The organism is Halobacillus sp. ABD4_316 (assembly GCF_056161385.1).
On the sequence record NZ_JBSWZA010000002.1, the window covers coordinates 230388 to 288058 of the forward strand.

Below are 57671 nucleotides of genomic sequence, written 5' to 3' on the forward strand. Positions count from 1 at the left end.
AATCTATTTCGGATTTCCTATATCCGGATGATTCTACAGAAGACGGTAAACGCCTCCGCTTAAAGCAGGAATATTTCCTCGTTTCCGCCGGTGTCCAGTCGGTTGTCCGCTATTTTGAAAAACTGGGAGTGCCATGGTCCTCCTTCCCTGAAAAAGCAGCCCTCCATATCAACGATACCCATCCGGCCCTCGTCATTCCTGAACTGATGAGGATCCTTATGGATGAGAAAGGAATCGGCTGGGAGGAGGCATGGGAGATCACCCGGTCCTCGGTTTCCTATACGAATCATACAACCCTTAGTGAAGCGCTGGAGTCCTGGCCTGTAGGTCTTGTCCGCTCGCTGCTGCCACGGATTTTCATGATCATCAATGAAATCAATGAGCGTTTCTGTCAGGAGCTGTGGAGCACTTACCCAGGCGATTTCGACCGCATTGCCGACCTTGCCATCGTAGCGGACGGTCAGGTGAAAATGGCCCATTTATCCATTGTCGGAAGTCACAGCATTAATGGTGTGGCAAAACTCCATACAGAAATTTTAAAACATCGCGAAATGAAACGATTCTTCCATACATTCCCGGATCGCTTCAACAATAAAACCAACGGAATTACTCACCGCAGGTGGCTGATGCACAGCAACCGTAAACTGACGTCACTCATTACGGAAGCGATCGGCGACACCTGGATCCACGAGCCGCAGCAGTTAAGCCGGCTGATGAGCCGGAAAGATGATTTAAGCTTCCTTGATCAGCTTCACGATATCAAGCACCAGAATAAAGTGGAATTTGCAGAGTGGGTGCAGCAGACGCAGGGAATCACCGTCAATCCGCACTCCATATTCGATGTCCAGATTAAACGGCTCCACGGTTATAAGCGTCAACTGCTTAATGCTCTTCATATTATGCATTTATACAATGAATTGAAGGCAGACCCTGCCATGGAAATGGTACCGAGGACTTTCTTTTTCGGAGCCAAGGCTGCCCCGGGTTATCATTTCGCGAAAACGGTCATCCAATTGATCAACCGTATTGCAGAAGTGGTCAACAATGATCCTGCTGTAAACGATTATATAAAAGTGGTGTTCCTTCCGAACTATTCCGTGTCCATGGCAGAGAAAATCATTCCAGCGACCAATATAAGTGAGCAGATATCCATGGCTACGAAGGAAGCTTCGGGTACAGGGAATATGAAATTCATGATGAACGGCGCAGTGACCGTGGGGACGATGGACGGGGCGAACGTCGAAATCCACGACCACGTCGGGGATGATAACATTTACATTTTCGGTCTCACTTCTGAGGAGATCTGGGAGTATTACAATCAAGGCTCCTACTCTTCCAGTGAGATTTATCATAATGACGACCGGATCCGCCGTATTCTCGATGAATTGATTCACTACAGTCCTTTTTCTAAAGGCGAAACGGAATTCCAGGCCATTTACGATGCTTTGGTCACCTATAATGACGAGTACTTTGTACTGAAAGATTTTCCAGATTATCTGCTGGCTCAGAAGAAAGTCAGTCAGGATTATCAGCGAAAGCGTCAGTGGAACTTGAAGAGTCTCGTAAACATCGCCCAATCCGGTGTGTTTTCCAGTGATCGCACGATCCAGGAATACGCAGAGGAGATTTGGAAAATCAATCGTGTCGGGGCGCTGAAGTAGTTATATAGGGGGACGGATTTGTGAGACAAAAGGAAATGTATCATAACAGCTTTGAGGAATCCTATAGAGAGCCTTTCGGTGCTGCGCCGAAAGGTTCTGCTGTTACACTGAAACTGGATGTGCTCAACCGCCATCGTGTATCCCATGTCATCCTTCACTATATCCTTGACCGTACGGATCATGAAAAGACGAAGGAAATGGACGTATGCAGCGAGGAACACCAGTGCACGACATATGAAACGACTATAAAAATGCCGGAAAGTCCACAGCTGATCTGGTATTTCTTTGAAATCATCTCCGAAGACCGCACCCTTTTTTACGGACGGGAGCGGAGTAATGAGAGCGGGGAAGGCCGGATTTATGATCATATCCCCCCTTCCTGGCAGATTACGGTTTATGATCCTGTTTACGAAACGCCGGAATGGTGGAAGAATGCTACGATGTATCAAATATTTCCCGACCGTTTTTATGCAGCCGGTGACATTGATATGAAAAAAGCACCGGAAACGAGCCTTGTACATGCCCATTGGGAGAATGACCCTGTTTATATCCGCAATGAGCGAGGAGAAGTCATCCGCTGGGACTTTTTCGGTGGCAGCCTGAAAGGCATTACGGAAAAACTTGATTACCTCGAGACACTGGGCATTACCGTTCTTTACTTGAATCCAATTTTTGAAGCCGAAAGCAATCACCGGTATGATACGGGGGATTATCATAAGATTGATGAACTGCTCGGTACAAAGGAAGACTTCGAGGTGCTGATTGAAGAAGCGGAAAAACGAGGCATGGAAGTTATGCTGGACGGGGTGTTCAGTCATACCGGGAGCAACAGTATTTATTTCAACCGGGAAGGGAAGTACGACTCCCTTGGTGCCTATCAATCCAAAAATTCCCCTTATTACAGCTGGTATACATTCCACAACTATCCCAACGAATATGATGCCTGGTGGGGAGTAGGGACTCTCCCTACACTCCGGAAGGAAAATGAAGATTACCAGAACTTCCTGATTCACGATGAAGACAGTGTCATCAAAACGTGGCAGAAGTCAGGGATGAAGCACTGGCGTCTTGACGTAGCGGACGAGTTGACCGATGACTTGATCCGGCAGATTTACACCCAGCTGAAGAAGAAGGATTCATCCAGTGTGCTGCTTGGGGAAGTGTGGGAGGATGCGTCCAACAAATCAGCCTATGGAAAACGCCGCGACTATTTTCTCGGGGGCGTCCTGGATTCAGTGATGAATTACCCGATGCGGCGGATCCTGCTCGACTTTATTAAAGGGGACATGGATGCCTACACGGTGCACAGGCGCTTGATGACTTTATGTGAGCACTATCCGAAAGAATACTTCTATGCCGTCATGAACATGCTCTCCAGTCATGATGTCGAAAGAATTTATACGATGCTGGCAGACTTTCTGCCGGATGACTTTTCCGATGAGCAGAAAGAGCAGCTCATCTTCAAGCAGATCAAGGCTCTCAGTCTATGGATCTATGCTTTTCCGGGTGTGCCTTCCCTGTACTATGGCGATGAAGCCGGGCTGACAGGCGGAGCAGATCCGGATAATCGTAAACCTTATCCGTGGGGAAGAGAAAACCAGGAACTGCTTGACTGGTATACCAAAATCGGGAGTTGGCGGAAAGAGCATGATGTTCTTCGTACAGGGCATTGGAAGTCCTTTGCCCTGGATGATGATGTTATCGGATTTGAGAGATGGAATGAAAACAATGTCGACCATTTTGGAAATGAAGCGGCGGACGAGCGGATTCTCTTTTTGTTCAACCGGAACCTCCGGGAAAAGCGGGAGATTAATATCCCCATTCAAAAAGGGAAATGGCAGCAGCTGGAGAACAAGAAAAGTATATTCAGTTCGAAAAATAACTGGCTGACGATCAAACTGGATCCGTCAGAGAATATGATTCTAAGGTTAATGAAATAGGAGGCGTAACCAATGGGTTTCTTAGATGGATTAATGGGAAACGCGTCCGAAGTGGACGTAACGAAGCTTGAAAAGGATTTGAAAGATATCCTTGCCGGTGGAGAGCAGGTAGAGAGCGGTTATAAAGTGCTCCGCGACTCGTTTATCTTCACAAACAAACGGCTGCTTCTCGTGGATAAGCAGGGCATGACGGGGAAGAAAGTGGAGTACCACTCCATCCCGTATAAAAGCATCACCCATTTCAGCGTAGAAACAGCGGGCAGCTTCGATATGGATGCTGAGCTGAAGATATGGATTTCAGGGTCATCCGAGCCGATCGGAAAACTTTTCAAGAAGGACAGCCCGATCGAATCCGTTCAACAAACACTGGCTGAACATGTATTATGACCTTTGCAGCCTTCTTCCGTATAAAGGAAGAAGGCTTTTGCTATTGAAAAATGACTGCCGTTCAAGCATCATAGAAGTACATTATTATGAAAGCGTTACCAAAGAGGTGTTCTCATGAAGCTTGAGCTTGTTCAGAAACAAACGACAGGTTTATTTATGACAACGGAAATGCGCCAGGCCGTTCAAATGCTTCAATATTCAGCGGGTGAGTTATGGGAGTATGTGCAGCGGGAGGTTGATGAAAACCCGCTCCTTCATTTTTCTGTCGACGCTTCATCCATGTTCTACAAGCAAGGTGCATCGATGAATTTTATGGAAGAGATGACTCCTGATCAAGCATCATGGAGGAATAATATAGAGGACCAGATCCGGCTGTTGGAGGTGCCTGCAGAGACGAAAGAGATGCTGATTTTTCTTGCAGGGCATCTGAATGATGACGGTTTTTGTGAAGCATCGGACGAGGAGACAGCAGAAACCTTTCTTACGACGGTGGAATCAGCGAGGAGCATACGCATGTCTATGGTCAACCTGGATCCCGAAGGTGTAGGCTGCCGGAACATAAGGGAGTATTTGGTTTTTCAGGCTGCCCGGCGCTTTCCTGAGGATGAAAAACTGCCGCTGATCATCCGGCATCACTTGGATGATCTGGCCCTTGGAAACTGGGAGGAGATTGAAAAGTCTGCAGGCATACAGCGGAAGGAAGGAGAGGAAGCACTTTTGCGGTTAAAGCAGTTGAATCCGAGACCGCCGGCTTCCACTTTATCTCCATCCATTCCATCTCTCCCGCCTGATTTAATATTGGAAGAAACGGCAGAAGGGTATCAGCTTCACGACCCTTATTCCATGACGAAATACCTTGGGTGGGACCACGAACTCCTTGAGTTATACGATACCAAAGCAGAGGCCGCCGGTTTTTTTGAAGAAGACTATAAACGGGCCCGATGGCTGATTCAAAGCCTGGAAAGCAGGAAGAACACTCTCCTGCAGACGGCCGAGGTCGTCGTCCGTCATCAGCAGGAGTTTTTCCGGGGCCGTTCGCTGCAGCCGTTGACGCTGAAGAATGTGGCAGGTCAGCTCGGTGTGCATGAGTCCACCATCAGTCGTGCGGCTGCCAATAAAGTCATGCAGACACCAAAAGGACTGTATCCCTTGAAAAGCTTTTTCGTCACGGGGTATCAAGGGGAGGACGGAAGAGGATATTCATCGGGTTATGTGAAAGAAAGGATCACCGGGATGATCCAGGGGGAAAATAAAAGGAAACCATATTCCGACCAAAGCATCAGCCGCCTCCTGCTTCAACAGGAAGGTCTTCACATATCCAGAAGGACGGTAGCCAAATACAGGGAAACTATGAAAATTCCATCCTCCTCACGCAGGAAGGACACGTCCAAAAAGCTTCACCTCCTACATTCCTAGGTTAATATTCTCCTGAATGGGGGATAGACTATTAAAGTGGAGTGAAGGAGGAGAGAAACGTTGAAGAAGATCATTGATTATACGAAAGCGGTCATCAAGGAATTTCAAAAAGATAACGTCCCTCTGCTTGGGGCTGCCCAGGCTTATTATTACTTACTATCCATTGTTCCGATGTTGATTCTGCTATTATCTATACTCCCCTATTTGAATATTGATTCAGAAACGGCGATCCAGGCCATGGGCAACGTTCTTCCGAGCGGCACCGTTGATGTATTCCGTGAAAATATCGTTGCAGTAGTGGAACAGCCGAACGGGGGGCTTCTTACAGTTGGTATTCTGGGTACGCTCTGGTCCGCTTCCAGTGGCATCAATGCGTTCATACAATCGGCCAATGAAGCTTATGAAGTAGAAGAAACGAGGTCGTTCATCAAAGTGAGACTGCTGGCGGTCGCGTTGACGATAGGCATGATAGTAGCGATTGTCGTCGCTCTTGCGCTCCCAGTGTTCGGACAAGTCTTGATTGATTTCATCAACCTTCCAGCTCAGACGGAAATACTGATGCAGGTGCTGCGCTGGGTGATCAGTATATCGGTCATCGGTCTCGTATTGATGGCCCTTTATCACTTCGCCCCAAACAAGAACATTCCATTCAAGCATATTCTTCCGGGGGCAGTGATTACTGCGCTTCTCTGGCAGGTCATTTCCCTGGCTTTCTCGTTTTACGTAACGAACTTTGGAAACTACTCTGCAACGTATGGAAGTCTCGGTGGTGTCATCATTCTTATGCTTTGGTTCTTCCTGACCGGTATCATCTTAATGGTCGGTGCGGAAATCAATGTCGTCTATCACCGACGCCACGGAGGCAGGAAATCAAAAGCGGCTTAAATGTGAAGGAGGTCTCCCGTCCTATGAGGAGACCTCCTTTTTTAATGGAGGGAAAGGTTGAATTTCTCAAGAAGTTCAGGCAGCGTCGGCCGGTCATGTCCATTTCTTCCTTTCCCGGGAACTGCATAAAGCAGTGATTCCAATACAGCTTCTTCGCAGGACTCGCGTACAGCTCGGAATGCCGCATCGATATCCTCTTCATGAAGCATTTCTAAAGACAGGGGCTGGTCCGGTTTGTCATGCGGAATGGTTCCAGCGGTTGTAAAACCGATGACAACTTCACCACTGCCGTTACCGATAATAGACCCCGTCCTCGATAATCCGGCTGCTGCCCGTTTGAGTATCCGCTTCAACTGCCGCTCTGTGACCGGGAGATCCGTCGCGCAGATGACCATCACCGAACCGCGGTCCTTCTCCTGTACCTGATGTGCTTCGTTCAGCTCTTTCCCAACCGCTCTTCCATCTATCCGCAGGTCACTCAGCGTCCCGAAGTTGGTCAATGTCAGAACGCCGAGGGTATAAGATCCGTAGGCGAGGTCGATTTTACGCGAAGCTGACCCGATGCCGCCTTTCATGGAGTAACATACCATGCCTGTCCCCGCTCCCACACTTCCTTCTTCAAACTCATCTTCCGCTCTTTGCAGCGCATGCCATACATCCTCCTTCGCTACACTGCGGTTTCGGATATCATTCAAATGCATATCATTGCACTCCCCGACGACGGGGTTGACCGTCCCTGTCGTCCGTCCGATTTCAGGGTTCCGCTCCAAGCTGTAATCAACGAGGGCATCGTAAACCCGGCCGACTGCGAACGTATTGGTTAAGGCGACAGGGGTTTCCAACGTCCCCATTTCTTCGATCTGGATTAATCCGGTGGTTTTGCCGAAGCCATTGATGACATGCGAGGCGGCCAGCAGCTTTTGTTTGAAAAGGTTCCCTTCATGAGGAAGGATGACCGTTACGCCTGTGCGTGTGTCTCCGTCTGTCAGTGTTTGATGACCGACTTTGACACCGGGTACATCGGTAATTTGATTTCGTCTCCCCGTCTGCATCTCTCCAATTGTAATTCCGTATGTTCTTGTTTTTGTTCCCATCCATAAACCCTCCCTGCCTTCCTACTACTTTCTAAATGAAGAGATGAAATTCCTTTTTATGTATGAAAATACATCCTTCGGTTTTAATATACGTTCAAACGCTTGTAGATAAAGGTTTTTTGTATGGAAAAGTGAATAAAATAAATTTTCTTTTGAAAAATCTCAAAAAATATTTGGTTGCGCTTACATCGTTTTTATAAGTGGATTTGTAAAGGATTGTCATTGTCGTATTTGCATGAAAATTCAGCGGTTATGCCTGATGAGGGCGTGATTCTTCCATATGTTCATGCTATACTAGTAAGAAACTGAAAAGACAGAATTTTTCTATTATTGCCTGCAACCTTCAAGAATAAGTCCGCTAGGGGGAAAGATAATGCAAAAACACGGATATCCTGTTCCGCAGGGGCTGTATCATCCGGAAAATGAGCATGAAGCTTGTGGTATCGGAGTTATTGCCAACATCGATGGGACAAAGAGTCATAGTATTGTAGAAAATGCCATCACGATTTTATGTAATCTGGAGCACCGGGGCGGTCAGTCCGCGGATATCAGTACAGGGGATGGTGCCGGTATTTTAACCCAGATTCCTCATAAATTCTTTGAAAAACAATGTGAGAAAGAAGATATATACCTTCCGGAGGCTGGGAAATACGGGATCGGCATGGTGTTCTTCCCGGAAGATCATGGCTTGAGAGTCGACTGCATGCAGCGCTTTCAGCGTATCGTTGAGGAAGAAGGACAGCAGTTCCTTGGCTGGCGTACTGTACCCGTCAACGACTCCTTCGTAGGAAAAGATGCGAAAAAGACGAAGCCATTCATTCGTCAGGCTTTTGTAGCTCCTTCTGCAAATATCCAGACGCAGATGGATCTGGAACGCCGTTTATACATCATCCGCAAACGTGCGGAAAGCGAAATTGCTTCCTTGGACCAGTATGATGACTTTTATATCAGCAGCCTGTCTTCCAATACGATTGTGTATAAGGGCATGCTGATTCCTGAACAACTGGACTCCTTTTATATTGATTTGAACCATCCTGATTTTAAAACCGCCCTCGCCTTAGTACACTCTCGATTCAGTACGAACACCTTCCCGAGTTGGAAACGATCACATCCAAACCGCTATACCATCCATAACGGAGAGTTTAACACCCTCCGCGGAAATGTGAACTGGATGAGAGCGAGGCAGGAGCTTTGTGAGTCTGAATACTTCAGCAAAGAAGATCTGGATAAGCTTCTGCCGGTCATTGATGCCAACGGAAGTGACTCATCCATGTTCGATAATGCGTTTGAGTTTCTTTACTTATCCGGTCGTTCTCTGGCCCACACGGCTATGATGATGGTCCCTGAGCCATGGTCCAATGATGAGACGATTCAGGAAGATAAGAAGAGCTTTTATGAATATCACAGTACGCTGATGGAACCATGGGACGGCCCGGCAGCCCTTGCCTATACGAACGGGAAGCAGATTGGTGCCTGTCTGGACCGTAATGGTCTGCGTCCTGCCCGATACTATGTAACGAAGGACGGCATGATCGTGCTCGGGTCTGAAGTTGGTGCGCTCGATATTTTCGCTGATGATATTTTGTACAAAGATCGACTGCACCCTGGCAAAATGCTGCTCGTCGATCTTGAAGAAGGGAAAATCATCCCGGATGAAGAGATCAAGCTTCAGATTGCCCGTGAGCATCCGTACCAGGAATGGATTGATGATCATAAATTCGATTTGGAAGACCTGCCTGAGCCGGCTGCAGAACACCGACCGATCGGAAATCTGATCGATCAGCAGCTCGCTTTCGGATACACGACAGAGGAATTGAATAAGATCCTCATGCCGATGGTGACGGATAAAAAAGATCCGGTCGGTTCGATGGGATATGATTCTCCGCTGGCTGTCCTTTCCAAGAAACCTCAGCTGCTTTACAGCTATTTCAAGCAGCTGTTTGCCCAGGTGACCAACCCACCGATCGATGCCATTCGTGAAAAACTGATTACGATGGTGGAAACGACCATTGGTGCCGAAGGGAACCTGGTGGATCCTAAACCCGACAGCTGCCGTCAAATTCGTCTGAAGACACCGATTCTGACGAATAAAGAGCTCGAACAGCTTCGCCAGCAGACGGTGGAAGGATTCAAACCGGTCACACTGTCGACGTTATTTAAAGCGGAAGAAAATGAAATGAAAGCTTCGCTCGACCGTTTATTTGAAGAGGCCGATCAAGCGGTGGAAGACGGAGCGACACTGATTATCCTTTCTGACCGCGGTGTGAATGGTGAGTATGCAGCCATCCCGACGCTGCTTGCTGTTTCAGGTCTCCACCACCATCTGATCCGCGAAGGGACGAGAACGAAAGTCAGTCTGCTTGTGGAAACAGGGGAAGCGCGTGAAGTCCATCATTTTGCAACACTTCTGGGCTACGGGGCAGAAGGGATCAACCCCTACCTTGCCTATGAATCGCTGCGTGACCTTCTTGAAACCGGTCAGTTTGAAGCCGTTTCCCATAACGAAGCTGTACAGACGTACATTAAAGCGGCAACAGACGGTATTATTAAAGTCCTCTCCAAAATGGGGATTTCAACCATCCAAAGTTACCGGGGAGCCCAGATTTTTGAGGCTGTCGGTATTCGGATGGATGTGATCGATCAATACTTTACCCGGACGGCTTCCCGTCTCGGCGGAATCGGTCTGGACATCATTGAAAAAGAAGTATTGATGCGTCATGAAACAGCCTTCAGTGAGGACCGTGGCGGAAACCGTACGCTTGATGCGGGTGATGATTATCAATACCGCAAAAATGGTGAGGATCACCAGTACAATCCGCAGACGATCGCGACACTGCAGCACGCCTGCCGTGCCAATGATTATGATCTTTTCAAGCAGTACTCGCAGATGCTGACGGATGAAAAGCATAACCTTCAATCCCTGCGTGGACTTTTATCCTTTAAAAAACGGCCGTCCATTCCGTTGGATGAAGTGGAATCGGTTGAAGACATTACCCGGCGCTTTAAAACCGGTGCGATGTCCTTCGGTTCCATCAGTCAGGAAGCCCACGAGGCGCTTGCTGTCGCGATGAACCGGATCGGAGGCCGCAGTAACTCCGGAGAGGGCGGGGAGAACCCGGCCCGTTTTGAACCGGAAGAAAATGGTGACCTGAAACGAAGCGCTATTAAACAGGTAGCTTCCGGACGATTTGGCGTAAATAGTCACTATTTAGTGAATGCCGATGAAATCCAGATCAAGGTCGCCCAAGGGGCGAAGCCCGGGGAAGGTGGACACCTTCCTGGTAAGAAAGTGTACCCGTGGGTAGCCGAAGTCCGCGGCTCCACGCCAGGCGTTGAGTTGATTTCACCGCCTCCGCACCATGATATTTATTCCATCGAGGATCTGGCTGAGTTGATCTACAACTTAAAAAATGCCAATCCAAAGGCTCGTGTCAGCGTGAAACTTGTATCGGCTGTCGGTGTAGGAACCATTGCTGCTGGTGTAGCGAAAGGCCGTGCCGATCTCGTTCTGATTAGTGGTTATGACGGTGGAACAGGGGCTGCGCCGCGTACAAGTATTAAGCATACCGGTCTTCCGTGGGAAATCGGTCTGGCTGAAACCCACCAGACACTTGTGCTCGACCGGCTTCGTGACCGCATTGTCGTTGAAACAGACGGTAAGATGATGACCGGCCGAGATGTCGTTGTCGCCTCTCTTCTTGGAGCGGAGGAGTATGGATTTTCCACAGCCCCTCTTGTTGTCCTAGGCTGTGTCATGATGCGTGTCTGCCATTTGAACACATGTCCTGTTGGTGTAGCCACCCAGGATCCTGAACTTCGGAAGAAATTCACCGGTGAAGCCGATCACCTTGAAAACTTTATGCGCTTCATTGCCCAGGAAGCGAGGGAGATCATGGCAGAACTCGGCTTCCGTACGATCAACGAAATGATCGGACGGACGGATGTGCTTGAAACAAACGAAGCCATCGATCATTGGAAAGCGAAGGGTGTGGACTTGTCTGCGCTTCTTTACCAGCCCGATGTACCGGACAACTATGGTTTATTTGCTGTGCGTAAGCAGGATCACGGTCTGGATAAGACCCTCGATATGGAAGAACTGCTCCCGTTATGTAAAGATGCGATCGAAACGGGTAAACCGATGAAATATACCGGGTCGATCCGCAACATCCACCGGGTGACAGGGACGATTTTGGGCAGTGAGATTACCCGCCGCTACGGCGCAGAAGGCCTGCCTGAAGATACGATCAACCTGACATTCAAAGGTTCAGCAGGACAGAGCTTCGGAGCTTTCATTCCTAAAGGGATGTCACTGCGCCTGATCGGAGATTCCAATGACTATGTCGGTAAAGGACTGTCCGGAGGGAAGATCATCGTCCACCCTTCATCCAAGTCTTCGTTCCGTCCGGAAGAAAACACGATTATCGGAAACGTGTCTTTCTATGGAGCATCCGCTGGAGAAGCCTATATCAACGGTCTTGCCGGGGAGCGCTTCTGTGTACGGAACAGTGGGGCGGATGTCGTCGTCGAAGGTGTCGGGGACCACGCCTGTGAATATATGACGGGTGGAAGGGTCGTCGTCCTTGGAGGTACCGGACGTAACTTTGCTGCTGGTATGTCCGGAGGCGTCGCCTACGTTCTTGATGAAACAGCCCACCGTTTTGAAACGAAGTGCAACAAGGAGCTTGTGCTTCTGCAGCAATTGCAGGATTCACAGGAAATCCAGGAGCTTTATGATATGATCGATCGTCACGTATCGTATACAAACAGCCCGTTGGGACAGAAGATCCTTGCGGAGTGGCCGCAGTACGTGAGCCGATTTGTCAAAGTGATTCCAAGAGATTACCTGCACATGCAGGAACGCATTCAGCGCCTGAAAGAGAGCGGACTGGACAAATTTGACGCAGAAATGACAGCTTTTGAAGAGAGAAACAAACCGGTGGAAACCGTCAAATAACAGCGGAGGGGGAGACCTGATGGGAAAGTCAACTGGATTTATGGAATATACGCGCCAGGCTATACCTGAGCGTGATCCTGAAGTTCGAACGAAAGACTGGGAAGATTACACGCTTCCCCTTTCAGATGAAGAAGTACAAAAGCAGGGGGCCCGCTGCATGGACTGCGGCGTTCCGACGTGTCATTCCGGAATGGAAATCAACGGCATTACGACTGGATGCCCGGTCTATCACTTGATTCCCGAGTGGAACGACCTCGTCTATCGAGGGAAATGGAAGGAAGCTCTTGAGAAAGAACATGAAATGAACAATTTCCCGGAGTTTACCGGATTTGCCTGTCCGGCTCCATGTGAAGGCGCCTGTGTGCTTGGCATAAATGAGCCGCCTGTTGCGATTCGTAGTGTAGAGCGTTCAATCATTGAAAAAGGTTTTTCGGAAGGCTGGGTAACTCCTCAGCCGCCGGCCTCCCGCACAGGTAAAAAAGTGGCGGTTGTCGGTTCCGGTCCGGCCGGCCTTGCTGCCGCTGCGCAGTTGAACAAAGCCGGGCACTGGGTGACGGTATACGAGCGGAATGACCGTGTCGGCGGACTGCTGACCTACGGCATTCCGGAAATGAAGCTTCCGTACTCCGTCGTGGAACGCCGTGTGAACATTCTGAAGCAGGAAGGCATTCAATTCCTGACCAACACAGAGGTAGGGCGTAACTACCCTGTTTCCCGCTTGAATGAAGAATATGATTCGGTCATTCTATGCGGCGGTGCTACGACACCGAGGAACATCGACGTAAGTGGAAGAAGCTTGAAAGGCGTTCACTATGCGATGGATTTCCTTCATTCCAATACGAAAAGTCTTTTGGATTCGGACCATGAAGACGGCAACTATATCAGTGCCAAGGGTAAGAATGTGATCGTGATCGGCGGGGGAGATACAGGAACAGACTGTATGGCCACATCCATGCGCCATGAATGTAAAAGTCTGACCCAATTTGATATCTACGATAAGAAGAGCAGCGTCCGCGATAATGAAACAAACCCGTGGCCGCAGTATCCAATTATCCACCGTGTGGAATATGGGCAGAAAGAAGCGGAAGCTGAATTCGGTAAAGATCCGAAAGCTTATGCAGTCATGACGAAAAAATTCGTCGGTGACGAGAACAACCGCATCAAGGAAGTGCATACCATTGATGTCGCTCTTTCCTATGATGAAAAAGGGAACAAAGTACGTACGGAAATTCCGGGGACGGAAAAAGTGTGGAAGGCGGACCTTGTCCTGCTTGCGATTGGATTCAGCGGGCCGGAGCAGGATCTCATTGAGAAGCTGGGCATAGAAACGACCGTCCGCTCCAATGTAGCTGCACAATATGGCAGATACACGACCAATGTAGATGGCGTGTTTGCAGCGGGCGACATGCGACGCGGACAAAGCTTGATTGTGTGGGCAATCAATGAAGGCCGTGAAGCAGCCCGTGAATGTGATCGTTACTTGATGGGTACGACGCAGCTGCCTTAACTATCAAAAAAGGGGGGACAACGATGTCCCCCTTTTTTTATGGTCTACCTGATTCATTGTTTTTGTTTTCTAAAAATAATAATAATGTCGTTTAAGTTGTCGAACCCTCGGGTACTTTTAGATTGTAATGGTTATTTTTTACTTACCATTCTAAACATAATCAGAGGAGGAGCACAATGAGCGACAAGCGTACAAAAAAGGATGAGCAGCTGGATCAGTACAGAGTAGATGATTCTGGTAAACATATGACCACCAACCAGGGAGTGAAAGTATCTGAGGATGAATTCTCCCTCAAAGCTGGTGAGCGCGGCCCTACTCTTATGGAGGATTTTCACTTTCGCGAAAAAATGACCCACTTTGACCATGAACGTATCCCTGAGCGTATTGTGCACGCCCGAGGTTTTTCTGCTCATGGAGAATTTCAATTATATAAATCACTTGAAAAATACACGAGTGCTGACTTTTTGACGGATACATCGAAGACAACCCCGACGTTTACACGTTTTTCTACCGTGCAGGGGTCCAAGGGCTCTGCGGAGACTGTTCGTGACGCCCGAGGTTTTGCTACGAAATTCTATACGCAGGAAGGGAACTTTGATCTTGTAGGAAACAACATTCCCGTTTTCTTCATCCAGGACGCAATCAAATTCCCCGATTTAGTTCACGCTGTTAAGCCTGAACCGCATAACGGTATGCCGCAGGGGGCATCCGCCCATGATACGTTCTGGGATTTTGTTGCCCATAACCAGGAATCTGCGCATATGGTGATGTGGACAATGTCCGATCGTGCCATTCCACGCAGTCTGCGTATGATGGAAGGTTTCGGTGTACATACCTTCCGCCTTGTGAACAAAGAAGGCGTCGCACACTTTGTGAAGTTCCATTGGAAACCTGTTCTTGGAACGCATTCCCTCGTTTGGGACGAGGCTCAGAAAATTAATGGAAAAGACCCGGACTTCCACCGGGGTGACCTTTGGACCTCTATTGAAAACGGGGATTATCCGGAATATGAACTTGGCTTCCAGGTGATTGCGGAAGAAGATGAATATAAGTTTGACTTCGACCTTCTTGATCCGACGAAGCTTTGGCCGGAAGAAGACGTACCTGTCGAAATCGTCGGTAAACTGACGATGAACCGCAACGTCGATAACGTCTTTGCTGAAAACGAACAGGTCGCCTTCCACCCGGGCCATCTTGTACCAGGCATCGACTTTACGAATGACCCGCTGCTACAGGGGCGTCTTCACTCCTACACGGATACGCAGCTGATCCGCCTCGGCGGCCCGAACTTCCACGAACTGCCGATCAACCGTCCGGTCTGCCCGTTCTTTAACAATCAGCGTGACGGCTATGGACGTCAGACGATCAATAAAGGACCTGTGGCTTATCACAAAAATGGTCTGGCTGGCAACACGCCGGCACCTGCGAGCAAAGCAGAAGGCGGCTTTGAGCATTATCAGGAAAAAGTGGACGGCCATAAAGTCCGTGCACGAAGTGAAAGCTTTAAGGATCACTTCTCCCAGGCGACCCTGTTCTGGAACAGCATGAGTGATCATGAAAAGAATCACATCATCAATGCATTCAGCTTTGAACTTGGAAAAGTACAGAGTGAGGATGTGCGTGAGAAAATCGTAGAGATGTTCTCCAACGTAAGCCTTGAGCTCGCCCAGTCTTTTGCGAAGAACATCGGTGTAACCCCTCCGGAATCCGGTGGTTCGAACGTGACGAAATCTTCCCCGGCGCTCAGCCAGGCGAATACGGTTCACTCTCCGGCAACGAGGACGGTCGGTGTCATTCTTGCTGACGGTTTTAATGGTCAGGATGTGAGACAGACATTGGAGCAGCTGGAATCCCAAGGGATCATCACAAACATTATCAGTAACCGTCAAGGGATGCTGAAAGGTGATGATAATTCAGAACTGAAAGTGGACCATACGTTCCTCACGGTGGATTCCGTTCTTTATGATGCGATTTATGCTGTCGGAGGTGCTGATGCGGATCAAACGTTCGCCAAGCAGTCCGGTAACTTCCTGTCTGAAGCGTTCATGCACTTCAAACCAATTGGAGCGACTCACGAAGGTGTGGAATATGTGCAGCAGAACGATATGGACGGCCAAAGCGGCGTCATTACAGGAGACAACGCAGAGCAGTTCGCCAAACAGTTTGGTGAAGCTGTTGCCGCCCACCGCTTCTGGGATCGTGAAGTCATGTAAAAAAATAAAATGGAGGATGGATTTGTCCGTTCTCAGGCTGCCGGGGAATTTTTCCGGCAGCTTTTTTTTCTTCGTTGTTTCAAAAATGCAGGATTAAGGGAATAGTAAAAGAAAATCCAAACACAATGAGGTGATCGCATGATTCGTACGATCCTGATGATTATCGGCTTAATAGTAGTAATCAGCTTTATTATCTCTCTTATATAGGAAGTACATCCGGACGGTGCATTCGACTTGCACCGTCCGTTTTCTTCTGCAGGATGACAATGGGAGAAAGAAGGACAGCCGTCTGCATCATGTATAATGAGGATATGGTTTGAAAAAGGGAGGTAATAAAGTGAGAGAAGCTGTGGAACAACATAAGGAACAATTTATCGAAGAACTCAAGCAGTATCTGCGTATACCGAGTATTTCGTCGCTGTCTGCATATAAAGGAGAGGTTCGCCGGGCGGCGGAATGGACCGCCGAAGCTTTGGAAAAGGCCGGAATGGAGCATGTGGAAGTCATCGAAACGAATGGTCATCCACTTGTTTATGGTGACTGGCTCCATGCCCCTGATAAGCCGACCGTGCTGGTGTACGGTCACTATGACGTCCAGCCGGAAGACCCTGTTGACCTTTGGGACACACCGCCGTTTGAGCCGGTCATCAAAGACGGCAGGATTTATGCACGTGGAGCGACCGACGACAAGGGCCAGCTGTTCATTCATATCAAGGCGGCCGAGCTTCTGATGAAAGAGCATGGAGCGCTGCCTGTGAACGTGAAGTTTATCATCGAAGGGGAGGAAGAAGTGGCCAGTCCGCATCTCGGTCCTTTCATTGAGGAAAATCAAGAGCGTTTATCCTGTGATTCTGTCGTGATTAGTGATACTTCCTTCAGCGGCAAAGACCAGCCGGCGATCTGCACCTCCCTTCGTGGGGCGCTGGCGATGGAAATGACGGTCCGGACCGCAAACTCTGATCTTCACTCTGGTACATATGGAGGCGGCGTACCGAATGCGGTTCATTCGCTCGTCAACCTGTTGGATTCCCTTCATGATTCAGAGGGGAGAGTCTCTGTAGAGGGCTTTTATCAAGGCGTTCCGGAACCGACCGAAGAACTCCGCCGGGAAGTCGCTGCCGTTCCTTTTGACGAAGAAGAAACGAAACGCGCACTGGATATAGACGACCTTTACGGAGAAGCCGGGTTTTCATTTAAAGAAAGAACAGGCATCCGCCCGACGCTCGAGATCAATGGCATGACAGGCGGTTTCCAGGGCGAGGGACTGAAGACGATTGTTCCAAAGGAAGCCTCCGCCAAAATCAGCTGCCGTCTCGTTGGTGATCAAAATCCACAGGCGGTTTATGAATCAATAGAACGCCATGTGAAGCAGCATAAGCCTGCCGGGACCAAAGTCAGTCTGGAGAAATTCATTCAAGCGGACCCTGTCGCCATGGATTCTCAAAACTCCTTTATCCAGGCTGCGGCAGAGGCTTATGAGGATGTCTACAAGGTGCGTCCGCTGTTTCCGAAAGAAGGCGGGTCCATTCCCATCGTGGAAGTATTTGGACGTGTCCTGGATGCCCCTGTCGTATTGATGGGTTTTGGTCTTCCGACAGAGAATCTCCATGCCCCTAATGAACACTTCCATCTGGATAATTTCACAAAAGGAATCGAAACGGCCGCCCAATATCTTCAGAAGTTATCATGAAAGAAAGCTGGCACCCACACGGGTGTCAGCTTTCTTTTTCAGCGAGATGGAGGATGTGCTGAATGAACGGTTCCTTCGCTGCGGTATAGCGGGAGCGGTTCTTTTTGTGTGTGACGGCAAGGCGGCTTTTCAACCTCTGATAGTCCATGGCTTTTTCCGGATGTTTCATGAGATAGTCGCGAAAGGCAAGCTTATCCCGCCACTCGTTTCCTTCATACGCTGTGATGTGAAGGTGACACGTTCCGTTCCCCGGCTCTCCTTTACGAAAAAAGTACCGCTCCTTCCATTCGAGCTTTGGCACATATGTATAGCCGGCTTTCTGCAGAGCATGGATGAAGGAACCATTTAGATCAAGGCGGGGAAGACCGAGCATCAGGTCAATCACCGGCTTTGCTTTCATCCCGGGGACAGCTGTGCTCCCTATATGCTCGACAGGGTAGTCCTGATCAAGAAAGCTCAAGATTTCAGCCTTTTCTTCAGCAAATATCTCAGGCCATACGTGCTGGTAGTTGTGCAGCTGGATATCGCCCATCCTTTTCCTCCTTTACGGGTACGTTCCTATGATTCTATCACGAGATCATTGTCTTTTTTTGTCAAAATAACCCTTTCTCCGTGTTAAACTAATAGTAAATGCTTATAGAGGAGGAAGGTTATGGAACCAACACAGCTGAAACCTAAATCATTTGGGGAAATTCTTGATACATCGTTCAGCATATCGAAGAAGCATTTCCCGTCTTTATTTCTTATGCTGTTATTTTTAATCGGCCCGATTTTCATAGTCGATTACTTGTTCATGATTGTAAGCGGTATTGATCTTTTCCGCGAAACATCCGGCGGAGGATTCGGAGAGCAGCTGATGAACAACCTGGACAGTGCGGGAAACATACAAGCTTCGGTTGCTGCTAACCTGGGAATTGGAATGGAAATGGTGTACCTGGGGTTGAACACCATCTTGAATCTCGTGCTCTATACAATGGCTCAGGCTGCGGTCATCATTGCAGCCGGCAAAGTCATCAAAGGAGAAAGCTGGACGAAAAAAACAGCAGTAAAAGGGGCCTTTTCAAGGTTCTGGCCGTTGATTGGAAGCTCTTTGCTGCTTGGGGTCATCGTCTTTGGAGTCTTTTTCGTTTTCTTTATTGTCATTGGATTTGGCGGGATCGGACTGACCCTTGCGGCTGGAGACGGAGCTGGATTTATTCCGATCATTCTCCTCGTCCTCGGTTTTATCGCGCTGCTCGCTTTTTTTGGAACACGACTGAGTATGTTCTTCGGATCGGTTGTTTACAAAAAAGCAGCGCCTGGGTTCACAGAAAGCTGGAAATTAACGAAAGGAAGATTCTGGGCGACGCTCGGGTTATTTGTTGTCTTCGGCATCATCATATTCCTGCTAACTTCTATATTTGATGCGGTTTCCATTATTCTTCTTGGAGGAAGTGTAGCCGGCAAACTTTTGACCGACCTGTCTACACTCCTCGGAACATTGTTTTTAATGGTTGGTTACACGGTCCTGTTGTACGATTTGAAGACCCGGAATGAGGGCGGAGACTTGAAGGATATGATTGCTTCCTATAAAAACATGTAATCTGCGAAGGGCTGAAGGTGGGTGGCAGTATGAGCGCAATACAGCAGGAAAAGGAATACTTGAGCGATATTTTGAGCAGGACGGAATATGAAGCGTATGAAGAACAGCCGGAGCGTGCAGGCAGCCGGATCGGCGAACTGCTTTCCGAATGGGTCAGAGACTTGTTGGAAACTCTTTTTCCCGGGGCGGAAATCACAGGATCTGCGGTGGATGGTGTGCTGTATTTCATTGGAGCCATCGGCCTCGGTGTTCTCGTGTTTTTGGCTTTCCGGCTGTTCAGCAGACTCTCGGGCGAAAAGCATGCCCGTAGAAACCGGACGTTTCTTCCAGGTGAAGAAGGACCGCTTTCGCTCGATAGTCATTGGCGGCAGGCAGATGAATGGGCGGAACAGCAACAATGGACTGCTGCGGCCCGTCAGGTTTTTCTGGGGCTCCTGCTTCATTTTGATGATCAAGGGTTTGTAGATGTGCAGTCATGGAAAACCAATGGGGATTATGAAAAGGAATTGAAAGCTCATACCGGAGCGGATTATGTGGAAGCGTTCCGCCGTCTGGCCTTAATGTATGACCAGATGACCTACGGAGAGCGGCTGCTGAATGAAAAGGACTACCATACCTTCCGTTCTGATGCAGCATGGTATGTGAAGGAAGGAAGAAAGGAGGAGGCCTGATGAACCAAAGGAAAACATGGCTGGGAATCGGAGCGGCTCTCCTTCTGTTTGCCGGGGTCATTTACTGGAGCTCAAAAGAAGAACCGGAAGTCTATCCTCCGTACACATCCGAATCTCCGGCACCAAACGGATTGAAGGGGTTCTACACGCTGTTGGAAGAGCGGGATCAGGATGCCGCGCGCTGGAATGCAGCCCCTGGACAGCTTCCGGCGGCCGGTACCTCCCAGACCCTCTTGATGGCGGAGCCTGTGACGACGGTGAGTGGGGAGGAGATGCAGCGGTACAAGGAGTGGATGGAGGCAGGCAACACCATCTGGCTGATGAAACAGCATCCGGCCGGTTATTTTGATGTGGCTGTTGAGTATCCGGATTCCGACCAGGGATCTTCGCTCATCACAGATGCCGGCGGAAATCAGTATGAGGCAGATATCCCTGCTCCCCACCGGCTGCGGACCGGGGAAGCAGATAAAATACTGCTGAAGGACGAAAGTGGAGCGGTTGCCATTGAACGATCTTACGGCGAGGGGAGGCTGATTGTCGGTTTAACGCCCTCCTGGCTTGTTAACGACCGGATAATAGAAAAGGATCACTTTACCCTTGTCACGAAACTTATGGATACAGCGGGCAGCGGCGGAAGTCTTTGGTTTGATGAATACATACATACCCGGAACGGGTTCGCTGATAAAGCAGGTGTTTACCCTTCCTGGCTCTTGTTTTTCACTTTTCAGCTGGCCTTGTTGACGCTGGCCTGGCTGTGGTGGAAAGGGAAGCGTTTCGGCCCATTCTTCACACCGCGGGAGGATGTCGTCCGCTTTGGGGATGAACGTCTTCAGGCCGTTGCAAGCTGGTATAAAAAAGGGGAGTTTTACCGGGAGTCGCTGGCGATCCAGGAATCCTATATCTGCCAGCTGCTGCAGGAGCGCTTCGGTGTACCGGTCCACATATCATGGGAAGAAACGAGAGAGCGTCTGGACGGACGGATCGACCCGGATTCGTTGGAAAGGTGGACGACGATGTCCCGCCGGATTGAACCGCTGGAACATCAAAGTCATGTCGATAAAAAATCCTACCTGGAATGGTCAGGTGTACTTGAACAGATGAGGAAAGAGGTGCAGGACAGATGAAAGAGCAGATCCATCAATTAATCGAATCCTACGAAAGTAAAGTCATCGGACAGTCGGAAAATCTCCGCCTGATGCTGGCAGCGGTATTTTCCGGAGGCCATGTCCTTTTGGAAGGTGTGCCGGGTACAGGGAAGACGAAAATGGTCCGGACGCTCGCTGACCTGCTTGGCGGCGATTTCAAACGCATTCAGTTCACACCCGATCTGCTTCCGAGTGATATCACAGGGAGCATGATCTACAACATGAAGTCCGGCATGTTTGAAACATTGAAGGGACCGGTTTTTACAAACGTTCTTCTGGCAGATGAAATCAATCGTACGCCCGCTAAAACACAGGCGGCACTGCTTGAGGCGATGGAGGAAAAACAGCTGACCATCCAGGGGGATACCTATACGCTTCCTGCTCCGTTTTTTGTTGTGGCTACACAGAATCCGGTCGAGTTTGAAGGCACGTACCCACTCCCGGAAGCGCAGCAGGACCGCTTTATGTTTAAATTGACTGTCGATTTCCCTGCTCTCGAAGAAGAAGTGAATGTTATAAAGAGTATCGTCAGTGGTGGGACAGCTGATGCTGAGACCACTTCCGTTCTGTCTATGGATATCTTCCAGGAGGTAAGCAGGGAGATTGCAGCGATTACCGTAACGGATGACGTCTATGAGTACATCACACAGCTGGTAAGGAAAACAAGAGAGACGGATACGATCCGGAACGGGGCGAGTACCCGGGCGGCTATAGCGATGGCACGTGCGGCAAAAGCCTGGGCCTATTTAGGGTCGCGGGATTATGTGACACCGGACGATGTGAAAAAAGTAGCCGTACCTGCACTGAGGCACCGGATTTTACTTGCGCCTCATATGGAATTGGAGGGAGCCACCTATGACCAGATCATTCAGGAGCTGGTGGGATCTGTTCCTGTTCCGCGATAGGGGGATCGTACCAACGCGAAGGCTGCTCCTTCTTGCAGCTGTGCTGTTGGTTTTAGTGACAGGACTGGCGGCCCTGGGTGTTCCCTGGCCGTATCTGCTTTCCTTAAATGCTGTCGTTTTTCTCCTCAGCCTTCTGGATTTGATGCTGATGCCAGGGAAAAAACAAATTCACTTCCATCGTTCAATGGAGGAGGAGATTGAACGTGGGTTAGAGAGTGAAGCTGCCCTTGTCATAAAAAACAACTCGGATCACCGGATGTTTGTAGAAGTGATCGATCATTTTCCTCCATCGTTCTCCAGACCTTTTCCACTGGAAGGATGGATCAAGGGAGGAGAAAGAAAAGACCTCCCGTTTTCGTTTACGGCCGGACAACGGGGCGATTATAGACTTCCGTCCATTTCCTATCGCTGGTGTTCATCCATCGGCCTGTGGGCGAGACAGGGACGTGTCGATCAGGAAATGAAGGTGCGGGTCATCCCGGACTTAAGCGGCAGCCGGCACTTTCTGAAAGATGCCCAGCGTTTTCTGCTTTATGAAGGAACCCGCATTAGGAAAGACCGGGTCGGCTCAGGAGAGTTCAGTCAGATCCGGTCGTACGTGACAGGCGATGACATTCGAAAGATTAACTGGCGCCAGACGGCGAAACAGCAGGAGCTCATGATGAATGAATATGAGCCGGAACATGGGAAGTATGTGACGATCCTTATTGACTGCGGAAGAATGATGGGAGTGGAGCTTGAAGAAAATAACCGCCTCGAAAAAGCCTTGGAAGCGGCTCTTACTGTAACAACGGCGGCTTTAAAGCGAGGCGACTATGTTTCTCTGGCTGGTTTTTCAAAGCGTGTTCATGTCTATGTGCCTCCTGGAAAAGGAATGGCCCATATGCAGACCATTCTACAGGAAGTCTATCATTTGGAGGTGGAAGGTTATGAATCGAACTACGCCTCCGCTTTTCAATATTTACAATCCGTCCAAAATAAGCGCAGCCTTTATCTTTTGTTCAGCGATGTCACCACGTTTCTATATGAAGAAACAGCGCTGCATTACTTGATGAGGTTAAGGCGTTCCCATTTATTTCTTATGGTTGGTATTGAGGACAGGACAGTGGATGAGGCTGCGAGGCGCATCCCGGAAGATGTTGCATCCACAATGGTGAAAAGTATGGCACAGAAGCAGTTGATGGATAAAAAGGAGGAAATGAGACGCTGGGAGAGCCGTGGGCTTCCGATGGTTGAAGCTCCGGAAGAGGCTCTCGCATCCGCCTCTGTATCCTATTACATTGATATTATGAACCGCGGGCTGCTTTAAGCGGTCGGCTTCCAAGAACGATATAGACGAGTAGTCCGATCACAGTCAGTGCAGCAAAAGCATACTTAGCTTCAAGCGGCAGTGCAGAAGGCGTGATGTATCCTTCAATAATCCCGGCGATGATAAACAAGGGCAGCGTTCCGATTAACAGCAGCACGGAGCGGTAGGCGTTCGTTTTCAATTGATAGGCACGGGTTCGTGAGCCGGGGACCCATAATTTAAAGCCCATCAGAAGTCCGGCTCCGCCGGCAATGAAAATGGCTGTCAGCTCGATGATTCCGTGAGGGACGATATAGGCCCAGAAATCATAGGATTTTCCGTAGGTGAAGAAAAGAGCGGCCAGCGCGCCGACGATGATGCCGTTAAAAATAAGCACATAGACGGTGACCAGACCAAAGGTTACACCACCGGCAAACGCAAGGAAGGCCACCTGTATATTGTTGGTCAGAATTTCAGCCGACATCACTGGTGAATTCACCCCACCGTCACTGCCGATCTGTGACGGGTCCACGTTTTGAGCGATGTTGGCGGGCAGTATCGTGTACAGGCTCATTGGGTCCTGGTAGACGGCTGTAAACGCAGCCGTTCCTCCAAGAAGAAACAGGCACATGCTGATGATGACAAACGCCCACTGCTCACGAAGAAGATGGATGAAGGTGTGGCCGAACAGATGCTTCACCTGTTTCCAGTTGGAGGTCTGCTCCTGATACAGGGTGTTGTGGGCTTTTGATGTCAGCGTATTCAAGTAATCCGTGCTCTCTTCTTCAGGGAAGTACGTCTGACTGAACGCCAGGTGCTGGGTAACCTTCTGATATGTCCGCTGGAAATCCTCCACTTGCCCGGCTGTCCATTTTTTCTTATTCTGCTGCAGCGTATGGATCAGATTCTCCAGCCGCTTCCAATCCTGGCGGTTCTGCGAGATAAATGTACGATAATTCATAGGGTCACCTGCCGCTCGGAAATTTTTTACAACGTAGTTTAATTATAAGCAAGATTGCCTTTAATGGAAACCCGGGAGAGGAGATGGCGTATGCAGGAAAATGTACAAGTGAAAACACCGGAGCATGTGACTCTTAATTTCAGACTGGCTGGACTGGGCAGCCGGGGAGCGGCACAGATTACAGATACGTTGATTACTACGCTGATGAATGCCGGTCTGCTGACAGTCATCCTGCTGATGGATAACTACATGGGTGTTTACTTCTGGCAGGCAGAGAGCGTGATCGTTGCTGTCATCATTGTGATCGTTTTTATTATTAACTGGGGGTACTTCTTTTTATTTGAATGGCTTGCAAACGGAAGGACGCCGGGCAAGATGCTTCTGGGACTGCGAGTGGTCAGGGAGAATGGCGGACGTCCGACCGCTCTTTCTGTTCTCATTCGAAATCTGCTCCGGATTATTGATATGCTTCCTTTCTATTACCTGCTTGGTATGCTGATGGTCTTTTTCCATCCGTCCCACAAACGTCTTGGTGATGTGGTAGCTGGAACGATTGTCATCCATGAGAAGAAGAAAAAGGCAGAGAAGAGTTCGGATAAAAAGCTGAACAAGCTTCTCAGGGAAAGGAACATTACGGCGCAGACGGTGCACATAGGAGATTGGGAACGCCAGCGGTTTTCAAAAGAAGATTGGAAACTGCTTCGGACGTATGTTCACCGCTACCCTGGTTTGAATGCCGTGGAACAGGAAGAGTTAACGGAAGATGTTGCAGCAATTCTTTTACCGAAACTGCAGCTGGAAGACCGTGCAGACCATCTGGACAGAGAGGACCGCCTTTTTGCCTCCTACCTGATTTTAAAAGAAGACTGGGAGTTTGAATGGTCCTGATTCCAGGCCGCCTTTCCTTTACATGGAAGGCGGCTTTTTTGAAGAATCCATAGAATATTGGAGAAAATAGAAATAAACATTTACAACAGCCGTATATTTGGTATTATATATAAGGATTTGTAGTGATTTGAGGAAATTTAACGAATAAAGGGGAAAAACAATGGTTACATCATTTGCGATGTTGTCACTGACCGTCCTGCTTCTGTTCTTAGTGATGTATGCAGCTGATACGTGGGTGCGCCGTTTCCGCAAAAGCGGACAGGAAACAGCCGCTGCTCCGTCCAATCCATTGGATGTTCAGCCGCCATCTGCCAAATAGATAGAAAGATTGAAGGCGTCCCGTGTCCGGGCCGCCTTTTCTATGCCGGGAACCGGTTTGCGTTTTGTTCCCCCGTGGATTGTGGTAAAATATATATGTTTACATATCGGAAGATTCACGCCTTAGATTACGGGTCGTGTATAGTTAATAAAAAGGTAAAAGGGGATATCTCATGACGAATAAAGCGGTCGTTTTAGGTGCGAATTATTATATTGGACTGAGTACAATCCGGTGTCTGGGTATTCATGGTGTCCATGTTGCTGCTGTGGATTACGCGTGGGAAGGGGCTTACGGGCTGGAATCTAAATATTGTTCGGAAGCGCTGATCGGACCTCACTATAAAGAAGATCCGGCTGGACTTGCTGCTTTCCTCGTGGATTATGCTAAGAAACAGGACAGTCCTCCTGTTCTCATTCCGACAGCCGATCCGTACGTGGAGTTCGTCGATGAACATCTGCCGGAATTACGGGAACATTTCCTTATTCCTCAAAAGGAACAGGGGTTATATACTAAGATAATGGACAAAGGAACGCTTCATACCCTGGCTTCTGAACATGGGGTGGCGGTTCCTGAGACCGTCAATGTCGATGAAGAGAATTTCGTAGAGCGTGTGGAAAAGGACATTCAGTATCCGTGCCTTGTCAAACCGGTGGATTCACCGGCATTTGTGGCCAAGTTCCGAAGAAAGCTCTTCACGGTACACAATCAGGAGGAACTGCTGGAGAAAGTCAACGAGGCGAAAGCGGCAGATATCGAAGTGATTGTACAGCGCATCATTCCTGGTTTTGACGATCATATGTACACATTTGATGCTTATCTGGATCAGGATTCGAAAGTGACCCACTGGGTGACCTGCCAGAAGCTTCGGCAGTTTCCTGTGAATTATGGGGCCTCTGTCTACACTCAGCAGAAATACGTTCCGGAATTGTACGAGCTTGGAACGAAATTCCTCGAAGGGATCCAGTACAAAGGATTTGCCGAAATCGAGTTCAAAAAAGATGCCGAAACAGGGCAGTATTATTTGATTGAAATCAATGTGAGGATTACAAACTTAAACCACCTGCTGCAGAAGACAGGAATCAATATTCCTTATATCACCTACCGGGAGCTTACAGGCCGTCCACTTGAGCCGAAAGCTGTACGTGAGGATAAAAACATCGTATTCTGGTATGCCTATGAGGATCTTCTTGCCGTAAGGGAATATATCAAGACGGGTCAGCTTTCCCCGAAAAGTGTGATGAAATCCTATTTCAGACCGAAAGCCCATGCAATCTGGGACCCGAAAGACCCGAAACCGGCCTTTGCTTTCGGGAAGAAGCTGGCACGCCTCGTCGCTGGACGTGTGACGAAAAAAGCGTAGAAAAACAGGAAATATATGCCGGGGGACAGCAGGAAACGTTCTGCGGTGTACGAAACATATATGCGGATGATCATCGAAATGGAAATCAGTCAAAAATGAGCAGGGAAGGTAGATAACAATGGCTATGCTTAATCAGTTATTATCATCGATTGAAGTGTTGGAAGCCTGGAATGATAAAGACATATATGTCCAGGGACTTGCCTACAATTCTAAAAACGTAAACGAAGGGGACGTCTTCGTCTGCATTAAAGGCTTTAAGACGGATGGGCACCGCTACGTGAAAGATGCGGTCCAGAGTGGTGCAGCAGCAATAGTTGTAGAAGATTACCAGGACGGATGGGGCGATCTTCCTCAATACCGCGTCGCGGACAGCCGTCAGGCTCTGGCTGCGTTAAGCGATGCCTACTACAACCACCCTTCCCAGGCTATGAAAACCATCGGGATTACAGCCACGAATGGAAAGACATCCACTTCCTTTATGACTGATGCCATTTTGGAAGAGCACGGCTTGAAAACAGGATTGATCGGGACCGTAGTCGTGAAATACGGCGACTATTCCGAACCGACCAAGCTGACGACACCTGAATCGCTGGATCTGCACAGATATTTTGCAGAAATGAGAAACCAGGATGTTTCCCACGTAACGATGGAGGTTTCATCCTCCGCCCTTGATTTAAGCCGGGTGGGCAGTGTCGATTTTGATATCGTCTCATTGAACAATATCAGCAGAGAGCATATTGATCTTCACGGATCTTTTGAGGAATACTTTAACAGTAAAGCCAGCTTGATCCGGAACGCTTCTGAAGGGAGCTGGGCAGTCCTGAACCTGGATGATTCCTATTCGGCATCCTTAGTTGAAGAAACGAAAGCCAATGTCCTTACATTCAGTGTGGAAACCGCCGATGGGGATCTCGTCTGTAAGAATCTTGATCTTTCAACGGGACGAGCTAAGTTCACAGTGGAAATCCGCCGCCCGTTCTCTGTCGGGAATACCGGGTACGCTCCACAGGAATTCGATATTGAATTGTCCACGCCGGGCTATCATTCCGTTTACAATTCCATGGTGGCCATTGCAGCTGCACTTCTGAATGAGGTACCGATTCCAACGATCCAGTCCGGGATTAAAGGCTTTGGCGGGGTGGAGCGCCGCTTTGAAATGGTTTTTGAAGATGACTTCAAAATGCTGGATGATCACTTCGCCAACTATGGAAATATCAACGTTACACTGAGTACGCTGCAGCAGATGGACTACTCAGACTTGAAACTTGTTTATGCTATCCGTGGAAGCCGCGGGGTCACAGTGAACAAAGAGAACGCGAATGCCATTGTTGAATGGGCTCCGCGTCTTGGCTTGACGGAAATCATTGCTACAGTGAGCCATTCTCATGTGACTGAGAAGGATGTTGTGACGGACGAAGAGGTCCGTGTGTTCCAAGAAGCAATGGATGCAGCCGGCATCAAAGTCCATCTTTATAAAGAGCTTGATGACGCTGTGAACCACGCTATATCTGAAGTGAAGGAAAACGATGTGCTGCTGCTTGCAGGATGTCAGGGCATGGATCCCGGCGCAAAGATTGCTTTAGAACAGTTAAGTACAAAAAGACCAGACATCGACGAAGATCAGCTGTTCAAACCGTTGAAAAACCGGGTGGCCGGTGTTCTGTGAATGGCTTCTCAGCCACGTATCGGGTCTTTTGTAAGGAGGCAGACGATGAACGACAAAATTATCGGCATACTCGGGGGGATGGGACCTGAGGCTACGGCTGAATATTATATGAAGATTATCCGCGCGACACAGGCCGAAAAGGATCAGGATCATTACCGTGTGATTATTGACAGCAATGCTAAAATCCCGGACCGTACTGCGGCCATATCCGGGCGCGGGGAAAATCCTGTCCCGCAAATGATCGATGCCGCTAAAAATCTGGAAAAAGTAAATGTGGATGTGGCTTGTATTCCGTGTATGACAGCCCATTATTTTATCGAAGATGTTCAAAAAGCCGTATCCTTCCCACTTATGAATGCTTTTGAAGAGTTGAAAAAATACATCGAGGATCATTATCCCGCGGTTCGTAAAATCGGGGTGCTGGCAACGTCCGGCACACTGCAGACCGGATTGTTCAAAAAGCACCTTGGGCACCTTGATGTTATTGAACCGCGCCCGGTGACACAGAACGAGAAAGTGATGGAATCCATCTATGGAAGCAATGGCATTAAAAGCGGCAACACGGATGCAGAACCGCTCTCCCTTTTAAAAGCTGCTGCTGAGGAACTGCTCGATCAGGGCGCAGAAGTGATCATCTCCGGCTGCACAGAAATCGGTCTGGTTCTAAAACCCTACCATCTTCCTGTGCCGCTGCTTGATCCCATGGAAGTCGTAGCCCATGCCGTAGTAAAAGAATCTGTATTCCAGAAGTCATGAACCTTCCCGTTTCGTCTTATATATAACTAAGACGATTCACTCGAGGGGGAAAGGCATTGGCAAAAAAAGCGTTTGAGCGATTCTTGTTCGAGTCATTTCAAGAAGGTATCTTCTTCAGGGAACTCCGCTTGTCTGAAAAAGAGGTGACACGTCTCAAGAAACTCTACCCTTCGGCTGAGATTAAACAGACGAGCCCGGTGGATGCCGTGCTCCGAAAATCATGGTACGAAGTAAACCTGGATCCGGACGCCCGGACGAGGAAGTCGTACGATTCCGTTGTACTGGAAAACCTCCGGCTCAAGAGGGAAATTGAAAAATTAAAGAATCATCACCTGAAAAAATAAGCTGTCTTTCTACAAGGACAGCTTATTTTTTTATGCTTATTCAGGGTCTATGGACCTGATTATATTTACCTGTAAAGACTCGTGAATATGACGGATGATGTCGAAAAGAAACCCTGATATTACAGGGTTCTGTAAACTTATGAAACACAAATGTAATAATAATTTGTCTTTATTTAGCGAATATATTTGATATAATTAGTAGGGTAATTGAACGAGACGACTGAGACTACATAATTTTTTACAACATAGATCAACAAATATGAAAGATTGGTAGGAAGTGATAGAAATTGTTTGAAACACATCACCGTATAACCGAAGACGCAGGCAGGATGAGGGACTTTCAAACCGTTATAAATCAGAAGTGCCGGGGTGACAGGAATTATGAAATTTAAAACGTTCGGCCGGCACGGAAAAGAAGGCGTCAAAAACATAACGAGAAACAAGTGGATGTCGGTAGCCTCCATTTCAGCGGTAACCGTAACCCTTCTGCTTGTAGGAGTTTTCGCGACACTTCTCCTGAACTTGAATGATATGGGAGAACAAATCGAGGAAGACGTCGAAGTCCGTGTTTTCATCGACCGTACCGCAGATGAGGAAAGCCGTGAGAACCTGCAGGGTCAATTGGAAGACGTATCGGGTGTATCCAGTGTGAATTTCCAGTCGAAGGATGAAGGCCTGGATAACCTGATCAACAGCATGGGAGATGAAGGGGAAGCCTTTGAATCTCTCAAAGATGAAAATCCATTGAATGACGTTTACGTAGTAAAAACGGCAGATCCACAGGATACGATTCAGGTAGCTGAATCGATTGAAAGCTTTGAAAACGTGGACAAAGTCGAGTATGCCAAAGAGACCGTAGAACGTTTGTTCAGCGTTATGGATGTAGCCAGAAACGTCGGACTGGCGATTATCGCAGGACTTTTGTTTACAGCGATGTTTTTGATTGCGAATACAATCAGGATCACTATCGTAGCCAGGGGACGTGAAATCGAGATTATGAAAATGGTAGGAGCGACCAATTGGTTCATACGCTGGCCTTTCTTATTCGAAGGTATCCTAATCGGAATTCTCGGGTCGATTTTACCTATCGCCTTTGTGATCTTTGGTTATGAGGCTCTCTACAATGAGATTACGGCCAGATATCCTACTTTATTTATAGACTTACTGCCGGTTTATCCGTTTGTTTTTGAAGTATCTGCCCTGCTTGTCCTGATGGGGGTCACCATTGGACTTTGGGGAAGCTTTACGTCCATCCGTAAGTATTTGAAGGTTTAAAAAATAGATGAATCATACACACAGGTGAGGAATCGGGGGAGGAAGAAGAGTGAAATCAAAAATCATAACTGCCGCTCTTACTGCCGGTCTGATTCTATCCGGTTTACCTGTTTCAACAACGGTGAATGCTGAAACAAATCAGGAGAAACTGGAAGAGAATAGACAACAGCAGTCTGAAAATGAGCAGGAAATTCAAGAAAAAGAAGATACAATCGCTGAGCTTCAGGAAGATCAGGATGAAGTAGATGCTGAGATTGCACGTCTGGACGAGCAGACGATGGATACACTGGATAAGATCCAGACGAAGGAAAATGAAATCGCACAGACAAGAGAGAACATCGATCAGCTGAAAGAAGAAATTGCGGAGCTTGAAAAGCGGATTGAAGAGCGTGATGAACTTCTTAAAGAACGGGTGAAATCCATGCATCAAAATGGTGGAAGCGTGGATTACCTTGATGTTCTCATGGGCGCTGAAAGCTTCGGAAACTTCCTGGAGCGTGTCATGAGCCTGAATACGATTGCTACACAGGATAAGGAAATTCTGGAAGAGCATCTTGCTGATAAGCAGGCTGTGGAAGAAAAAAAAGCCCAGGTGGAAGAGGAATTATCTTCCCTTGAAAGTAAATTGTCCGAGCTTGAAACATTAAAGCAGGAGCTTGAAAGTAAGAAAGAAGAAAAGGAAGCCTTGATGTCCACACTTGAGCAGGAAGAAGCAGATGCTCATAACCACATGGTCAGCGTGGAAGAAGAACAGGAAACGCTTGCTGCACAGGAAGCCGCTATTGAAAAGGAAATCGAGCGTCAGCGCCAGCTCGAACTTGAACGGAAGCGTAAAGCTGAAGAAGAAGCCAGAAAGAAGGCTGCAGCTGAAAAAGCCGCAGCTGAAGAAGCCGCTGCAGAAAAAGCGGCTGAGGAAGAAAAAGCAGAGGAGACTGTAAGCAGTGCCTCTTCCAATTCTTCATCTTCGGATAAATCCAGCTCATCTGATTCAAGTGAGTCTGAAAGCACGTCCAGTTCGTCATCCAGCAGCAACAGCTCAGGATTCATCTGGCCTGCTAACGCACCGGCCGTATCTGAATATGACCGTAACCGAATCCACCCGATTTACGGAACGCCTCGTCTTCACTCAGGGATTGATTTAGCTGCCGGAGGCACGATTCCGATTCATGCATCCGCATCAGGTACAGTTATCCGGGCAAACTATTCATCCAGTTACGGAAACGTGGTTATGATTTCCCACTATATGAACGGTCAGACGTTCACAACTGTTTATGCACACTTGAGAAGTACACCGGCTGTATCTGCCGGTCAAACGGTCTCTCAAGGCCAATTCCTAGGTAATATGGGGAGTACCGGTGATTCTACAGGACAGCACCTTCACTTCGAAATTCACGAAGGTTCCTGGAATGGAAGCCGTTCAAACTCTGTAAACCCTAGAAAGTATCTCCCATAAGTGAGAGGAGCTGTATCGATATGAATCGGTGCAGCTCTTTTTTATACTTTTCAAACCGGTGATGACCCTGTCATTGCTGCCTGCTTCTTATACTGCTTGATGCCTCGGTGGCCTGATGTATGTAATGGAACTGGTAAGCGTGCCTGACGGCTTAAATCTCTGCCACATAAGGGGCAGGCCCAATGTTCGTTCTGACAGCTGTAGGATGCCCTGTGGCAATGATGACATATTTTCCTGTACATAAGGCAAGGTCACTCCTTGAATAGTTGTTCTTTATAAAGAACTTTCTTTCATTATACTCCATTGCGCGTTGGATTCAATATAAAATACATATGTTCTTTATATCATTTGTGATTCTAAGGTCCTTATTTCAAAAACCTGTCCGAGGTGGGTATATCTGGATGTTATAATGAAAGGAAGAATGACTCCAAGATTGTACACCAACACCCTTTACCATAATGGAGGAGGATGTCCATGAGTCGGATGAAATTGATTCCGTACCGTACAGAAGCGATTATAGAAACAACAAACGAGCGGCCGAAAGGTATACAGATGGTGGAAGCTGAAAGCCTCTGGGAAGAATCGGATCAAGGAAATGGAAGCGTTACAGCGATCATTGATACAGGTTGTCAGCTTGATCATCCTGATCTTGAAGAAAACATCCTGGGTGGACATAACTTTACGGATGATTATGGAGGGGATCCTGATAATTACTCAGATAACAATGGCCATGGGACACATGTAGCAGGGACCATTGCTGCCGTAGAGAATGGGGAAGGTGTCATAGGAACGGCACCCAAGTCAAAACTTCTCATCTTAAAGGTCTTATCAGAGGATGGGGGAGGGGAGTATGAATGGATTATTGATGCCATTCATTACGCCGTTAACTGGAGAGGACCCAATCAGGAACGGGTGAGAGTCATATCCATGTCACTTGGAGGTCCTCAAGATACAAAAGCCTTGAGAGAAGCTGTTAAAAACGCTGTCAGCCATAATGTATCCGTCGTTTGTGCTGCTGGTAACGAGGGAGATGGCAGGGAAGACACGATGGAGTACGGTTACCCTGGAGCATATAATGAAGTCATTCAAGTAGGAGCCGTAGATGAACGGCGGGAACTGGCTGATTTTACGAATACGAACACCCAGCTTGATCTTGTGGCTCCCGGAGTGGATGTCCTTTCCACCTATTTAGAAGGAAAATACGCGAGGCTCTCTGGTACATCAATGGCCACGCCTCACGTCTCCGGGGGACTCGCTCTCCTTATTCCATTAGTTGAGAAGCAATTCAATCGATCGATGACAGAATCAGAAATATTCTCCCAGCTTATCAAACGTACGACTCCTCTTGGATATTCAAAAACAGCAGAGGGCAATGGGTTGATGACTTTGGCTTTAACGAAGAAGTTGGAGGATTTGTTCAGTACTTATATGAAGCAGTAAAAAGAAGACGATGCAGATAGCATCGTCTTCTTTTTATGGATCTCAGTCCATGTAATAGAAACAGTGATGAAAACTCAGTCCGTGATTTTGTGTAGAAAAATGTAAAAAACGTAAAAATGATCTTATGTATACAAAAATGTTTGCAAGTGTACAAAAAGAAAACGTTTCGTTTGCGTTTATGATTGCATGCGTACAAAAGCGTGTACATGCCGTCATAAAAGGAAGTGTGCAATTATGTGTGCAAGTACACAGTATTGTTTACTTGTGTGCATAAATGAACACGAAAAAAGGAGGATTGACTATTCTCTGATAGTTTAATAGATTCTAACTAAGGAGAGGTTATTTAAATAACTTATAAAAGGAGAACTGTTTATGACACATTCAAGAATTGCAGCCATTGATGTTGGTAATGATGCTTTGAAAGCAAACTTCGGGAAACTGGAATCTTCCCTTTATATTCCTAACGTAGTAGCGAGAGATTTGGAGGACCGCCCGGTTATCGGGATTGAGGATCTGGATGATAAAAATCCACTCGATAATCTACATATTCGGGTGCATTCCCCTGCCCTCAGGGAAAATAATGCGATTTACCGCGTAGGTAATCTGGCGACAAAAACAACAAACTCCACCGAGCTTGATCCAGGAAGCTATAAATCGGAAGAAGATCAGACCCTGATTATGCTGTTTGCGTCCCTTGCCCTTGATGCGGTTTCTGGAAAAGGATCTCAGCAAGCTAAAAATAATGTAGTAGAAGCCAACTATACGCTCGGTACGGGTCTTCCCCTGCGTGAAGTCAAAGAAGGGAAGGACGTAGGATACCGTTCCCAGCTCCTCGGATCTGTCCACCAGATTGAATTTTTAGTAACCCCTAAATATCAGGGGATGAAAGTCAACCTTAAGTTTGACGAAGTGAAAGTTTATCCGGAAGGCTTCGCCGCCTATGTCAACCTTGTTATGGATAATGATTTGAACATTATCAACAAGGAGCTTGTGGACAAGCAGATTCTTATTCAGGATATTGGTGGATTATCCACAGATATCGCGGTCATCCGCAACCGTAATGTGGATGATGACAAGGCACAGGGATTCAACCTCGGTGTTTCTGAATCGCTGGAAATGATTCGTGATGAAATTTTGACGAAGCATGGAGTGGAACTCGACAGCCGCCGGGACGTAGTCGATATTATTACGAGGAAGAACGACCGTCACCACATTATGGTTCGCGGGAGCCGTACAAGTGTCCATGACATAACCGATCGTATTCTCCTTGAACTGGCTAAGAAACAATACCGATACCTGCGCAACGTGTGGCAGAAAAATTCCCAGACGGAAATCTGCTATTTTGTTGGTGGAGGCTCTGCCGTTCTTAAGGAATACATCAAGATGTTGAACAATAAACTGGACGGATTTAATATTGAATTCTTCGAGGATGAGGAAGAAAGCATCTGGATGATGGCAAACGCTTATTACAAGCTGATTTCCGACTTTATCCGTAAAACGAACAAAAAACCAGCCGAACCGGCGAATAAAAAAGTGGAACAACAGACCGGATCTTCCAAGTAAGGTGATCATTCATGAGTTCATCTAGAAAAAGTGTCGAACGGGGGCAGTCCATTACATTTCGTGTCCCCTCGGACACTCCGGATCATTTATTGAAACAATTGTCGCACTTGAAAGAGACAGAACGGCGCAATTTTTCCAGCCGTATTGCTCAGTTCGTTATGGACGGAGTGAATGAATCTCTTTCCAAGGATAAAGAAACGATTACAGTCCCCCTTCCGAAAGCCTTGTCGAAAGAGCAGAGAAACTGGATGAAGCATGAACATTCCGAAGCATTGATCGGCAGTATCCTCCATCAACTCATTATGGATCCCGTCCGTGCTACAACACTACTGGCTTCCCTGAACAGCCGCGCCTATGATATAGACGACGCCCTGTATCTTCAGGAAGAAACCGCTGCATCCGATGAGCCTCAAGTTCCTGTTATTCCTGATGAAGAGGAAGAAGGAGAAGAGCTGAAGGAGCCGGTGTTGGATACAACCGGAGACGATGATTTGGATGGACTGGACCTTGGCCATTTCCAGGACGACCTCCGTGATGCGGAGTCGTCGGGGGAAGCCGAGGAAGAGGATGATGACCTGCTCGGAGATTTTCTTTCAAGGATGAATCAATAATCGTAAGCCCGCTCTTAACACAGGAGAGGGCTTATTTTTTTGAAACTTTTTACTGGAAAATTACGTAAACCATTATACGAGGAGGGATATACTTGGTACTTCGTGTAGAGAATTGTTCAGTGGAAATCGCCGGAAATCCGATCTTACAACACGTAAGTCTCCAGGCCGGACGCGGAGAAATCCTTGCTCTGGTCGGTCATAATGGAGCAGGCAAATCGACGTTGATGAAAACGATGATTGGTATGAGAGGGAAGCTGACAGGGACGATTATGATTCAGCAGGAAAGTATGGATGACCATTTGAAGAACTATAAGCGTTTATTCAGTTATATCCCGGAAGAGCCGCTGCTGTTCAGTGAACTAACGACCCGGCAGCATTTTGATCTATACAGGCGGAGCTACTCCATCGATGAAGATATTTTTGCAGCCAGAGTTGAAGGGTATTTGGCCGCCTTTGAAATGACGGACAAAAAGGATGACTATCCAGAAGCGTTATCCAAAGGAATGAGGCAGAAGGTTCAGACGATTTGTGCCCTCCTGCCGGATGTTCCTGTTTTGTTTATTGACGAACCTTTTATGGGTCTGGATGTATACGCTGGTCAATATTTAGAAGAAGAGTTGATTCGCAGAAAAGAACAGGGCATGACGATTATTCTGACCACTCACCAGCTGGACAAAGTGAAAGCTCTGGCAGATACATACGTTATGTTGAAACATGGTTCTGTGTCTTCCTCCGGCCCTGTCGAATCTTTTGAGAAGCTGGAAAGAAGGGGGCATAAATGAACAGGCCGGAGAGCAGGCAGGTTTTTCGGCTGCTGCAGCGTAGTCGTCGGCAGAAAAAGATGCATTTGTACCGAAAATCGTTTAAGACGTTGTATGATCCTGTGGTATTTCTTTATGCCGGGGTCATGGCCGTTATATTGCTCTTTATCAGCCTTGATTGGTTGAAAGAATTCACCCCGTTTTTTCAAACATTGGAAAAACGTGCCTTGATGTATCTCCCTTTTCTTCCCCTTGCTGTGTGGGTGAGAGCTTGTATGGCAGCTTTCAAGGATTCCTCGCTGCCTTTTACTTCATCAGAACTTCACCTCAGCCTTCTTCCTCATTCCAGACGGGACATTCTTTTATATTTATACAAGGAGAAGGCAGGGAAAACCCTCCTTCTGGCAGCCGTTTTGCTATTGGCAGCCGGTTCTATCACCCCACTATCGTCAGCCTTTACACTTTTATTTCTTATGGTATATGGAGTCAGTCATCTGTTTGAGGTGTGGATTCAATGGAGATTATACAGCACACCGTGGTATATCAAACTGGTGCTTGCCGCTGCAGGGGGAATGGTTATAACGGCCGGCTATACAGCAGGATCCTTCCTTGGTCTGGTTATCGGGACACTGGTATGGGCTGCCGCAGCTTCCAGTGCCTGCTTTTATTATTATGAACCTTCCTGGGGCAGGATCGCGGAACGGAACGACGCAAAGGTTTGGAACCTGTGGCTGGTCAATCAAGTGACGAATGTCGCTGTGAAACCACCCAGACGGTTTACGGCTGCGGTCCAGAGAAGGAGAAACAGTAGGTTTTATCCTAAGCGGTTGTATGATCGGATCTGGCTGTCCCATGGAAAAGAATCCTACAACTATCTGCTGTCTGCTCTAACAGCGGGCGTCCTTATTATCATCGTTGTCCCACTCCAGGAGGACTGGATGAGATTTTTCACGGTGCCGCTGGCTGCTTTTATCTTTGTTGAAGTGTCGACCAGTATCTTTCACAATTTTTTTAAACAGCCGACGGTATTTCGATTTATCCCAGTTGAGGATGAACTGCTCGCCCTTACGTATGTGAAATGGATGACCCCCCTGCTTGTTATTTATGGATGTGCGGTGATGGTTATTCAGGAGATGCTCGGTTTCTCTTTGGTTTCTTCGTGTATCCAGGCATTGGCCATTGCTTGTTGGACGGGGTATGACTTGAAAGGGAGCGTGTTGGAGGAGATGAGGAAAGTGAATGAAGAATCCTTTTATCCAGCTTCGTGGTATCGATTGGCGGGATATGTATTCACAGCCGCCGTTATGGTGTATCCATCTTCAGCTCTCCTTCTTATAGTCTTCTTTCTCACCCGGGGAGGGTTCCGTTTGAATATACGACGAAAAAGAACCCTCTGATTCTATTCAGGGGGTTCCATTTATACGGTGGTGTCCAGCAAAGGCTATGAAAGAGGCTTCATCTTCAATCAGACCGCAGGCCCCGCACTGGACCTTAATGGTTGGTCCTTGATAAGCGAGATGAAAGGCATCCATGGTTTCTGCAGTGTAAGAAGGATTTTTTTCTCCAGTCTGCGGGTCCATCTTGACCGGCATTGCCTGCTGTTCAATGACGTTAAAGCGAGAACGGTTTGTTCTGCATCCTGGACATAAATAAGGATTCAAATCGATCACCTCCAGGAATAGGGTTCCCGAAAGGCCGGCATTTATGAGCCGGCCTTATTTCCCGGGGAATAGAACGAGGAGGCTTCCTTTGGTACGGATTGCTGAATGAACTGTCCGGCCACGAGTCTATTTCTGACCGTAATGCCCAGCCAGGAGGCAAGAAACGCCTTGATCAATCCGACCGCGATAAAAGGATAGGCACCGGTGGCAAAGGCTGCGGTCCAGCTGATATCAAGAACGAATTTTAACTGCAGGGTTCCACATAGAAGAGTGATGACCATCCCGGCCGTATTCGCCGCCAACGCCCATCCTAAGTTGAATGACGTTTTTTCGAGGATATATCCAGTTATAAATGCACTGAGTATGAATCCGAAAATGTATCCTCCCGTCGGTCCGGCAAGAACCTGGGGTCCTCCGCTGAACCCTGCAAATACAGGCATCCCTACCGCACCCAAAGCCATGTATCCAACCATAGCTGCTGCGCCCTGGCGGCTCCCGAGAATCGTGGCGGTTAAGCCGACAGCAAGTGTCTGGCCGCTGATCGGTACAACGGGAAGAGGGATTTCAACTTGGGCCATAATGGCCGTTAATGCGGCGAAAATCGCACTATTCAACAAAAATCGAAGCTTTCTGCTTTCGTCTGACATGAAGCAGCCTCCTTTTGTAAACTTATTTGATAATAGGTTAACATAAAAAGAGGAGAGAGATGACAAACGATGAAAAATTCATGTATAGATAGTAACTTTTAAGTGTCATAGGCCAAGAGGTTCATTTTTCCATGACAAACCTGTAATAAAACAAGGATAAATGTGTCAGAGTTTTAAAACTATCGCCATAATGGTACAAAAATGAAATAAGATGAGTTAAAATAGGGTAATGTAAAATTAACGGAGGTTTTACAATGTTTACAGGAAATAAATATATAAATAAAAAAACAGGACTGAAACTACTAGTCTATGCATTTGTGATCGGTCTATTCTGGTTGAAAATGTATTATATTCAAACAAACATTTTCACATTGGGTGTCGAGAATGCGAATGAGGCGAATATTCTGGCCTTCAACCCGCTCAGCAGTATATTCCTATTGTTCGGAGTTGGAATTCTGCTTGGACGCCGGCGAGGGATGTTTGCTGCCTACATTCTAGGATCCATCCTGCTTTATGTGAATGTGTTGTTTTATCGTGAATACAATGATTTCATCACTATTCCGATGTTAAATCAAGTAGCCAACCTGGCTGACCTCGGGGGAAGTATTACGACGATTATGAGTCCTGCTGACTTATGGTTGTTCGTTGATGTGATTGCTGCAGGCTTTCTGTTGTTTTATCTCAAACCTTCCCGCTTCCAGACGTTCACACCGAAGCGGCCGGAGGGAATCGTTCTGGCCATCGTTGCTATTCCCCTGTTCATTGTAAACCTTCAATGGGCGGAGACAGAACGTACGGACCTGCTTGAACGAACATTTGACCGCAACATGCTTGTCAAATACATTGGTGTATTGAACTATCATGTGTATGATATTGTTCTTCAAGGGAAGACCGAAATGAAGAAAACGCTGGCGGACAGCAATGAGCTCGTCCCGGTCATTAACTATTTGAACGAAAACAAGAAAGAAGACAACGACAGACTGGAAGGTGCCGCTGAAGGCAAGAACGTGATTGCCATTTCATTGGAAAGTACACAGACCTTTGTAGTGGATAATACGCTGCACGGAGAGGAGCTGACTCCTTACTTCAACGACCTGAAAGAAGAGGGGATCTACTTTGATAACTTCTATCACCAGGTTAAACAAGGACGGACGTCTGATTCCGAATTTCTACTGGCGAACTCCCTTTATCCTCTGAACCGTGGCGCCGTATTCTTTACGCACTCCGGTAACGAATATAAAGCGATGCCGAGCGTACTTGGTGAAAATGGCTACTTTACAAATTCCATGCACGCCAACGATAAGACATTCTGGAACAGAAACGTAATGTATGATTCGCTGGGGTATGATGAATTCTTCTCCAAGGAAGATTATGAGGTAACGACAGAAAAGTCCCACGGGTGGGGGTACCTTGATGAATACTTCTTTGAAGATTCCTTGAACAAAATGCAGGAGATGGATCAGCCGTTCTATTCTAAAATGATTACGCTGACCAACCACTACCCGTTCACACTTCCTGAAGAGTTGAAACTCATTGAAGAAGGAGAAACGAGCAGCGGCACATTGAACCGTTATTTCCAAACCATCCGCTATCAGGATGAAGCGTTGAAAAAATTCGTCGAGGACTTCAAGAACTCAGAGCTGTATGACAATACAATCCTCGTCATTTATGGAGATCACTTCGGCATTTCCGAGAATCACCAGGAAGCGATGGGTGAGTATTTAGGAAAAGAAATAAATGAGTATGAACAGTTCCAGCTTCAACGTGTTCCTTTCCTTATCTACGGAAAAGACATCGAATCTGAGGAGAATCATACGGTTGGTGGACAAGTTGACCTGCGTCCAACCCTCATGAATCTTTTAGGTATTGAAGATGAGAACCCTGTCCAATTCGGTCATGATCTGCTGGATGAAGACCGCCGTCAATTGATGATCACACGAGACGGAAACTTTGCCAACGAAGAATACGTTGGTATTCAAGGCACATGCTATGATCGTGAAACAGGAGAAGAAGTCGAAGATGGAGCTGCCTGTGAAGATGGCTTCACGGCCGCACAGGAAGAATTGGAGATGTCCGACTCCATCGTATACGGCGACCTGCTCCGATATCTGGACGAAACGGAATTGGTCACAGAAGATGAACAACCCCAATCAAACGAAGAATAAACCAAACCCCTCTGTTGTCAGGCAGAGGGGTTTTTATGTCCAGAGTGCATAAGAAGGTTTTCAAATATAGAAAGGTTCACGGTAACGGACCAGAAGCGACGGCCCTCCATCCCGGAAATCCTCCGGGGGTAGAGGGGCGGGTAAAGACAACAACGAAAAAAGGACCTGGGTAGGTCCTTTTTTAAAAGCTCTGTTAAAGTCTGTTGTTGATATTTTAAACGAGTACTAAATCGTTTCCGTCTGGAATTAGGGGTCCGGTCTGCTATTTACTCAGAGCATGGGATGGCAGGGAAAACCGTCCGCTTTCCGCGGGGAGCGATGAGCCTCCTCGAACTCCAAGGCCGCCTCCTACAAATCCCATGACAGAAAGGGGTGATAGGAGCTCACATGTTAAATAACAACACCAAGCAATAACAGAGCTTTTTAAAAGATGTCCATCCAGATCTTAACCGTCGATGCCAGGATCAGTACAGCAAGGACTGTCTGGAGAATCTTTGTATTCACTTTCTTACCAGCGGATGCTCCGAGAGGGGCCGCAATCAGACTGGCCACAATCATAATAGCAGCAGGCGCGTATTCCACCTGTCCGGTCGTAATTTTTCCAATCGTTGCGCCGATGGAAGAAATGAACGTAATCGCCAGAGAAGAAGCAATCGTCATTCTTGTTGGGATCTTTAATACGACAAGCATAATGGGTACAAGCAGGAAAGCACCGGCTGCACCGACGATCCCGGCTCCAATCCCGACAATCAGGGCAAGCCCGGCGGCCAGCGGACGGTTGAATGTCACTTCATCCATCTCTTGGTCATCCAGTCCATTTTTCGGAATGAACATCATAACGGTAGCAATCAGGGCGAGGATACCGTAAACAAGGTTGATACCTGCTTCCGGCATGAAACGCGACCCGTACCCTCCGATAAAGCTCCCGATCAGAATGCTGATTCCCATATAAATAATCAGCGGCTTATTTAAGTAACCGCCTTTCCGATAGGCCCACACACCGCCGATGGTGGCAAAGAAAACCTGGACCGCACTGATCCCGGAAACTTCATGAGAGGTGAAGGCTGTAAAACCGACAAGGGGTGGAATATAAAGCAGCATCGGGTATTTTATAATCGACCCGCCAATTCCGAGCATGCCTGATACATAGGAACCGACAAAACCGATAAGGAAAATCGTAAGAATAAATCCAAATTCCATGAAGATGACCTCCTTAAAAAAGGGAACCTCTACCGGTTCCCTCTGCATTTTTTATACGTGAATCTGTGTGCTTACTCGCCTTTTTGAATCCAGAATTTGAATAAGCCGTCTTCTTCTTCATGTTTCAGCAGTTCATGACCGCCGGACTTTGCCCATGCTGTCAAATCGCTTTTCGCACCTTTATCCGTGGCGTGAATTTCAAGAATTTCACCGGCTTCAACGTCTTTCATCGCTTTTTTTGTTTTTACAATCGGCATTGGGCATGCCAGACCTTTTGCGTCAAGTACTTTCGCTGCGTTCATATTGTTTCCTCCTCAATTTTGATTGATGCATGCGTCCGTAGTGGACGGACGCATGTCAGAATGGTTTATCTTACAGCACAGCGGTTTGGACCAATCTCCATTTCCCGCTGCTCTTCGTGGTCAGGGCTGATTCTGCCCATATTCGTTTCACGGATCTGTTGATAGGCGTTTGGCTGTGGTGGCAGGTTTTCTGTAACCATACGGCGGAATTCACCTTCATCGGATATATTCAAGCCGTGGTTCCGGGAAAACAGAGTTCCAAGTTTCTCTGCTACCGTGCCGTCTTCGTTCAATTCTTTCATCATCATAAAGTGGGCGGGGAGGACGACGAGTTCATTAGAGAGTTCCTTATAGCGTGTATAAAGGGTTTCGCGCAGGTCCCCTACCCAGTCCTCTGCTTTTCCAGCCAGGTCAGGACGGCCGATGGAATCGATGAATAGAATATCTCCCGTCATCAGAAACGTATCGTCCACGACAAAAGAAGTGGATCCGATTGTGTGTCCTGGTGAGTACAACGCATGAATATCAATGTTCGAATGACCGATCTTTACGTGATCGGCATCCCTTAGAGGCTGATAGTTGAAGACAACTTCACCGGCATCTTCCGGTGGCAGCCAGTAAACAGCTCCTGTTTCCTCTGCAAGCTTACGACCGCCTGAAATGTGGTCTGCATGAAGATGGGTATCAAAGACATTCGTAATCGTTACTCCGAGTTTCTCAGCAAAATCCGTGTAGGCTTCGGTCATTCTTACTGCATCAATGATGGCTGCTTCGCCTCCGGATGTGACCATATAGGAAAGACATCCTTTTCCGAGACGGACGAACTGATACAGTTCACCGCCGTCCTTCAGATCACTGACTTTCCTTGGCTCGAGATGCTCACTCCAGGCTTTCATACCGCCTTCCACTGAATAAACATCTGTCATTCCTTCTTCAACAAGCATCTCTGCAACCATTTGTGAAGAACCACCTTTGGCACAAACGACAGCAATCGGTTGATCTTTTGGCAGCTGTCCTATAATTTCATCGACACCGTCCAGCAAATCAAAATAGGGAACGTTTAAATAAGAAAAATGCTCACTTTCGATTTTCCAGTCCTGATGGGCATCTTCTGTGCGGACATCCAAAAGGAACAGCTCTTCGTTATTCAGGACTTTATGAGCAATGTCTTGGATCGACATATTTTTCATTGTCATATACTTACCCCCTTGGGTATTATTTCAGTCAAAAAATTATTGATTCAGTGATTTCATTTCGCCGTTCCAGCCGCTCATCCCGGGAACTACGTTATAAACAGCAGGAAACCCTTTATCGGCAAGCTTTTGTGCGGCCAGATCGCTTCGGCTGCCTGTGCGGCACACGACATAGACCGTTTTACTCTGATCGAGTTCATCACCACGATCGTCGATTTCACCCAAAGGAATAGAAATGGCCTCAGGGATGTGGTGGAAGGCATATTCTGCTGTTTCGCGAACATCAACAATGATGGATTCAGGATTTGAGCGAACAGCATCCAGTTCTTCGTTGTTCACGACATCCGGGTGCTTTTTCTCTGCTGTTTCTTCATCATTTGATTTGCGTACATAGTGTTTGAGGATTCCGTCTTCTTCAATGGTACCCAGGTACTGGTGACCGGCACTCTTCGTCCATGCCTGCAGATCTGCCGTTGATCCTTTATCAGTGGCCTGGACTTCAAGTACCTGTCCGGATTCCATGTTTTTCATCGATTTTTTCGTCTTCACGATCGGCATCGGGCAGGCTAATCCTTTAGCGTCCAGTGTTACATCTGTTTTCAATTCCATTGCAATTCCTCCTCTACCCATAAGGGTCACTTGGTTATTTCGTCGGTCCTTCCCAGCTCATCATGCCGCCTTCCATGTTCGTGATATCAAATCCTTTATCTTCAAGGATCTCGCTGGCACGGCCGCTGCGTCCACCTGAACGGCAGACCATAAGATAAGGTTTTTCTTTATCAAGTTCATCTGCGCGGTCTGCAATGGATCCCAGCGGAATGTGTTTAGCACCTGGAATCATACCTTCAGCGACTTCTTCATCTTCGCGAACATCCACAATATTTAATGTTTTTCCTTCATTCAGCTTTTGTTCTACTTCTTTTGCCGTCAATGTCTTCATTCTTGATTCCTCCTCGATTATATAAACAGGTTTACAGCGCCGTCTTCAGCATCAGCGAGATAGGCGGCTACGCCGGCATATTGAATGTCATCCAACAGTTCTTCTTTCTGCAGACCTAAAAGGTCCATAGTCATCGTGCAGGCTACAAGGTTCACATCTTGTTCCTGGGCCATGTCGATCAAATCCGGCAGTGGCATAACGTTATGCTTTTTCATGACGTCTTTGATCATCTTCGGTCCAAATCCGGCAAAGTTCATTTTAGAAATGCCCATTTTATTTACACCTCTAGGCATCATCCGGCCGAACATTTTCTCCATAAACCCTTTTTTCAATTGGATGGGTTCATCTTTACGTAAAGCGTTCAATCCCCAGAACGTGTGGAAAATGGTGACTTCATGATCATAAGCTGCTGCTCCGTTGGCAATGATGTAGGCAGCCATTGCCTTATCATAATCCCCGCTGAATAAAATGATATTCGTCTTTTTTGTCTCAGACAATGTTATATCCTCCTTGAATTAATACACCCTAGGGTATATTAAAATCTAAAAATTTATCTGCTTTTGACGAGCAGTTGAACGGCCTCATTAATGGAGGCTTCTTTATCTTCCTGTTGATCTGCTTCCTGGATGCACTCCACAAGGTTGGAACTTACCACAAGTCCAATCGCTCGGTCAATGGCACTCCGCGAAGCAGAAAGCTGCGTAATGACATCTTTACAGTCTTTATTTTCTTCCATCATCTTCAATACACCACGCAGCTGGCCTTCGAGACGCTTGACTCTGTTCTTCATGGCGTCATTATATTCCATGTTTTCCCCTCCTTGTGAAGATGTTTGCTGTTGAACAGTACATGACATATCATATACCCCTATAGGTATAATGTCAACACCTTCGTTTGAATGAATGGATAGGACGAGAAGGAAGGGTGAAGCTAGGAAAGGAGGTGAGGGTCCATGGATTTATGGAAAGACCTGTTCATTGTCGTCCTTCGGATTGTTACGATTCTCCCGCTGATGCTCGGGGTTGGTATTTTCATGGGGAAACGGTCGATCGGGGAACTGCCGGTCTTTGATTTTCTCGTCGTGCTTGTGTTAGGTTCTGTCGTTGGCGCAGATATCGCGGATCCTGATATCGATCATATACATACGGTTGCTGCCATTATTGTTATAGCCCTGCTCCAGAAATTCATTGTTACGGTGAAGCTGAAAAACAGGAAGCTGGGCAGACTGCTGACATTTGAACCGACCATTGTCGTATATGAAGGAAAAATGGTGGAGAAAAACCTCCAGCAGATCCGCTATTCCATTGATAACATCACTCAAATGCTTCGCGAACAGCAGGTTTTCGATCTCACTCAGGTGGATCTCGGAATCGTGGAGGCCAACGGCCAGTTATCTGTGAAATTAGTGCCTGAAAAAGAACCGCCCACACGTGAGGAATTCCAGATGCCTTTAAGGGGAGGGGGGTATGATATCCCCGTCATTCTTGATGGAACCCTCCAGCTTGATATCCTCCAGAGGATGGGGCGTGACCGTGCGTGGCTGGAATCAGCGCTTGGAGATCATCAGGTAACAGATGTTTTCTTCGGAGCTATAACAAGTGAAGGGGAATTTCATTACTCGTTAAAAGGGAATCCTCCAGACAATCTGCCTCCGCTGAACCATTAAAAAAGAGCTGCCACGAGGCAGCTCTTTTCACCCTTATATCGATTTGTCCATACAGCGGATCAAACGTGATTCAATATCTTCAGCCATGGCAAGAATTTGGTCGTCATTCACCATTTGTGTAAGGGAGGATGGTTTGGGCATTCCGATCCTTGTTTGCTGCTGCTCTTTATAAACAACCATTTTACAAGGCAGGAAGTATCCAGCCATTTTGTTCTGTTCCAGGACACGCTGGGCTTCTTTTGGATTGCACACTTCAAGAACCCGGAAATCGTCCTCAAAATCCAAGCCTTTCTCGTTCAATTTTCCCTTCAGGTCAAAATTCCATAGGACACCGAACTGTTCCTCTTTCAAATTCGCTTCCAGGCTTTCAACGGCCTGCTCTACGCTTTTTTCTGTTTCAACCGTATAATGAAACATGTTCTCCCTCCTTATGAATTCTTCTTTACCATACCCATTGTGGTATGTTGTTAATCATGGAGGATTGGAAAGGTGTGAATTGTAAGAGGGCCGTCCTTATATTAAAATGGAGTGTGGATAAAGAGAGGACGTGACTGGAATGACAGAAGATATCAAATTAATAGCTCTTGACCTTGATGGTACGTTAGTGAATCACGCAGGAGAGGTGTCAGAAGCCAACGCTGCTGCTGTGAAAGAGGCGAAGGAGAAGGGGATCCATGTGGTCCTGAGCACGGGACGCTCCCTTTCCCGGTGCCGGCATATTTCTGAAGCGCTTGGCCGTTCGTCGTACATCGTCACCATTAATGGTGGAGAGATTTATAATCATGATTACGAACTGGTGGATCAGACGAAACTCGATCACAGCCATGTGAACCGTTTGTGGGAAATGAAACAGGAACACGGCCTTTATTTCTGGTCATCAACAGTCCAGGGGCTGTATAATACGCAGAACCCTTTTGATAATGAAATTGAAGACTACGACTGGCTCAAATTCGGTTTCGATATCGAAGATGATGAGGTCCGTCAAGTGATCCTGGATGAGCTTCAGGCTAATGATGCGTTGGAAGTGACGAATTCAAGTCCTACCAATATTGAGGTGAATCCCGTAGGCGTGAACAAGGCAGCTGCCCTGTTGAAAGTGTGCCGGTGGCTGGATCTTGATATGAAGAATGTCATGGCTGTCGGCGACAGCATGAATGATATAGCCATGATCCGGGAAGCGGGTCTTGGTGTAGCGATGGGCAATGCACAGCAGATTGTCAAAGATGAAGCCTCTTTTGTAACGAAATCAAACAGCGAGGACGGCGTAGCCGCAGCGATTAAAAAAGTTATAGAATAACGAACAAAACCAGTCCGGCAAGGGCTGGTTTTTTTGTCATTCGATGCAGAAAAACAATTTTTTGTAAGCGTTTTCCGTTAAGGGCAGGAAAAACGAGGAAGAGAGGAGAAATAGGTGCTTAGTAAAGGCGGGGAGGGTGGACATGAAAGCGGGATACATAACAGAAGAACATGAAATGCTCCGGGATTCCTTTAATAAATTTTTAAAAAAGGAAGCTGTCCCCTATTACAAAGAATGGGAGGAAAAGGGGGAAGTGCCCCGGTCCTTTTGGAGAAAACTCGGGGAGCAGGGCTATTTGTGTCCATGGCTTAGTGAAACCTATGGCGGGATGGAGGCAGATTTCGGTTACTCTGTCATCATTAATGAGGAGCTTGAAAAAGTAGGAACCGGTTTGATTGGGATCGGCCTTCACAATGACATTGTCGTTCCTTATCTGGAAGCCTATGGTACGGAAGAGCAGAAGGCAAGGTGGCTTCCGAAATGTGTGACAGGAGAGGTGATCACGGCTGTTGCCATGACGGAACCGGGAGCGGGGTCGGACCTTGCTGCCATTCGTACAACAGCAGTAAAGAAAAATGATACGTATGTCATGAATGGAGAAAAGACATTTATTACGAATGCGATTCATGCGGATTTAATTGTCGTCGTCTGTAAGACAGATCCTCATGCTTCCCCGCCGCATAAAGGGATCAGCCTGTTCGTTGTCGAGCGGGGGACACACGGTTTTTCAAGGGGAAGGAAACTTGAAAAAGTCGGACTGCACAGCCAGGATACTGCGGAATTGATTTTTGAGGATGCCATCGTCCCTTCCTCCCAGCTGCTGGGAAAAGAGGGAGAGGGATTTTATTATTTGATGAATCAGCTGCAGCAGGAGCGGCTGATTGTAGGCATCGGAGCTGTTGCGGCCTGCGAACGGATGTTGGAAATAACCGTGGATTACGTCACCCAGCGTCAAGCTTTCGGAAGGTCCATCGCTTCGTTTCAAAATACTCAGTTCAAACTGGCTGAGCTTCATACAGAAATTGAAATCGGCCGCACTTTCCTGAACCGGACGATTGAAGCTCATATGCAGGGAGAAGACGTTGTAAAGGAAGTATCGATGTCCAAATGGTGGACGACAGAACTCGTGAAAAAGACAGCCCTGGAGTGCATGCAGCTCCACGGCGGCTATGGATATATGGAAGAGTATGAGATTGCCAGGAGGTTTCGTGATGCCCCTGTAACGGCTGTCTATGCAGGTTCCAATGAAATCATGAAAACCATTATTGCGAAGAAGATGGGATTGGGAGGATCAAAGCATGAATGAAGTCGTAATTGTTGAAGCGGTTCGAACGCCTGTAGGGAAAAGGAATGGCGTGCTAAGTTCTATCCGCCCGGATCTGCTTCTGGCCGGCGTTTTGAATGAGGTCGTAGAAAGAGCCGGTATTCCAAAGGGAACCGTGGAGGATGTGATTGCAGGTTGTGTGTCACAGGTGGGGGAGCAGGCCGGTGACATTGCCAGAATTGCAGCCTTAACGGCCGGATTTCCTGTTGAAGTTCCAGGGGTAACCCTTGACCGTCAGTGCGGCTCCAGCCAGCAGGCCGTTCATTTCGGTGCACAGGCGATTGCATCCGGTGACATGGATGTCGTCATTGCCTGTGGTGTTGAAAGCATGTCCCGCGTCCCGATGTTTTCAAACATGAAAGGCGTTTCCTTCAACGAGATGCTGACGGAGCGCTTTGACATGATCAATCAAGGGGTATCAGCGGAAAGAATCGCCGAACAATGGAAGCTTACGAGGGAAGAGCTGGATGCTTATGCAGCAGAAAGCCATCACCGGGCTTTGGCAGCTATCCAGGCAGGGCATTTTCATAAGGAGATCATGGCTGTGGAAACAGAGGCTGGACGGGTTGAAGTGGATGAGGGACCCAGACCAGGTACATCTGTGGAAACTTTATCCACCCTGACGCCGGCTTTTCAGGAAGGCGGCTGCATTACAGCAGGGAATGCCAGCCAAATTAGTGACGGCGCGGCAGCTATCCTGCTGATGTCGAAAGATAAAGCGGAACAGTTCGGACTGACTCCAAAAGCAAAAGTCCTTGCCCGTGCAGTGGTGGGATCAGATCCAACGCTCATGTTGACGGGGCCGGTTCCAGCAACCTGGCAGGTGTTGAAAAAAGCCGGTTTGAGAATAAAGGATGTGGATGTGTTTGAGGTGAATGAAGCCTTTGCGCCCGTCCCTATGTTCTGGATGAAAGAGACCGGAGTATCTCATCAGAAATTGAATAGGAACGGTGGAGCGATCGCTTTAGGCCACCCGCTCGGGGCTACCGGAGCCAAATTGATGACCAGCTTGGTTCACGAATTAGAACGGACGGAGAAGCGTTACGGACTGCTCGCTGTGTGTGAAGGACACGGCATGGCTAATGCCACAGTGGTGGAAAGAGTGGGAGGACACTCATGAATGTCTCAGGTGTGACAGCGTTCATCACAGGCGGAGCTTCTGGCCTTGGAGAGGCCGCTGCCCGGAAGATCATCCGGCAGGGCGGCTGTGTCGTGATGGTCGATCAGAATGAAGAGAACGGAAAGGCTCTTGCCCGCGAACTTGGGAGCCGGTCGCTTTTTATCCAGACGGATGTAACATCTGAGACAGAAGTCCAACAGGCTTTAGAGAAGGGTGTGGATGTGTTTGGGGGCATTCAGGCGGTTATCAACTGTGCCGGTATTGTCACGGCTGAAAAAGTAACAGGCAGAGAGGGACCCCACTCGCTGGATTCGTTCCAAAGGGTGATCCAGGTCAATTTGACAGGCACCTTTAATGTTATCCGCCTGTCTGCTGAAGTTATGCAGAATAATGAAGCTGTTGAGGACGGGGAACGAGGCGTCATCATCAATACTTCTTCTGTCGCTGCTTTTGAAGGCCAGATTGGTCAGGCGGCCTACAGTGCCTCAAAAGCAGGCGTAGCCGGGCTGACGCTTCCAGTTTCCAGAGAGCTGGCCCGCTGGGGTATCCGTGTGATGGCCATTGCACCCGGACTTTTTGAAACGCCGATGTTTGACCGTCTTCCGGAACAAGCAAGAGAAGCTCTTGGTCAAATGACACCATTTCCGAAGCGGCTGGGAAAACCTTATGAATTTGCCAATCTGGTTGTAAGCATCATAGAAAATTCTATGTTGAATGGGGAGGTGATCCGCCTGGACGGAGCCATACGGATGCAGCCGAAATAATCCTTCCGTGTCCTGGATTTCTTGTTGAACCGGCAGAAAAGCCACTGGTAAAAACGAAAAGGAGTCGATGAAAATGGGACCAACATTAAAGAGCATGTTTGAGCAGACTGCTGCGAAGTATCCGGATAAAGAAGGCCTTGTAGATGTTCGGCTTGGAGTGCGGTGGACGTTCAAGGAGTGGGAGGATGAAGTGGACAGGACAGCCGCAGCGCTTTCTGCTTCCGGTGTGGAGAAGGGGGATAAAGTATCAACCGTCCTGTACAACACAGCAGAATTCGCCACGGTTTTGTTTGCCTGCATGAAAATCGGTGCTGTATTCAACCCGATCAACTTCCGACTTACAGAAAAAGAGATCCGCTTTATTTTGCAGGATGCCGGTCCGAAAGTTGTCCTGTTTGAAAAAGCGACGGCCCCTCAAGTGGAAAAAGTGGCTGGTGGGATGCCGGGAGTGGAGTTCTGGTCGATTGATGAAGCCTTTTCTTTTGCCTCTCATTATTACGATCGTATGGAACAAGTCCTGGAGCGCCCCCCTGTCTGTGAGGTCCAGGAGGATGACCCTTACGCAATCATGTATACATCAGGGACGACCGGTCTGCCGAAAGGAGTCATTCATACCCACAGGGATATGGTGGACCAGGCGCTCATTATAGCGGCTTCCATGCGTCTGCAGGAAGAAGACAGAGGGCTGACCGCGGCACCTATCTTCCACTGCGCGGAACTGCACTGTGCCTTTTTCCCACGAGTTATGATTGGTGCATCCAATGTTCTTCTCCATCATTTTGATGCCCCGGCAGTGATCAAGACCGTAAGAGAGGAACAGATTACAACGTTCTTCGCTGCACCGACAATGTGGAATATGCTGCTGCAGGAAGACTTCTCCCATGAGGACTTTTCAACACTGCGTCAAGGGCTGTATGGCGGCGCACCAATGGCTCCAGCGCTTACTTTAAGACTGCATGAAGTGCTCGGGGTGGAACTGGTCCAGGCGTACGGGATGACTGAAATGGGACCGGCGATTACGGCGTTGTTCGACCACGAGCAGATCGAGAAAGCCGGATCGGCGGGAAGGCCGATTTTCCATCATGACATACGGGTCGTACGGACGAATGAACACGGTCCTGCGGAGCCCAATGAAATTTGTAAGCCTCAGGAACTCGGGGAAATTATCGTGAGGGGGCCGAGTATGATGAAGGAATACTACAACAACCCGGAAGCGACGAAGGAAGCGTTGTATAAAGGCTGGTACCACACCGGGGATATCGGCTCCTTTGATGAAGACGGCTATTTGTGGGTGAGTGACCGGGTGAAGGATATGATTCTATCCGGCGGGGAGAACATCTACTCGCGGGAAGTGGAGGACTGCTTATTCGCACATCCGGGTGTCCTGGATGCCGCTGTTATCGGTGAGCCGGATCAGCTTTGGGGAGAGCGGGTCGCCGCTTATATCGTCAGAAAAGACCCCGGACTATCGGAGAAGGAGCTCGATGAATTCTGTATTTCAAGTGGGCAGCTGGCCCGCTATAAAAGGCCGAGACGCTATGAATTTGTGGACGAACTGCCGCGGAATGCCAGTGGGAAGCTTCAAAAATTCAAACTGAGGGAAACCGTGGAAAAGGTAACAGAATAGCAGAAAGAAAAGGGTGCCCCTGATCAAGGCACCCTTTTCTAATGGAAAAATCCAGCCCAGAGATCCGTGCGATCGGTTTAGGATATGATATAGGATAGGGGGATAGATGAAAGGGAGGAGAGATACTTATGAAGCGGCGCTTTCGTATCGGGGAAATGGCCCGGTTATTTCAGATTTCTGCTTCTACGTTAAGGTATTACGATCAAATCGGGCTGTTTCGTCCGGGGTATGTGGATCCGGAAACACAATACCGCTATTATAACTTTGAACAGTTTGTCGTATTGGATACGATCATATTTCTAAAGAAGAACGGCTTTTCCATCGATGATATCCACCACCAGCTGGCAAACCGGACAGCTGAAAATACAAAAGAGCTGCTGGAGAGCAAACAAAGGGAAATCGATAATGAAATGGTAAGGCTGAAGAAGGTTTCCGCAATGATTCAAAGCAAAATTGAGACCATTGATGAGGGGCTTGCGCTCCGCCGGTCGCCTTCTTTCGTCTATCGTTATTTTCCTGAGCGCCCGATTACGTATTTGTATAATGATCAACCGGTGGATCTTTTTGTAGCATCAGACGCCATTTTTCTTCAGGATCTGGAAGAACTCGCATCTGCTGGAGGCGGTTATGATGGATTTTTCACAGGGGATATGGGGACGATGGTCGACATGGACAGTCTTCATGGAGAAGGACCTGCGAAATATTTCGCTGTGTTCATATTTTTAGCAAAAGACAAGGAAACACCGGCGAGTCCCAGCCTTCCTGAAGGGACATATGCCTGCTACCCCCACCGGGGGCCTTATGAGACGATTAAAGACAGTTATGCCGTGATGCTGGATCACTTGAAGGAGGATGGAAGGCAGATATCAGGGACACCTCTGGAAGTGGCGGTTCTTGATGAATCGGTAACCAACGATTCATCTGCCTATGTTACTTGGATTCAAATTCCTGTAACAGAAAAGGATTGACCTTAAAGTCACTTTAAGGTTTATACTTTCTCTTGCAAACAGATGCAGGAGGTCATAAAGATGAGTGGAACACATGAGACGTTGAGAACCAAACCAGTAAGACAGGTATTCTTTCAATATTTCTTCCCGGCGTTGTTCGGGATGATGCTGATGTCGATCAACATCCTGATCGATGGCATATTCGTAGGACGCGGTGTAGGCGAAGAAGGACTGGCTGGTGTCAATCTTGCTATGCCGGTTTTCTCATTGATCTTCTCCATTTCCCTCTGGATCGGAATCGGAGGAGGGACGATTTATTCCATGCATATCGGCCGTGGAGAGCCTGACAAAGCGCGGAGTGTCTTTTCGCTTTCCACTGCGTCTTCTCTCGTTATACTGGCTGTAATCGGAACAGCCGGATACTTTTTCATTGAGCCAATCGCTTATTGGCTCGGGGCCAATGCGGATACGTTCGCTCCTACCGTGGACTATTTAACGGTTTTATTTCTGCTGGGGTGGTTGATTGCCCTTCAGCAGCTCCTCAGTATCTTCGTCCGGAACGATGGAAGTCCTACCCTCTCTATGGTGGCGCTTGGGGTAACTGCCATCGTGAACATTGGTTTGAACTATTATATGATTTTCATTTTGGAAAAAGGGGTGTTTGGAGCGGCACTGGCGACCGTGCTTGCCAGTGTGGCAGGTCTGGTTGTGCTGCTGCTTCACTTTTTCAAGGAAAATACTTATCTGCGAAAACCGGTTTTTCTATGGTCATGGAAGCTTCTTGGAGAAGTTATGACCATCGGTTTTCCGAGCTTTCTTGCAGAGGCGGGGACGCTTGTATTTGTCGCTGGATATAATATAGCGATCGGGGAGTTACTTGGAACGGAAGGCGTCGCCGCTTTTTCAGTAGTGAATTACCTGCACGGCTTTATGTTCTTATCCTTTTTCGGTATTGAATCGGCCCTCCAGCCGATGATCAGTTATTACCATGGAGCTGGGAGCAAGGCTGCCATCAAGGATTCAGTGAGGATAGGTGAACGGACAGCTGCAGGTCTCGGCATCGTGCTGCTAATCATAGGAGTTTTAGCTGCCCGTCCTCTTGTTTCCTTGTTTGGAGTGGAGTCCAAAGATGTCACGGATCTTGCGGTGAACGGCATCCGGCTGTTCTTTACCGGGTACTTGTTTTTAGGCTTCAACTTCGTTTATATGACCTATTTCCAGTCCGTAGGTCAGATACGCCCTTCGACAACGATTATTGCTCTGCGGAGCTTTGTATTCATCCTTCCGCTTTTATGGCTGCTTCCAAATTGGTTTGGAGCTGCAGGGGTATGGCTGTCTCTGCCTCTTGCGGAAATGTTCGTCGCTGTTCTGCTTGCTGTCATAACCCGGAAACAGGTGTTAAAAGCTTGAATTATAAGTCATGAAGGCACCTGAGGCTTGCGGGAAGGTTGGGAAAAAGGAGAATCGACCGCTGGATTTCTCCTTTTTCCAACACCTCTACATAAAAAATGGAACCTCGACATCCGTCTGTATGAAAGAAGAATGGTGTATTTTCCTATTTCCCGGGCAATATCCGACATCAATAGTCGAGCAGGGCTTGAATCTGATCCATCGGTTGGAGGGCTCTGGCTTTTTCATAGTCCTGAAAAGGATCCCCTCTTTTTTGGAGCCTTTCAAGCATGTTCTCCACCGTGAATGACCGGGGGTCCAGTCCATCCTGTACGTCCTCCCAGTGCAAAGGGGCGGCAATCGGAGCGCCGTCCTTCGCCCGTACAGAATAGGGAGCGATGATCGTCTTCCCTTCCCCATGCTGGACATAATCGATGTACAGTCTGTCTTTACGCTTTCTTTTCAATCGTTCCACAGTGAAAAGATCCGGTTTTGTCTCAACGAGGAGCCGGGCTAATGTCTTTGTGATGGCCCGCGTTTCTTCATAAGTAAGATCTCCCTCTTGGAACGGGATGTGAAGCTGCATCCCTTTGCTTCCTGATAGTTTAATGAAGCTGATCATGCCCAGCTCATCCAGCCATTTCCGGCAGAGAAGAGCGGCTGTGAGGCAGAGAGGGAAAGCCTCTTTTTCTGGAGGATCCAGATCAAGAATGATTTCATCCGGGTGAACACCGCCTGCTTTTTCAAAAGGAAGATGGAATTCTACGGCTCCCTGATTCGCCAGCCAGAGAAGACCATGAAGTTCTTCGCAGATCATATAGGGCTCTCCTTTTTCCATCCACAGTTTCAGTGTATCCGGTGCATAATCCGGCCGGTGTTTCTGGAAGAAGGATTCGTTATGAATGCCGTCAGGAAAGCGAATCACGGTCAATTTCTTTTCTTTCATGAAAGGCAGCATATAAGGAGCGATATGACGGGTGTACAGAAGATAGTCCCGCTTGGTCACACCTGGGAACAGCTCTTTTTCAAGGCTGGTCGGCTCAAAACGGCCGGGGAACAAACTTAAATCCCACGTCATCTTCCTTGATGTACATTCTTCTGGTGTGTGATCGAAACGGAAACGGTGAAACATCGGTTCCCGGAACTCTCCACTTTCTGCTCCTAAGCAGTGGATGTCAGCACAGACGCTCGGCGGGAGTGTCCACTTGTTCTTTTCTTTTTTCCCTTTCTCCTTAAAAAATTGACGAAGAGTGGCAGCTTCATCATGTGGAAGACCATGTTTGAAGCGTCCAGCTTTTCGAATCTGCCCCTCGTTATACACACCTGTATCCACATATCCATTGCCCGGGTCGAAGCGGGTGAGGAATACGGATGCTGTTTTCCACTGCTTCCACTTCAGCCAGTGCCGGGTCCTTTCTCCGAATTGATAGGTGCTGGTGCTCCGTTTGGCGATGATTCCTTCACCAAAGTGCAGGTGGATGATGTCTTTCAGCTTATCCACATGTTGATAAACGGCCACCATTTCAATTCGTGGGTGTTCCCACTTGGCAAGGAGTTCCGTCAGCCGTTGTTTTCTTTCTTTTAACGGAATTTTTTCCTGAACGAAATCAAAAGCTGCAAATAAGGCAGGCCGCTCCGCCGCTGCTTTTCGAATGTTCGCTGTCTTTCTTAAACGTCCCCGCTTTTGGAGAAGGTCGAAATTGGCTTGAAAAGCTGTATTCAGAATGACAATTTCCCCGTCCAGAATAAAGGGACTTGTATGCGGAGGAGGGACGGCTTCACTGATTTCAGGGAATTTATTTGTTAAATCCTTCCCGTTCCGGCTGATCAGGCGGATGCCTTCAGATGTACATTCGAGGAATGCACGGAAGCCATCATATTTTGGTTCATACATCCACTCCTCGCCTTCAGGGAGATCGTCGGACGGGGTAAGCAGCATCGGGCGTTTCATACGTTTCCTCCTTTTTCCCTTAGGTTGTCCTTTCAGGATGGAACATATTTTCACTTTGAACGCAAAAGCTAAGAAAAAAGGAGCCATCACTATGCACACCATGTGGAAAGGAACCATCAGTTTCGGTCTGGTCAACATTCCTGTGAAACTGCATGCTGCTACAGAAAATAAGGATATTAAGCTGAGGCAGCTGCATAAAGAGTGTCATTCGCCGGTGGAATATGAAAAGAGCTGTCCTGTCTGTGACAGAGAAATCGAAAGTGAAGAAATCGTTAAGGCCTACGAGTATGCGAAAAATAAGTTTGTTGTACTGGACAACGAGGATTTAGAGCAGCTGAAAAAGGAACAAGACGATAAAGCGGTGGAAATCCTCGATTTTGTAAAACTGGAGGAGATCGATCCGATATACTTTGAACGGAGCTATTTCATCTCTCCAAACGAAGGCGGGGCCAAGGCCTACAGCCTTCTGCGTCAGGCACTCGGGGATACCGGTAAAATCGGGATTGCCAAAATCATCATCCGCTCGAAGGAGCAGCTGGCTGTTTTAAGAGTGTATGAGAACACCTTAGTCATGGAGACCATCCACTATCCTGATGAAGTGCGGAGTGTCCAGGATGTCCCGAATGTCCCTGAAGAATCTGATTTAAGTAAAAAAGAACTGAGTACCGCTGTTACATTGATCGACCAGCTGACCACCGAATTTGATGCTGGGAAATATAAAGATGACTACCGGACAGCGTTGA

General features: G+C 47.8%; 51 protein-coding genes (2 of these 51 cut by a window edge). 37 read left to right on the plus strand and 14 right to left on the minus strand.

The genetic code is table 11. From position 1 onward, the window contains the following. The 5 genes from ACXAJH_RS08290 to ACXAJH_RS08310 form a co-directional block, all read left to right on the plus strand. On the plus strand, nt 1–1661 hold the 3' portion of the coding sequence (locus tag ACXAJH_RS08290; protein ID WP_474994119.1) for a glycogen/starch/alpha-glucan phosphorylase. It extends 778 nt beyond the left edge of the window; 1661 of the gene's 2439 nt are visible here — the last part of the coding sequence; its start codon lies beyond the left edge, outside the window; it ends in the stop codon at nt 1659–1661. Between the two features lie 20 nt (nt 1662–1681). Further along, nucleotides 1682–3601 (plus strand): glycoside hydrolase family 13 protein, encoded by a 1920-nt coding sequence (locus tag ACXAJH_RS08295; protein WP_474993603.1) that lies wholly within the window; start codon nt 1682–1684, stop codon nt 3599–3601. A 12-nt stretch (nt 3602–3613) separates the two neighbouring features. Next, nucleotides 3614–3988, plus strand: coding sequence for a PH domain-containing protein (locus ACXAJH_RS08300; RefSeq protein WP_027956766.1), 375 nt, complete (start codon nt 3614–3616; stop codon nt 3986–3988). 114 nt (nt 3989–4102) lie between these two features. Beyond that, a complete protein-coding gene (rpoN, locus tag ACXAJH_RS08305; RefSeq protein WP_474993605.1) occupies nt 4103–5404 on the plus strand; it encodes an RNA polymerase factor sigma-54 in 1302 nt (433 codons plus the stop codon). Nucleotides 5405–5464: 60 nt separating this feature from the next. Beyond that, nucleotides 5465–6289, plus strand: coding sequence for a YihY/virulence factor BrkB family protein (locus ACXAJH_RS08310; protein ID WP_474970742.1), 825 nt, complete (start codon nt 5465–5467; stop codon nt 6287–6289). Between the two features lie 41 nt (nt 6290–6330). Here ACXAJH_RS08310 and ACXAJH_RS08315 read toward each other — a convergent pair whose 3' ends face one another. After that, nucleotides 6331–7383, minus strand: coding sequence for a DmpA family aminopeptidase (locus tag ACXAJH_RS08315; RefSeq protein WP_474970743.1), 1053 nt, complete (start codon nt 7381–7383; stop codon nt 6331–6333). A gap of 373 nt (nt 7384–7756) precedes the next feature. On the opposite strand from ACXAJH_RS08315, the gene gltB reads away from it, so the two are divergent. The 4 genes from gltB (at nt 7757) to ACXAJH_RS08335 (ending at nt 17747) form a co-directional block, all read left to right on the plus strand. Further along, entirely contained in the window at nt 7757–12337 is a 4581-nt protein-coding gene (gltB, locus tag ACXAJH_RS08320; protein WP_474970744.1) for a glutamate synthase large subunit, read from the plus strand. 19 nt (nt 12338–12356) lie between these two features. Continuing rightward, the gene (locus tag ACXAJH_RS08325) at nt 12357–13844 is read left to right on the plus strand and encodes a glutamate synthase subunit beta (protein ID WP_474969980.1); all 1488 of its coding nucleotides are present in this window, start codon (nt 12357–12359) and stop codon (nt 13842–13844) included. 176 nt (nt 13845–14020) lie between these two features. Continuing rightward, nucleotides 14021–16057: a catalase gene (locus ACXAJH_RS08330; RefSeq protein ID WP_474969979.1), complete on the plus strand. Its 2037-nt coding sequence runs from the start codon at nt 14021–14023 to the stop codon at nt 16055–16057. A 337-nt stretch (nt 16058–16394) separates the two neighbouring features. Next, nucleotides 16395–17747 carry a dipeptidase gene (locus ACXAJH_RS08335; protein ID WP_474969978.1) on the plus strand — a complete coding sequence of 451 codons (1353 nt, stop codon included), beginning with the start codon at nt 16395–16397 and terminating at the stop codon, nt 17745–17747. Nucleotides 17748–17772: 25 nt separating this feature from the next. Here the strand turns inward: ACXAJH_RS08335 and ACXAJH_RS08340 are convergent, their stop codons facing one another. Further along, nucleotides 17773–18279 carry a GrpB family protein gene (locus ACXAJH_RS08340; protein WP_474970745.1) on the minus strand — a complete coding sequence of 169 codons (507 nt, stop codon included), beginning with the start codon at nt 18277–18279 and terminating at the stop codon, nt 17773–17775. Between the two features lie 120 nt (nt 18280–18399). Between ACXAJH_RS08340 and ACXAJH_RS08345 the strand changes: the two genes are divergently transcribed. The 5 genes from ACXAJH_RS08345 to ACXAJH_RS08365 are packed head-to-tail and all read left to right on the plus strand — an operon-like array spanning nt 18400 to nt 23359. Continuing rightward, the gene (locus tag ACXAJH_RS08345) at nt 18400–19329 is read left to right on the plus strand and encodes a hypothetical protein (protein WP_474970746.1); all 930 of its coding nucleotides are present in this window, start codon (nt 18400–18402) and stop codon (nt 19327–19329) included. A gap of 29 nt (nt 19330–19358) precedes the next feature. Continuing rightward, nucleotides 19359–20000 carry a hypothetical protein gene (locus ACXAJH_RS08350; protein WP_474970747.1) on the plus strand — a complete coding sequence of 214 codons (642 nt, stop codon included), beginning with the start codon at nt 19359–19361 and terminating at the stop codon, nt 19998–20000. Continuing rightward, on the plus strand, nt 20000–21124 hold the full coding sequence (locus ACXAJH_RS08355) for a DUF4350 domain-containing protein (protein ID WP_474993607.1): 1125 nt from the start codon (nt 20000–20002) through the stop codon (nt 21122–21124). Before ACXAJH_RS08350 ends, ACXAJH_RS08355 begins: the two co-directional genes overlap by 1 nt. After that, nucleotides 21121–22050 (plus strand): AAA family ATPase, encoded by a 930-nt coding sequence (locus ACXAJH_RS08360; protein WP_474969973.1) that lies wholly within the window; start codon nt 21121–21123, stop codon nt 22048–22050. The genes ACXAJH_RS08355 and ACXAJH_RS08360 overlap by 4 nt, the downstream gene beginning before the upstream one ends. After that, nucleotides 22001–23359 (plus strand): DUF58 domain-containing protein, encoded by a 1359-nt coding sequence (locus ACXAJH_RS08365; RefSeq protein WP_474993609.1) that lies wholly within the window; start codon nt 22001–22003, stop codon nt 23357–23359. The genes ACXAJH_RS08360 and ACXAJH_RS08365 overlap by 50 nt, the downstream gene beginning before the upstream one ends. Here ACXAJH_RS08365 and ACXAJH_RS08370 read toward each other — a convergent pair. Next, the gene (locus ACXAJH_RS08370) at nt 23337–24299 is read right to left on the minus strand and encodes a stage II sporulation protein M (protein ID WP_474969971.1); all 963 of its coding nucleotides are present in this window, start codon (nt 24297–24299) and stop codon (nt 23337–23339) included. The two genes, ACXAJH_RS08365 and ACXAJH_RS08370, sit on opposite strands and share 23 nt — an antisense overlap. A gap of 90 nt (nt 24300–24389) precedes the next feature. Here ACXAJH_RS08370 and ACXAJH_RS08375 point away from each other — a divergent pair, with 90 nt between their 5' ends. From ACXAJH_RS08375 to ACXAJH_RS08435, 13 genes are all read left to right on the plus strand, one after another. Beyond that, nucleotides 24390–25187: an RDD family protein gene (locus tag ACXAJH_RS08375; protein WP_474969970.1), complete on the plus strand. Its 798-nt coding sequence runs from the start codon at nt 24390–24392 to the stop codon at nt 25185–25187. 160 nt (nt 25188–25347) lie between these two features. Continuing rightward, nucleotides 25348–25506, plus strand: a complete 159-nt coding sequence (locus tag ACXAJH_RS08380; RefSeq protein WP_156896539.1) for a hypothetical protein — start codon at nt 25348–25350, stop codon at nt 25504–25506. A 172-nt stretch (nt 25507–25678) separates the two neighbouring features. Further along, nucleotides 25679–26866: a carboxylate--amine ligase gene (locus ACXAJH_RS08385; protein ID WP_474969969.1), complete on the plus strand. Its 1188-nt coding sequence runs from the start codon at nt 25679–25681 to the stop codon at nt 26864–26866. A 118-nt stretch (nt 26867–26984) separates the two neighbouring features. Further along, nucleotides 26985–28532, plus strand: a complete 1548-nt coding sequence (locus ACXAJH_RS08390; RefSeq protein WP_474969968.1) for a Mur ligase family protein — start codon at nt 26985–26987, stop codon at nt 28530–28532. 45 nt (nt 28533–28577) lie between these two features. Then, nucleotides 28578–29288, plus strand: coding sequence for a cysteate racemase (gene cuyB / locus ACXAJH_RS08395; RefSeq protein ID WP_474969967.1), 711 nt, complete (start codon nt 28578–28580; stop codon nt 29286–29288). Nucleotides 29289–29344: 56 nt separating this feature from the next. Continuing rightward, the gene (locus ACXAJH_RS08400) at nt 29345–29632 is read left to right on the plus strand and encodes a hypothetical protein (RefSeq protein ID WP_474970752.1); all 288 of its coding nucleotides are present in this window, start codon (nt 29345–29347) and stop codon (nt 29630–29632) included. Nucleotides 29633–30013: 381 nt separating this feature from the next. After that, complete coding sequence (ftsX, locus tag ACXAJH_RS08405; protein WP_474969965.1) at nt 30014–30907, plus strand: permease-like cell division protein FtsX; 894 nt, start codon at nt 30014–30016, stop codon at nt 30905–30907. Between the two features lie 49 nt (nt 30908–30956). Next, on the plus strand, nt 30957–32360 hold the full coding sequence (locus tag ACXAJH_RS08410) for a murein hydrolase activator EnvC family protein (protein ID WP_474969964.1): 1404 nt from the start codon (nt 30957–30959) through the stop codon (nt 32358–32360). 474 nt (nt 32361–32834) lie between these two features. Beyond that, nucleotides 32835–33800 carry a S8 family peptidase gene (locus tag ACXAJH_RS08415; RefSeq protein WP_474970753.1) on the plus strand — a complete coding sequence of 322 codons (966 nt, stop codon included), beginning with the start codon at nt 32835–32837 and terminating at the stop codon, nt 33798–33800. A gap of 372 nt (nt 33801–34172) precedes the next feature. Further along, a complete protein-coding gene (locus tag ACXAJH_RS08420) occupies nt 34173–35363 on the plus strand; it encodes an Alp7A family actin-like protein (RefSeq protein ID WP_474969961.1) in 1191 nt (396 codons plus the stop codon). Between the two features lie 11 nt (nt 35364–35374). Next, the gene (locus tag ACXAJH_RS08425) at nt 35375–35974 is read left to right on the plus strand and encodes a hypothetical protein (RefSeq protein WP_474969960.1); all 600 of its coding nucleotides are present in this window, start codon (nt 35375–35377) and stop codon (nt 35972–35974) included. 92 nt (nt 35975–36066) lie between these two features. After that, nucleotides 36067–36756, plus strand: a complete 690-nt coding sequence (locus ACXAJH_RS08430) for an ABC transporter ATP-binding protein (protein ID WP_474969959.1) — start codon at nt 36067–36069, stop codon at nt 36754–36756. Next, the gene (locus ACXAJH_RS08435) at nt 36753–38132 is read left to right on the plus strand and encodes a hypothetical protein (RefSeq protein WP_474993611.1); all 1380 of its coding nucleotides are present in this window, start codon (nt 36753–36755) and stop codon (nt 38130–38132) included. The genes ACXAJH_RS08430 and ACXAJH_RS08435 overlap by 4 nt, the downstream gene beginning before the upstream one ends. Before the next feature lie 6 nt (nt 38133–38138). On the opposite strand, the gene ACXAJH_RS08440 is transcribed toward ACXAJH_RS08435, so the two are convergent. Both ACXAJH_RS08440 and ACXAJH_RS08445 read right to left on the minus strand, forming a co-directional pair. Further along, entirely contained in the window at nt 38139–38396 is a 258-nt protein-coding gene (locus tag ACXAJH_RS08440) for a DNA alkylation repair protein (RefSeq protein ID WP_474993612.1), read from the minus strand. A gap of 41 nt (nt 38397–38437) precedes the next feature. Then, the gene (locus ACXAJH_RS08445; RefSeq protein ID WP_474970755.1) at nt 38438–39043 is read right to left on the minus strand and encodes a biotin transporter BioY; all 606 of its coding nucleotides are present in this window, start codon (nt 39041–39043) and stop codon (nt 38438–38440) included. 254 nt (nt 39044–39297) lie between these two features. Here ACXAJH_RS08445 and ACXAJH_RS08450 point away from each other — a divergent pair, with 254 nt between their 5' ends. Further along, nucleotides 39298–41208, plus strand: coding sequence for an LTA synthase family protein (locus ACXAJH_RS08450; protein ID WP_474993614.1), 1911 nt, complete (start codon nt 39298–39300; stop codon nt 41206–41208). Between the two features lie 423 nt (nt 41209–41631). On the opposite strand, the gene ACXAJH_RS08455 is transcribed toward ACXAJH_RS08450, so the two are convergent. From ACXAJH_RS08455 to ACXAJH_RS08485, 7 genes are all read right to left on the minus strand, one after another. Beyond that, nucleotides 41632–42408 (minus strand): sulfite exporter TauE/SafE family protein, encoded by a 777-nt coding sequence (locus ACXAJH_RS08455; protein ID WP_474969954.1) that lies wholly within the window; start codon nt 42406–42408, stop codon nt 41632–41634. 71 nt (nt 42409–42479) lie between these two features. Next, nucleotides 42480–42710, minus strand: a complete 231-nt coding sequence (locus tag ACXAJH_RS08460; protein WP_474990377.1) for a sulfurtransferase TusA family protein — start codon at nt 42708–42710, stop codon at nt 42480–42482. Between the two features lie 65 nt (nt 42711–42775). Beyond that, the gene (locus tag ACXAJH_RS08465) at nt 42776–43906 is read right to left on the minus strand and encodes an MBL fold metallo-hydrolase (RefSeq protein ID WP_474993616.1); all 1131 of its coding nucleotides are present in this window, start codon (nt 43904–43906) and stop codon (nt 42776–42778) included. Between the two features lie 36 nt (nt 43907–43942). Beyond that, nucleotides 43943–44512, minus strand: a complete 570-nt coding sequence (locus tag ACXAJH_RS08470; protein ID WP_474993618.1) for a sulfurtransferase TusA family protein — start codon at nt 44510–44512, stop codon at nt 43943–43945. A gap of 34 nt (nt 44513–44546) precedes the next feature. Then, entirely contained in the window at nt 44547–44843 is a 297-nt protein-coding gene (locus ACXAJH_RS08475) for a rhodanese-like domain-containing protein (RefSeq protein WP_474969951.1), read from the minus strand. Nucleotides 44844–44860: 17 nt separating this feature from the next. Continuing rightward, a complete protein-coding gene (locus ACXAJH_RS08480; RefSeq protein ID WP_474969950.1) occupies nt 44861–45340 on the minus strand; it encodes a DsrE/DsrF/DrsH-like family protein in 480 nt (159 codons plus the stop codon). A gap of 53 nt (nt 45341–45393) precedes the next feature. Continuing rightward, complete coding sequence (locus ACXAJH_RS08485; RefSeq protein ID WP_474969949.1) at nt 45394–45651, minus strand: metal-sensitive transcriptional regulator; 258 nt, start codon at nt 45649–45651, stop codon at nt 45394–45396. A gap of 144 nt (nt 45652–45795) precedes the next feature. On the opposite strand from ACXAJH_RS08485, the gene ACXAJH_RS08490 reads away from it, so the two are divergent. After that, nucleotides 45796–46509: a DUF421 domain-containing protein gene (locus tag ACXAJH_RS08490; protein ID WP_474993620.1), complete on the plus strand. Its 714-nt coding sequence runs from the start codon at nt 45796–45798 to the stop codon at nt 46507–46509. A 33-nt stretch (nt 46510–46542) separates the two neighbouring features. Here the strand turns inward: ACXAJH_RS08490 and ACXAJH_RS08495 are convergent, their stop codons facing one another. Beyond that, the gene (locus ACXAJH_RS08495) at nt 46543–46926 is read right to left on the minus strand and encodes a DUF302 domain-containing protein (protein WP_474969947.1); all 384 of its coding nucleotides are present in this window, start codon (nt 46924–46926) and stop codon (nt 46543–46545) included. A gap of 139 nt (nt 46927–47065) precedes the next feature. Here ACXAJH_RS08495 and ACXAJH_RS08500 point away from each other — a divergent pair, with 139 nt between their 5' ends. The 7 genes from ACXAJH_RS08500 to ACXAJH_RS08530 all read left to right on the plus strand — a co-directional run bounded on the left by ACXAJH_RS08500 (nt 47066) and on the right by ACXAJH_RS08530 (nt 54998). Further along, nucleotides 47066–47806, plus strand: a complete 741-nt coding sequence (locus tag ACXAJH_RS08500; RefSeq protein WP_474969946.1) for a Cof-type HAD-IIB family hydrolase — start codon at nt 47066–47068, stop codon at nt 47804–47806. 142 nt (nt 47807–47948) lie between these two features. Further along, nucleotides 47949–49112, plus strand: coding sequence for an acyl-CoA dehydrogenase family protein (locus ACXAJH_RS08505; RefSeq protein ID WP_474993621.1), 1164 nt, complete (start codon nt 47949–47951; stop codon nt 49110–49112). Continuing rightward, nucleotides 49105–50250 (plus strand): thiolase family protein, encoded by a 1146-nt coding sequence (locus tag ACXAJH_RS08510; RefSeq protein WP_474993623.1) that lies wholly within the window; start codon nt 49105–49107, stop codon nt 50248–50250. The genes ACXAJH_RS08505 and ACXAJH_RS08510 overlap by 8 nt, the downstream gene beginning before the upstream one ends. After that, nucleotides 50247–51014: a 3-hydroxyacyl-CoA dehydrogenase gene (locus tag ACXAJH_RS08515; protein WP_474969943.1), complete on the plus strand. Its 768-nt coding sequence runs from the start codon at nt 50247–50249 to the stop codon at nt 51012–51014. Before ACXAJH_RS08510 ends, ACXAJH_RS08515 begins: the two co-directional genes overlap by 4 nt. 73 nt (nt 51015–51087) lie before the next feature. After that, nucleotides 51088–52641, plus strand: coding sequence for a fatty acid--CoA ligase (locus ACXAJH_RS08520; protein ID WP_474969942.1), 1554 nt, complete (start codon nt 51088–51090; stop codon nt 52639–52641). Between the two features lie 128 nt (nt 52642–52769). Then, complete coding sequence (locus ACXAJH_RS08525; RefSeq protein WP_474969941.1) at nt 52770–53609, plus strand: MerR family transcriptional regulator; 840 nt, start codon at nt 52770–52772, stop codon at nt 53607–53609. 60 nt (nt 53610–53669) lie between these two features. Then, nucleotides 53670–54998: an MATE family efflux transporter gene (locus ACXAJH_RS08530; protein ID WP_474993625.1), complete on the plus strand. Its 1329-nt coding sequence runs from the start codon at nt 53670–53672 to the stop codon at nt 54996–54998. A 169-nt stretch (nt 54999–55167) separates the two neighbouring features. Here ACXAJH_RS08530 and ligD read toward each other — a convergent pair whose 3' ends face one another. Further along, the gene (gene ligD, locus ACXAJH_RS08535; protein ID WP_474993627.1) at nt 55168–56928 is read right to left on the minus strand and encodes a DNA ligase D; all 1761 of its coding nucleotides are present in this window, start codon (nt 56926–56928) and stop codon (nt 55168–55170) included. A gap of 91 nt (nt 56929–57019) precedes the next feature. Here ligD and ku point away from each other — a divergent pair, with 91 nt between their 5' ends. Continuing rightward, nucleotides 57020–57671 carry the 5' portion of a non-homologous end joining protein Ku gene (gene ku / locus ACXAJH_RS08540; RefSeq protein ID WP_474969938.1) on the plus strand. The gene runs 194 nt beyond the window's last position, so the window shows 652 of its 846 coding nt (coding positions 1–652); the start codon lies at nt 57020–57022; its stop codon lies off the right edge, out of view.

Bases quoted from the DNA above. Each gene is read 5' to 3' on its own strand.
- ACXAJH_RS08445 (WP_474970755.1), bottom strand. From the start codon at position 39,043: ATGTCAGACGAAAGCAGAAAGCTTCGATTTTTGTTGAATAGTGCGATT.
- ACXAJH_RS08525 (WP_474969941.1), top strand. From the start codon at position 52,770: ATGAAGCGGCGCTTTCGTATCGGGGAAATGGCCCGGTTATTTCAGATT.
- ACXAJH_RS08350 (WP_474970747.1), top strand. From the start codon at position 19,359: ATGAGCGCAATACAGCAGGAAAAGGAATACTTGAGCGATATTTTGAGC.
- ACXAJH_RS08375 (WP_474969970.1), top strand. From the start codon at position 24,390: ATGCAGGAAAATGTACAAGTGAAAACACCGGAGCATGTGACTCTTAAT.
- ACXAJH_RS08485 (WP_474969949.1), bottom strand. From the start codon at position 45,651: ATGGAATATAATGACGCCATGAAGAACAGAGTCAAGCGTCTCGAAGGC.
- ACXAJH_RS08370 (WP_474969971.1), bottom strand. From the start codon at position 24,299: ATGAATTATCGTACATTTATCTCGCAGAACCGCCAGGATTGGAAGCGG.
- ACXAJH_RS08490 (WP_474993620.1), top strand. From the start codon at position 45,796: ATGGATTTATGGAAAGACCTGTTCATTGTCGTCCTTCGGATTGTTACG.
- ACXAJH_RS08315 (WP_474970743.1), bottom strand. From the start codon at position 7,383: ATGGGAACAAAAACAAGAACATACGGAATTACAATTGGAGAGATGCAG.
- ACXAJH_RS08515 (WP_474969943.1), top strand. From the start codon at position 50,247: ATGAATGTCTCAGGTGTGACAGCGTTCATCACAGGCGGAGCTTCTGGC.
- ACXAJH_RS08300 (WP_027956766.1), top strand. From the start codon at position 3,614: ATGGGTTTCTTAGATGGATTAATGGGAAACGCGTCCGAAGTGGACGTA.
- ACXAJH_RS08390 (WP_474969968.1), top strand. From the start codon at position 26,985: ATGGCTATGCTTAATCAGTTATTATCATCGATTGAAGTGTTGGAAGCC.
- ACXAJH_RS08450 (WP_474993614.1), top strand. From the start codon at position 39,298: ATGTTTACAGGAAATAAATATATAAATAAAAAAACAGGACTGAAACTA.
- ACXAJH_RS08455 (WP_474969954.1), bottom strand. From the start codon at position 42,408: ATGGAATTTGGATTTATTCTTACGATTTTCCTTATCGGTTTTGTCGGT.
- ACXAJH_RS08520 (WP_474969942.1), top strand. From the start codon at position 51,088: ATGGGACCAACATTAAAGAGCATGTTTGAGCAGACTGCTGCGAAGTAT.
- ACXAJH_RS08340 (WP_474970745.1), bottom strand. From the start codon at position 18,279: ATGGGCGATATCCAGCTGCACAACTACCAGCACGTATGGCCTGAGATA.
- ftsX (WP_474969965.1), top strand. From the start codon at position 30,014: ATGAAATTTAAAACGTTCGGCCGGCACGGAAAAGAAGGCGTCAAAAAC.
- ligD (WP_474993627.1), bottom strand. From the start codon at position 56,928: ATGAAACGCCCGATGCTGCTTACCCCGTCCGACGATCTCCCTGAAGGC.
- ACXAJH_RS08505 (WP_474993621.1), top strand. From the start codon at position 47,949: ATGAAAGCGGGATACATAACAGAAGAACATGAAATGCTCCGGGATTCC.
- ACXAJH_RS08470 (WP_474993618.1), bottom strand. From the start codon at position 44,512: ATGGAATTGAAAACAGATGTAACACTGGACGCTAAAGGATTAGCCTGC.
- ACXAJH_RS08460 (WP_474990377.1), bottom strand. From the start codon at position 42,710: ATGAACGCAGCGAAAGTACTTGACGCAAAAGGTCTGGCATGCCCAATG.
- ACXAJH_RS08510 (WP_474993623.1), top strand. From the start codon at position 49,105: ATGAATGAAGTCGTAATTGTTGAAGCGGTTCGAACGCCTGTAGGGAAA.
- ACXAJH_RS08495 (WP_474969947.1), bottom strand. From the start codon at position 46,926: ATGTTTCATTATACGGTTGAAACAGAAAAAAGCGTAGAGCAGGCCGTT.
- ACXAJH_RS08415 (WP_474970753.1), top strand. From the start codon at position 32,835: ATGAGTCGGATGAAATTGATTCCGTACCGTACAGAAGCGATTATAGAA.
- ACXAJH_RS08475 (WP_474969951.1), bottom strand. From the start codon at position 44,843: ATGAAGACATTGACGGCAAAAGAAGTAGAACAAAAGCTGAATGAAGGA.
- ACXAJH_RS08365 (WP_474993609.1), top strand. From the start codon at position 22,001: ATGACCAGATCATTCAGGAGCTGGTGGGATCTGTTCCTGTTCCGCGAT.
- cuyB (WP_474969967.1), top strand. From the start codon at position 28,578: ATGAACGACAAAATTATCGGCATACTCGGGGGGATGGGACCTGAGGCT.
- gltB (WP_474970744.1), top strand. From the start codon at position 7,757: ATGCAAAAACACGGATATCCTGTTCCGCAGGGGCTGTATCATCCGGAA.
- ACXAJH_RS08345 (WP_474970746.1), top strand. From the start codon at position 18,400: ATGGAACCAACACAGCTGAAACCTAAATCATTTGGGGAAATTCTTGAT.
- ACXAJH_RS08360 (WP_474969973.1), top strand. From the start codon at position 21,121: ATGAAAGAGCAGATCCATCAATTAATCGAATCCTACGAAAGTAAAGTC.
- ACXAJH_RS08500 (WP_474969946.1), top strand. From the start codon at position 47,066: ATGACAGAAGATATCAAATTAATAGCTCTTGACCTTGATGGTACGTTA.
- ACXAJH_RS08420 (WP_474969961.1), top strand. From the start codon at position 34,173: ATGACACATTCAAGAATTGCAGCCATTGATGTTGGTAATGATGCTTTG.
- ACXAJH_RS08425 (WP_474969960.1), top strand. From the start codon at position 35,375: ATGAGTTCATCTAGAAAAAGTGTCGAACGGGGGCAGTCCATTACATTT.
- ACXAJH_RS08465 (WP_474993616.1), bottom strand. From the start codon at position 43,906: ATGACAATGAAAAATATGTCGATCCAAGACATTGCTCATAAAGTCCTG.
- ACXAJH_RS08385 (WP_474969969.1), top strand. From the start codon at position 25,679: ATGACGAATAAAGCGGTCGTTTTAGGTGCGAATTATTATATTGGACTG.
- ACXAJH_RS08435 (WP_474993611.1), top strand. From the start codon at position 36,753: ATGAACAGGCCGGAGAGCAGGCAGGTTTTTCGGCTGCTGCAGCGTAGT.
- ACXAJH_RS08325 (WP_474969980.1), top strand. From the start codon at position 12,357: ATGGGAAAGTCAACTGGATTTATGGAATATACGCGCCAGGCTATACCT.
- rpoN (WP_474993605.1), top strand. From the start codon at position 4,103: ATGAAGCTTGAGCTTGTTCAGAAACAAACGACAGGTTTATTTATGACA.
- ACXAJH_RS08330 (WP_474969979.1), top strand. From the start codon at position 14,021: ATGAGCGACAAGCGTACAAAAAAGGATGAGCAGCTGGATCAGTACAGA.
- ACXAJH_RS08380 (WP_156896539.1), top strand. From the start codon at position 25,348: ATGGTTACATCATTTGCGATGTTGTCACTGACCGTCCTGCTTCTGTTC.
- ACXAJH_RS08530 (WP_474993625.1), top strand. From the start codon at position 53,670: ATGAGTGGAACACATGAGACGTTGAGAACCAAACCAGTAAGACAGGTA.
- ACXAJH_RS08355 (WP_474993607.1), top strand. From the start codon at position 20,000: ATGAACCAAAGGAAAACATGGCTGGGAATCGGAGCGGCTCTCCTTCTG.